Below are 57,671 nucleotides of genomic sequence, written 5' to 3'. Positions count from 1 at the left end.
CGTGCTGCCGAAGACCCTGCACGTGGACGAGCCGACGACGCACGTCGCGTGGGACGCCGGCGCCGTCAGGCTGCTCACCGAGGCCACCCCGTGGCCGGAGACCGGCAGGCCGCGCCGCGCGGGCGTCTCGTCCTTCGGCATCAGCGGCACCAACGCGCACGTCATCGTGGAGCAGGTCCAGGAGGAGCCCGCCGCGCCGCCTGCGGAGACCGGGCGGCCGGTGATCCCCTGGGTGCTGTCGGCCAAGACGCAGGACGCGCTGAAGGCCCAGGCCCGCCGGCTGCGCGAGCACCTGGCGGCCCGGCCCGCCCGCCCGGCGGCGGACCTGGCCTGGTCGCTCGCCACCACGCGGTCCTCGTTCAAGCGGCGGCTGGTCGTCCTGGGCGCCACCCGTGACGAGCTCGCCGCCGGGCTGGAGGCGGCGATCGAAGGGACCGCGGCGGACAACGTGATCACCGGATCGGCGGCCCGCGGCAGGACGGCGTACCTCTTCACCGGCCAGGGCAGCCAGCGCCCGGCCATGGGGGAGGAGCTGTACGCGGCCTACCCCGAGTACGCCGAGGCCTTCGACGCGGTCTGCGCCAGGTTCGACCGGCACCTCGACCGGCCGCTGCGCGAGGTCATCGCCGGCGACGCCGAGCTGCTCAAGCAGACGCGGTACACCCAGGCGGCGCTGTTCGCCGTCGAGGTCGCCCTGTTCCGGGTCCTGGAGGCGTGGGGCGTGCGGCCCGACTACCTGGCCGGCCACTCCATCGGCGAGATCGCCGCCGCGCACGTCGCCGACGTGCTGTCGCTGGATGACGCGGTGACGCTCGTCGCCGCCAGGGGCAGGCTCATGCAGGCGCTGCCGCCCGGCGGCGCGATGGTCTCGGTGCGCGGCGCCACCGAGGAGGAGGTCCTGCCGCTGCTCGCCGGGTACGAGGAGCGCGTCGGCATCGCCTCGCTCAACGGACCGGCGTCACTGGTCCTGTCCGGCGACGAGACGAGCGTGCTGGAGCTGGCCGAACGGCTGGCCCGGCGCGGCTGCAAGACGAAGCGGCTGACCGTCAGCCACGCGTTCCACTCGCCGCTGATGGAGCCCGCGCTGGAGGAGTTCGTGAGCGTGGCGCGGGGGCTGGCCTTCCGGCCGCCGGCCATCCCCATCGTCTCCAACGTCACCGGCGAGCTCGCCACCGCCGACGAGCTGACCTCGCCCGAGTACTGGGCCCGCCACCTGCGGCAGGCCGTGCGCTTCTGCGACGGCGTGCGGACCCTGCGGGACCAGGGCGTGTCCACGTTCCTGGAGCTCGGTCCGGACGCCGTGCTGTCGGCCATGGTCGAGGACTGCCTGGACGGCTGGAGCGGCGTCGCCGCGCCGGTGCTGCGCCGCGACCGGGCCGAGGCCACCACGCTGGTCGAGGCCCTGGCCCGGGGGCACGCGAACGGCGTCGGCGTCGACTGGGGCGCGGTGATCGGCACGGGCACGCCCGTACCACTGCCGACCTATCCCTTCCAGCGGCAGCGCTACTGGCCGGACGCGCCCCGGCACGAGGATGCCGCGGGGCCCGACCGGGAGTTGTGGGACGCCGTCGCCCGGGGCGACCGCGACGGCCTGCTCGCGGTGCTCGGCCTGCGGGGCGGGGCGACGCTCGACGAGCTGCTGCCCGCGCTGGCCAGATTGCGCGGCCAGGACGGCGCCGACCACGCGGACGTGCGCTACCAGCTCGGCTGGCAGCCCCTGACGGATCTGCCCGCACCCGCGCTCCGCGGCACCTGGCTGGTGGTCGCGCCCGACGGCGCCGGCCCGGACGGGACGCCGGTCGGCACCGCATCGGGCCAGGCGCTGGTGGCCGGGCTCGCGGCGCACGGCGCGGACACCGTACGGCTGTCCGCGATGCCGGACTCCGACGGCGGCGTGGCGGGCGTCGTGTGCCTGCTGCCGGAAGGCGCGACCGCTCCGGACCTTCCGGCGGGATCGGCGCCGGTCTGGTTCCTCACGCGGGGAGCGATCCAGGTGGCGCCGTCCGACCCGCTGGCCGGGCCGCAGGCCGCCCGCGACTGGGGCGACCTGCGGGCCACGGCCGGTCAGGGGCGCGGCGGGCTGATCGACCTTCCGGACCGGTTGGACGAGCAGGTCATGCGCCGGCTGTGCGGGGTGATGTCCGGGCGGACCGGCGAGAACGAGGTGGCGGTGCGCTCCGGCGGGGCCTTCGCCCGCAGGCTGCGCCCGGCACCGCCGCGCGGCGCCCCGGCCGGCCGCGAATGGCGTCCCGGCGGCACGGTCCTGGTGGCGGGTCCGCTCGACGAGACCGCCGCCGAGCTGGCCAGATGGGCCGCGCGCAACGGCGCGGACGAGGTCGTCCTGACCCAGCCGCACGCCGAGCTCGAAAGCGAGCCGGGCGTGGTGGTCCGGGCCGTCGGCGGGCGGCTGCCCGCGGGCCGGGTGACCGCCGTCGTCTGCACGACCGCCGAGGCGGCGTACGCGCTCGACAAGCCCGCCCGCGCCGCGGACGTGCCCGTCTTCCTCATGCTGGCCCCGGCGCACGCGGCCTGGGGCGGGGACGGCGCCGGCACGTACGAGTACTTCACCGCGCTCGCCGACGAGCGGCTCGCGTCCGGGCAGCCCGCGCTGGCCGTCGCGGCGGGCCTCAAGGAGCCCGCGGACGCGGTCTCCGCCGTCCGCCAGGCCCTGCGCCAGGGGGACAGGGCGCTCGTCGTCGCCGACCCGGACTGGGCCGCGCTCGCCGCGGCCGGGCCCGCCCGGCTGCTGGGGGAGATCCCGCAGGCGGCGGCCCGGCAGGACGGTCCGGACGACGTGGTGGACGGCATCGCCGCCTTCCGCCGCCTGCTGTCCGACAGCCCGGCCGACGAGCACCACGGCATCGTGCTCGACGTGGTACGCGGCCAGGCCGCCGCGATCCTGCAGCTGCCGCTGCCCGACGCGGTGGAGCGGGACGCGGAGTTCTTCGAGCTGGGCTTCTCCTCGATGGCCGCGGTGGAGCTGCGCAACAGGCTCGTCGAGCTGACCGGCATCGAGGTGGCGGCCGACGCGATCTACGACTACCCGACCCCCGCCGAGCTGGCCGAGCACCTGCTCGCGGAGGCCGTGAGCTGAGCTCGCGTACCCACCCTCGCGGCCCCACCCCTCGCGGACCCCACCTGAGAAAGGACGCACCCATGCTGGATGGCTGCACGCCCTGGCCGGAGGAGTTCGCCGAGCGCTACCGCTCGGCCGGTCACTGGCGCGACGAGACGTTGGGCGAGATCCTCGGCGCGCGGGCGCGCTCCCACCCGGACAAGCTCGCACTCGTGGCAGGCGACCACCGGTGGAGCTACGCCGAGCTGGACAGCCGGGCCGACCGCATGGCGGCGCGGCTGCGCGAGATCGGCATCGGCCCGGGGGACCGGGTCGTCGTGCAGCTCCCCAACGTCCCGGAGCTCGTCGCGCTGCTGTTCGCCCTGTTCAGGATCGGCGCTCTGCCGGTCATGGCGCTGCCGGCCCACCGCGGCAGCGAGATCACGTACTTCTGCGAGTTCACGGAGGCGGCCGCGTACGTCATCCCGGACGTGCACGCCGGGTTCGACTACCGGGACCTGGCCGCCGACGTGGCCGCGCGGGTGCCCACGCTCAAGCACGTGCTCGTCGCGGGCGACCCGGGCGGCTTCACCCGGCTGGACTACGCGGACGCCGGGGCGACCGGCCTGCCCCGGCCCGACCCCGCCGGCGTGGCGCTCTTCCTGCTGTCGGGCGGTACGACCGGCGTGCCCAAGCTCGTGCCCCGCGCGCACCAGGAGTGGGCCTACAGCGGGCGCGCGGTCGCCGAGGCGTGCGACTACGGCGAGGAGACCGTCCACCTGGTGAGCCTGCCGCTGTGCCACAACTGGCCGCTGACCCACGGGCTGCTGGCCACCTTCCACGCCGCCGGCACGCTCGTGCTGGCGCCCGTCCCCAGCCCGGACGAGACCTTCCCGCTCATCGAGCGGGAAGGGGTGACCGAGACCGGCCTGATCCCCGGCGCGGCCCTGCTGTGGATGGAGGCCGCCGAGTGGGACGAGTACGACCTGTCCAGCCTGCGCCGCGTCACGATCGGCGGGTCGAAGCTCCAGAACGAGCTGGCCCGCCGGGTCCAGCCCGCGCTCGGCTGCCGGCTCCAGCAGGCCTTCGGCATGGCCGAGGGATTGTGCGGGTTCCACCGGTGGGACGACCCGGAGGACGTGGTCCTGGTCAGCCAGGGGCTCCCCGTCTCCCCGGATGACGAGGTGCGGGTCGTCGACGAGGACGACCGCGACGTCGCGCCGGGCGAGGTGGGGCAGCTCCTGGCGCGCGGCCCGTACACGGTACGCGGCTACTACCGGGCGCCCGAGCACAACGCCAGGACGTTCACCGCCGACGGCTACTACCGGACCGGCGACCTCGTACGGCTGCTGCCGGCCGGGCACGTCGTCTTCGAGGGCAGGGTCAAGGACCAGATCAACCGGGGCGCCGAGAAGATCGCGGCCGAGGAGGTGGAGAACCACCTGCTCGCGCACCCGGGCGTCAGGGAGGTCGCCCTGGTGGGCCTGCCCGACGAGGTGCTCGGCGAGCGGGCGTGCGCGTGCGTCGTGCCCCGCGGCACGCCGCCGGCGCTCGGCGACCTGACCGCGTTCCTGCGAGAGCGCGGGGTGGCGGCCTTCAAGTTCCCCGACCGCCTGGAGATCGTCCAGGAGCTCCCGGTCACCCCGCTCGGCAAGGTCAGCAAGAAGGCGCTCGCCGGGATGTTCAGCTAACCCACGCTCGCAGAGGATGTACCCGATGCACGTCGCAGACATCGACTTGCCCGGCTTCCTGGAAGTGCACGCCAAGGCCACCATCGAGGCGCGCAACAACGCCTGCCCGGCGCTGGCGACCTGGCGCCAGGAGATCCCGCCCGTGGACCCGGTCGGGCTGCTGAGACCGCTGTTCGAGCGGTCCACGCGGACCTTCGTCTGGATGTCGCCGCACGCCAGCGTCATAGCGATGGGCAGCGCGACGGACTTCACGCACACCGGTCACGACAGGTTCGCCGGCATCCGGCGAGGCTGGGAACGGGCGGCCGGGACCGCGGTCTCCGGCGGGCCGGGGCCGCGCGCCATGCCGTCGCTGGTCGGCGGGTTCGCCTTCGCGCCGCGCCCCGGGCCGCTGCCCGAGGCGCTGATGTGGGTGCCCAGGGTGCTGATCTCGCGGGACCCCGACGGCACGACCTCGCTCGCGCTCAGCGTCAGCGTCGACCCCCGGCCCACCACGACGGACGGGCCCGCGCGCACGGTCGCGGACGCCTTCGCCCTGATCTCGTCCGGCGGGATCCGTCCCTGCCCCAGCCCGCTGCTCCCGGGCACGACCATGATCGAGGTCCCCTCCGCGTCGGAGTGGAAGGCGCTGGTCGCGCACACCACCGAGCAGATCGCCCGCGGCAGGTTCGACAAGGCCGTGCTGGCCCGCCAGCTGCGGATCACCTCCCCGTGGGGGTACGACCTGGCCTCCGTGCTGGGCTCCCTGCGCGACACGCAACCGGGGAGCACCGTCTTCGCCGTGGCCGCGTACGGGCACGCCTTCGTGGGCGCCACCCCGGAGCGGCTGGTCGGCCTGCGCGGTGGGCGGGCCGAGTCGATGAGCCTGGCGGCGTCCATGCCGCGCGGCGCGACGCCCGCCGAGGACGCGTGCCTGCGCGCCGCCCTGCTGCAGGACGACAAGAGCCGGCGCGAGCAGCGGATCGTCACCGCGACGCTGCGCCACGCGTTCGACCAGGTGTGCCGGACGGTCACGGTGCCGGACGAGCCGCACGTGCTCGACCTGCCGAACCTGCGGCACCTGCACACCCGCATCGTCGGCGAGATCGCCGACCCGGAGACCGCCAGCGTCCTCGACCTGGTGGAGCGGCTGCACCCGTCACCCGCCGTCGGCGGCCATCCGCGCCAGGCCGCGCTCGAGTGGGTGCGCGACGCCGAGCCCTTCGACCGCGGCTGGTACGCGGGCCCCGTCGGGTGGATGAACGACGAGCAGGAGGGCGAGTTCGCGGTGGCGATCCGCTCGGCGCACGTGCAGGACGAGACCGCGACCCTGTACGCCGGATGCGGCATCGTGGCGGGCTCCGACCCGGAGGCCGAGCTGGAGGAGACCCGGCTCAAGTTCCGGCCCATGCTAAATGCGCTGGCGATTCCGTTGTCGGAAAGGGCACCATATAGACAGTCCCGATGAGAAGATCTTGGAAACGACCGGTCTCTGGAGGGGCTGGAAATGATTGAAATAACCGGCTTGACGAAACGCTACGGCAATAAAACCGCGGTCGACGGATTGACGTTCGGCGTCCACCCCGGGCGGGTCACCGGATTTCTCGGCCCCAACGGCGCGGGCAAATCCACCACGATGAGGGCCATTCTCGGCCTCGACCGCCTCGACGGGGGAAGCGTGACGGTCAACGGGCGCGCCTACGCGGGCCTGCCCCGGCCGATGCGCGAGGTGGGCGCCCTGCTGGACGCCCGCGCCGTGCACCCCAGGCGCACGGCCCGCAACCACCTGCTCTGCATCGCCCAGACCAACGCCATCCCCGCCCGTCGGGTGGACGAGGTCCTGCGCCTGGTCGGGCTGGAGTCGGTGGCGGGCAAGCGCGCCGGCGGCTTCTCGCTGGGCATGGGGCAGCGGCTCGGCATCGCGGTGGCGCTGCTGGGCGACCCGAAGGTGCTGTTATTCGACGAGCCCGTCAACGGCCTCGACCCCGAGGGCATCAAGTGGATCCGCGAGCTGATGCGGGGGCTGGCCGCGGAAGGCCGTACCGTGCTGGTCTCCAGCCACCTGATGAGCGAGATGGCGCAGACCGCCGACCATCTCATCGTGATCGGCAGGGGAAAGCTGATCGCGGACATCGGCATCAGCGAGTTCGTCCGGCAGGGCTCCAACGTGCTGGTGCGGGCCGAGGAGCACGAGCTGCTCGTCCCGCTCCTGACCGAGGCCGGCGCCACCGTCCACCCGGGCGCCGACGGCGCCCTCATCGTCACCGGGCTGGAGCCCAGGGAGATCGGCAAGGCGGCGCTGGCCGCCGGGGTGGTGCTGACGGAGCTGACGCCGCAGCGCTCCCTGGAGCAGGCCTACATGGATCTGACCCGTGACAGCATCGAGTTCCAGGCGAGTGTGGCATGAGCGTGGCCATCGCGGACACGATCCGCTCCGAGTGGACCAAGTTCCGCACGATACCGTCCAACATCCCCACGATCCTCACCGCCGTGGCGCTCATGGTCGGCCTGGGCGCGGCCACCGCCAACGGCGCGGCCGAGGGCTACCTGGCGGCCTCCGCGACCGGCCGGGCGATGTTCGACCCCACCTACATCAGCATGTACGGCGGGTTCCTGTTCGCCCAGATCACCGTGGGCGCGCTGGGCGTGCTCGTGGTCACCCACGAGTACGCCACCGGCCTGATCCGCACCAGCGTGACCGTGGTCCCGCGGCGCGGCCGGCTGCTGGCCGCCAAGGTGGCCACGTTCGGGCTGATCGCCCTGCTGATGGGCCTGGTGGCGGGCTTCGGCGCGTACTTCCTCGGGCAGCGGGTGATCGGGGCGGCCGGCGCGCCCACCGCCTCGCTCGGCCAGCCGGGCGTGCTGCGCGCCATCGTCGGCATGGGCCTGATCTGGGCGCTGGTCGGCCTGGTCGGCGTGGCGGTCGGCGGCCTGCTGCGGGCCACGATGAGCGCCACGACCGTGGTGGTGGCGATCAACTTCATCATCCCCGTCATCACGCCCAGGCTGCTGCCCGACGCGGTCGGTGACTGGGTGACGACGTACTGGCCGATCTCGGCGGGCCTCCAGATCACCACCACTGTGCAGCTGCCGGATCGGATGCTCCCGTGGTCCGGGCTCGGCGTGATGGCCGCGTTCACCGCGGTCCTGCTGTTCGTGGCGTTCGCGCTGTTCCGCTCGCGCGACACCTGAGATGTTCCCCCGCTCCCGGCGCGCGTCACGCGCGCCGGGAATTCGGCGTGCCGTCCGGCCCCGAAGTGGGGCTTGAGCGGCCTCTTTAATGGGCGCTAGGGGTTACCCGCCTTATCCCGACTCGCGAATACTGATGACGCTTGACCGGGAAATTCTGGCGGGGAGGGGCGTTCAACAATGGCGTCGAGTTTCGCGAACGGCCAGTGCCGTTCCTTCCGCGGCGACGGGCGGCCGGACCTGTTGGTGCGCAACACGGAAACCGGCGAATTGTTCGTCCATCCGCACAGCGGCGAGTTCAACGGGACCGAAACCTACGGCGATCCCGTGAAGATCGGTGACGGCTTCGGCTGGTGGCGGTTCTTCTTCGTCCGCGCCGTCGACGCGACCGGCGATGGGCACGCCGACATCTGCGCGTTCAGCGCCAGCGAGTACGGCATCAACCCCGGCGAGAACGGCGAGCACGGCTTCTTCCTGCTGCGCAACCTGGGCGGCCCCGGCGAGATCGGCCCGTTCGCCGAGCCGATCCGCGTGTCCGGCAAGCGCGACGACGGCCGGGAATGGGAGACGATCGGGTTCGCCGACGTGACCGGCACCGGCCCCGACGACACGTTCGGCAAGGGCAAGGATGCCGGCAACGTGGACGTCTTCCCCCACCGCGACCTGGGGGTCGTGCGGAACGACACCTACGACAAGGATCCGGTGCGGCTCACCGAGGTCGGCGTCGACGACCTTCCCGTCGCCATGGCCGACTTCACCGGCAACGGCAACCTGGACCTGCTGGTCCGCCGCGCGAACGGCGACCTCGACCTGTACGAGTTCGCGGCCCCGCCCGGCACCCCGGCCGCCGCGACCACCGAGGGCACCTGGTACACCGTCGCCCACGGCTGGCAGGACATGCGCCTCGTGACGCTCACCGACATCGACCTGGACGGCCGGCCCGACCTGCTGGGCCTGCGCCCCGACGGAACGCTCGAGGCGTATGTGCACTCCGGGAAGTTCAGGCCCGAGGACCCGCTCGACCTCTTCCGTGAGCCGGTCACCGTCGGCACCGGATTCGGCAAGTACGACGTCATCAGCTGATGGCCCAAGAGCGTTTCCCTGCCCTCTGCTCGCTCCGTCGGAAACTGGATTGGTTCAATGTCCTACGAACGCTCCTCTCGTAGTTTTTCCGACGACGCGGTGGCGATCGTCGGCATTTCCTGCCGCCTTCCTCAGGCCCCGGACCCGGACTCCTTCTGGCGGCTGCTGCGCGACGGGGGCGACGCCGTCACCGACGTTCCCAGCGGCCGGTGGAACTCCCCGGAGACCGAATCGCTCCGCGGCGGCTTCCTCACCGGCATAGCCGAGTTCGACGCCGAGTTCTTCGGGATCTCGCCGAACGAGGCCGCGATGATGGACCCCCAGCAGCGGCTGCTCATGGAGCTGAGCTGGGAGGCGCTCGAAGACGCCGGCATCGTCCCGGACAGCCTGCGGGGCACCGGCACCAGCGTCTTCATCGGCGCCATGGCCGGCGACTACGCCCAGTTGCTGCAGGGCACCGGCCGCGCGGCGCTGACCCGGCACAGCCTCACGGGCATCAGCCGGGCGCTGCTCGCCAACCGGATCTCGTACACGCTCGGGCTGAACGGCCCCAGCATGACCGTGGACTCCGCCCAGTCGGCCTCGCTCACCGCCGTGCACCTGGCCTGCGAGAGCCTGCGCAGCGGCGAGTCGGGCCTGGCCATCGTCGGCGGCGTGAACCTCAACCTGACCCCCGACAGCACGCTCGCCGCGCTCCGGTTCGGCGCCCTGTCGCCCGACGGCAGGTGCTTCACCTTCGACGCCCGCGCCAACGGCTACGTCCGCGGCGAGGGCGGCGGCATCGTCGTGCTCAAGCCGCTGGCCCGCGCGCTCGCCGACGGCGACCACGTCCACTGCGTGATCGCCGGCAGCGCCGTGAACAACGACGGCGGCGGCGACGGGCTCACCGTCCCCGACCAGGACGCCCAGGAAGAGGTCATCCGGCTGGCCTGCGAGCGGGCCGGCGTGCCGGCGGCCGACGTCCAGTACGTCGAGCTGCACGGCACCGGAACCCGGGTCGGCGACCCCATCGAGGCACGTGCTCTCGGCGCCGCCATCGGCACCACCAAGGACGCGGGCACGCCGCTGCTCGTCGGCTCGGCCAAGACCAACATCGGCCACCTGGAAGGTGCCGCCGGAATCGTCGGCCTGCTCAAGACCGTGCTGGCCATCCGGCACCGCGAGCTGCCGGCATCACTCAACTTCGAGACGCCCAGCCCGCTGATCCCCTTCGACGAGCTGAACCTGCGCGTCAACACCGCGCTGTCCGCCTGGCCGCGCGCCGGCGAACCGCTGGTCGCCGGCGTCAGCTCGTTCGGCATGGGGGGCGCCAACTGCCACGTGGTGCTCGCCGAGCACCCTCAGGAGACGCCGCGACCGGCGCCCGGTCCCGCCGGGCCGGTGATCCTGCCGCTGGCCGGGCAGAGCGAGGCCGCGCTCCGCGCCCAGGCGGGCCGGCTGCGCGACCACCTGCTCGCCGAGCCCGCCGACGCCGTGTCCGCCGCCGCCGGCCACGCCGAAGCCGAAGCCGTGTCCGACGCCGTGTCCGACGCCGTGGACATGGCCTACTCGCTGGCCACGACGCGTACGGCCTTCGACCGCCGCGCCGCGATCGTCGTCGACGAGCCGTCCGGACTGGCCGCCGCGCTCGACCGGCTCGCCAGGGGAGAGGCCGCCGCCGAGATCGTGACCGGTCGGCCGAGCGACGGAGACGTCGCCTTCCTCTACTCGGGCCAGGGCAGCCAGCGCCCGGGCATGGGCCGCGAGCTCTACGCCGCGTACCCCGCCTTCACGCGGGCCCTCGACGAGATCGCCGCCTGCTTCGACGGCGAGCTCGCCAGGCCGCTGCTCGAGGTGATGTTCGACGATCCCGACGGGGTGTTGGACGAGACCGGGATGACCCAGCCCGCGCTCTTCGCCTTCGAGGTCGCGCTCACCCGCCTGTACGAGCACTGGGGCATCCGCCCCGACCGGCTGATCGGCCACTCCATCGGCGAGATCTCGGCCGCGCACATCGCCGGTGTGCTGTCCCTGGCCGATGCCTGCACCCTGGTCGCGGCGCGCGGCAGGCTGATGCAGGCCCTGCCCGCCGGCGGCGCGATGATCGCCGTCCAGGCCACCGAGGCGGAGCTCCGCCCCCATCTCGACGACTCGGTCAGCATCGCCGCGATCAACGGCCCCGACTCCGTCGTCGTCTCCGGCGCGGAGGAGCGCGTCACGGAGATCGCCGAGGCGTTCCGCGCCCGCGGCCGCAAGACCCGCCGGCTGCGCGTGAGCCACGCCTTCCACTCGCCGCTGATGGACCCGATGCTCGCGGAGTTCCGGCAGGTGGCCGAGTCGCTCACCTACCGCGAGCCGGCCATCCCGATCGTCTCCAACCTCACCGGGGCCGTCGCGTCCGGCGAGGACCTGTGCTCGCCCGGCCACTGGGTGTGGCACGTCCGCGAGGCCGTGCGCTTCAGCGACGGCATCCGCGCGCTGGCCGACACGGGCGTGACCACGTTCGTCGAGGTCGGCCCCGGCTCGGTGCTGGCCGCCATGGGCCAGCACTGCCTGCCCGCCGACCCCGGCACCCGGTTCGTCGCCACGCTGCGGGACAACCGGGGCGAATGCCACAGCGCCGCCCTTGCCCTGGCCGAGCTGCAGGTACGCGGCACGGCGCCCGCCTGGGACGCCCTCTACCCAGGCGCGCGGCGCGTCCCGCTGCCCACCTACGCCTTCCAGCGCACGTACCACTGGCTTCCCGAGCCGGACGGCGCGGCGCCGCCCCCACCCGCGCCCCCGGAGCCGGCGGCCACCGGCGACGGGACGCAGCCGCTCGCCGACCGGCTGCACGGCCTGCCGGGGCCGGAGCAGGAGCAACTGCTCCTGGAGCTCGTACGGACCTGCATCGCGCTCGTCCTCGGCCATGCCAACGCCGCGACCGTGGACACCGCCACCGCCTTCAAGGCGCTCGGCTTCGACTCCTTCAGCGCCGTCGAGCTCAGGAACCGGCTCAACGCCGCCACCGGGCTCCAACTGCCCAGCTCGCTGCTGTTCGACTACCCCTCGCCGCAGGCGCTGGCCGCGTTCCTGCGCGCGGAGCTGACGGGCGGGCAGGCCGCCCAGGCCGTGGTGACCGCCGCCTCGGTGGCGGACGAGCCGATCGCGATCGTGGGCATGGCCTGCCGCTTCCCCGGCGGGGTGCGCTCCCCGGACGACCTGTGGAACCTGGTGATCTCCGGTACGGACGCCATCGGGGAGTTCCCCGTCGATCGCGGCTGGGATCTGGCGGCCTTGTACGACCCGGATCCGGACAGCCGTGGGACGTCGTATGCGCGGCACGGCGGCTTCCTGTATGACGCGGGGGAGTTCGATCCCGGATTTTTCGGGATTTCGCCGCGTGAGGCGTTGGCGATGGATCCGCAGCAGCGGTTGCTGCTGGAGGCGTCGTGGGAGGCGATCGAGCGGGCCGGTGTGGATCCGGCCGGGCTGCGCGGCAGCCGTACCGGCGTGTTCGCGGGCGCGATGGCCCAGGACTACGGCCCGCGCCTGCACGAGGCTACCGGCGCTGCGGAGGGCTACGTGCTGACCGGCACCTCCGCCAGCGTGATCTCCGGCCGGGTCGCGTTCTCGTTCGGGTTCGAGGGCCCGGCGGTGACGGTGGACACGGCCTGTTCGTCGTCGCTGGTGGCCCTGCACCTGGCCGCGCAGTCGCTGCGGTCGGGGGAGTGCGACCTGGCGCTGGCCGGTGGCGCGACCGTGATGGCGTCCCCCGGCATGTTCGTGGAGTTCTCGCGGCAGCGCGGGCTGTCGCCGGACGGGCGCTGCAAGGCGTTCTCGGCCTCGGCCGACGGCACCGGCTGGGCCGAGGGTGTCGGCATGCTGCTGGTGGAGCGCCTGTCGGACGCCCGGCGCAACGGGCACAAGGTGCTGGCCGTCATCAAGGGCTCGGCGATCAACCAGGACGGCGCCAGCAACGGCCTGACCGCCCCGAACGGCCCCTCGCAGCAGCGGGTGATCCGCCAGGCCCTGGCCAACGCCGGACTGTCGGCCGGGGACGTGGACGCGGTCGAGGCGCACGGCACCGGCACCGTGCTCGGCGACCCGATCGAGGCCCAGGCGCTTCTCGCGACCTACGGCCAGGAGCGGGACCAGCCGCTGTGGCTGGGCTCGCTGAAGTCGAACATCGGCCACTCCCAGGCCGCCGCCGGTGTGGGTGGCGTGATCAAGATGGTCATGGCCATGCGCCACGAGGTGCTGCCTCAGACCCTGCACGCGGACGAGCCGTCCCCGCACGTGGACTGGTCCGCGGGTGCCGTCGAACTACTCACCGAGGCCCGGCCGTGGGAGCTCCGGGACCGCCCGCGCCGCGCCGCCGTCTCCTCCTTCGGCATCAGCGGCACCAACGCCCACGTCATCATCGAGCAGGGCGACCCGGCCGTCCCGGCCCCCCGCGACGACGCGAACCTCCCCGCCGTCCCCTGGCTCATCTCGGCGAGGACGCCCGAGGCGCTGGCCGGGCAGGCCGAGCGGCTCGCGTCCTGGGCTTCCGAGGCGACGCCCGAGATCCCCGTCGCCGCCGCCGGCGCCGCGCTGGCCGCCGAGCGGTCCGTGCTCGAACACCGCGCGGTGATCGTCGGCCGCGAGCGTGACGACCTGCTGGCCGGCCTGCGGGCACTGGCCGGCGGCCCCGCCGCGCCCGGCGTGCTGACCGGCAGCGGACCCGCGGGCCGGCTCGCCCTGCTGTTCACCGGGCAGGGCAGCCAGCGGCTCGGCATGGGCCGCGAGCTGGCCGCCGCCTTCCCCGTCTTCGACGAGGCGCTGGAGGAGATCTGCGCGCTGCTGGACCCCCACCTGCCGCACCCGCTGCGCGAGGTGATGTTCAGCGACCCCGACGGGGTGCTCAACGAGACCGGGATGACCCAGCCGGCGCTGTTCGCCTTCGAGGTCGCCCTGTACCGGCTGCTCGAATCCCTCGGCGTACGGGCGGACGTGGTGGTCGGGCACTCCGTCGGCGAGATCGCCGCCGCCCACGTGGCCGGGGTGTTCTCCCTCGCCGACGCCTGCACCCTGATCGCCGTGCGGGCCCGGCTCATGCACATGCTGCCTCCGGGCGGCGCGATGCTCGCCATCGCCGCGTCCGAGGCCGACGTCCTGCCGCTGCTCGACGGGTACGAGGACCGGGTCGCCATCGCGGCCGTCAACACCCCGACCTCGGTGGTCATCTCCGGCGCGGAGGCCGCCATCGAGGAGATCGCGGGGAACGTCACGGCACGCAAGCGCCGGCTGCGGATCTCCCAGGCCGCGCACTCACCGCTGATGGAGCCGATGCTGACGCCCTTCGAGGAGGCCATCGCGGGGCTGACCTACCACGAGCCCACGATCCCGGTGATCTCCAACGTCACCGGCGGGCTCGCCGAGCCCGGCCTGCTCACCAGCCCTCGCTACTGGGTCGACCACGTACGGCGGCCCGTCCGTTTCGCGGACGGCATCGCCGCCGCGGACGCCGCGCTCTTCCTGGAGGTGGGGCCTGACGGCGTCCTCACCGGGCTGGCCCAGCAGATGCTCTCGGACGGCGTCTTCGTCCCCGCCGTACGCAAGGACCGCGACGAGATCGACACCTTCGTCCAGGCCCTCGGACAGCTCCACGCCTGCGGCGTCACCATCGACTGGAACGCCTACTTCGGGCCCGCCCCCGCGCTCCACGTCGACCTGCCCACCTACGCCTTCCAACGTCAGCGGTTCTGGCTGGAGGCACGCGGTCCCGTGGACCTGCCCACCGAGCACGTCGGGCTGTTCGAGGTGGACTGGATGCCCGTACCCGCCACGGGCGATGCCACCATCGCGCCCGGCGACGTGCTCCTGCCCTGGCACGAAGAGGACGAAGGGGACGGCCCGGGCCGGGCGCGCGCGGCCGTGCTCCGCGTGCTCTCCGCCGTCCAGGACTGGCTCGACGGCGAGCGGCCCGCGTCGGCCCGGCTGGTGATCGTCACCAGGGGAGCGACCGACGAGGTGCCCGACCTGGCCGGCGCAGCCGTGTGGGGCCTGGTCCGATCGGCGCAGACGGAGTACCCGGACCGGTTCGTGCTGCTCGACGACGACGGCAGCGCCGAGGACGCCGTCGCCGCCGCCCTCGCCTACGACGAACCCCAGCTGGCGATCAGGTCCGGCAAGATCTACGTCCCGAGGCTGGCGCGGCGCGGCCGGCCGGCGGCGGACCGGTCCTGGGATCCCGAGGGGACCGTGCTGGTCACCGGCGGCACCGGCGCGCTGGGACGCACGGTCACCCGGCACCTCGCCACCCGGCACGGCGTGCGGAACCTCGTCCTCGTCACCCGCGACCCGCACTCGGCCGGGGCCGTCGCGATCGCGGCCGAGCTGGCCGAGCTCGGCGCGCACGCCGAGCTGGTCGCCTGCGACGTCACCGACCGCGAAGCGCTGGCCGGGCTCATCGACTCCTGCCGCGACCTCACCGGCGTCGTGCACATCGCCGGCGTGCTCGACGACGGCGTCGTCCCGGCGCTGACCCCCGCGCGGCTCGACACCGTGTGGCGGACCAAGGCCGAGACCGCCTGGCTCCTGCACGAGCTGACCCGCGAGCGCGAACTGTCGGCGTTCGTGCTGTTCTCGTCGTGCGCGGCCACGCTCGGCAGCGCCGGCCAGGCCAACTACGCCGCCGCCAACGCCTTCCTCGACGCCCTCGCCCGCCACCGCCACTCGCTCGGCCTGCCCGCCACGGCCCTGGACTGGGGCCTGTGGGACAACTCCTCCGAATTCGGCGGCATGGCGGGCACGCTCGCCACGGCCGACCTGGCGCGCTGGGCCCGGCTCGGCGTCGCCCCGCTGCCGCGCGACGAGGCGCTGGAGCTCTTCGACTCCGCTCTCGCGGGTGGCGCCGTGACGACGCTGCCCGCCCGGCTGAGCCTGGCCAAGGTCGCGGACCCCGTACCGGCCATGCTGCGCGGGATGCTGCGCAAGCCCGTCGAGCGCCGCGCGGCCGGCGGCTCCGGCTCCGCTTCCGGCGAGGCATCGCTGGCGCAGTCCCTGCGCGGGCTGAGCCCGGACGAGCAGGAACGCACCCTGCTCGACCTGGTACGCGGCCAGGCCGCCCTCGTGCTCGGGCACGTGACGCCGAACGTCATCAGCGCCACCGGAGCGTTCAAGGACGCCGGGTTCGACTCGCTCACCGCGGTCGAGCTCAGGAACCGGCTCAACGCCGCCACCGGGCTGCAACTGCCCAGCTCGCTGCTGTTCGACTACCCGTCGCCCAAGGCGCTGACCGACCACCTGCGTACCGAACTGCTCGGCGGCTCCGCCACGCCCGCCACCGCGGTGCGGTCGGCCGGGCACGACGAGCCGATCGCGATCGTGGGCATGGCCTGCCGCTTCCCCGGCGGCGTGCTGTCGCCGGACGACCTGTGGGAGCTGGTCGCGCAGGGCCGGGACGCGGTGGGCGAGTTCCCCACCGACCGCGGCTGGGACCTGGACCGGCTGTTCGACCCCGACCCCGGCAATCGGGGCACCTCCTACACCCGGCAGGGCGGCTTCCTGTACGACGCCGCCGACTTCGACGCGGCCTTCTTCGGCATCTCGCCGCGCGAGGCCCTGGGCATGGACCCGCAGCAGCGGCTGCTCCTGGAGGCCTCGTGGGAGGTCTTCGAACACGCCAACATCGACCCGGCCACGCTGCACGGCAGCCAGACCGGGGTCTTCACCGGCATCGCGCCGATGGAGTACGGGCCACGGCGCTCCGAGGGCTCCGACGCGGTCGAGGGATACCTCCTCACCGGCCAGCTGGCCAGCGTGGCGTCCGGGCGGGTGTCGTACACGTTCGGGTTCGAGGGCCCGGCGGTGACCGTGGACACGGCGTGCTCGTCGTCGCTGGTGGCGCTGCACCTGGCCGCGCAGGCCCTCCGGACGGGCGAGTGCGACATGGCCCTGGCGGGCGGCGCGATGGTGATGGCGTCGCCCGGCACGTTCGTGGAGTTCTCCCGGCAGCGGGGCCTGTCGGCGGACGGGCGGTGCAAGGCGTTCTCGGCCTCGGCCGACGGCACGGGGTGGAGTGAGGGTGTCGGCGTGCTGCTGGTGGAGCGGCTGTCGGACGCCCGTCGCAACGGGCACCAGGTGCTGGGGGTCATCAAGGGCTCGGCGATCAACCAGGACGGGGCGAGCAACGGCCTCGCGGCGCCGAACGGGCCTTCCCAGCAGCGGGTGATCCGGCAGGCGCTGGCCAATGCCGGGGTGTCGGCCGCTGAGGTGGACGTGGTCGAGGCGCACGGGACCGGGACCAGCTTGGGTGACCCGATCGAGGCGCAGGCGTTGATCGCGACGTATGGCCAGGAGCGGGATCGGCCGTTGTGGCTGGGGTCGCTGAAGTCCAACATCGGTCACACGCAGGCCGCCGCCGGCGTGGCCGGGGTCATCAAGATGGTGATGGCCATGCGGCACGGGCTCATGCCCCGGACCTTGCATGTGGACGAGCCGTCGCCGCACGTGGACTGGTCTGCCGGTGCTGTTGAGCTGCTGACCGAGGCCCGGTCGTGGGACGTTCTGGATCATCCGCGCCGCGCCGCCGTCTCGTCGTTCGGGGTGAGCGGCACCAACGCCCACGTGATCCTTGAGCAGGGGGATCCGGTCGAACCGGCTTCTGACGAGGTCGTGGGCTCGCCGGTGGTGCCATGGGTGCTCTCGGCGAAGAGCCGCGAGGCGCTGGTGCAGCAGGCCGGGCGGTTGGCGTCGTGGGTGTCGGCGCGGCCGTCGCTCTCGGTGCCGGACGCCGCTTGGTCGTTGGCGACGGGGCGTTCTGCGCTGGAGCAGCGTGCGGTCGTGGTGGGTGCTGATCGTGACGAGCTGCTGGCTGGGTTGCGGGCGCTTGCTTCGGATGGGGTTTCCGGGAGCGGCTCGGGTGGCAGGCTGGCGCTGCTGTTCGCTGGTCAGGGCAGTCAGCGGGTCGGGATGGGCAAGCGGCTCGCTGAGGTGTTCCCGGTGTTCGCCGAGGAGTTGGAGGAGATCGACCAGTTCCTGCCGGTCCGTGAGGTGATGTTCGACGACCCGGATGGGGCGTTGAACGAGACGGGCATGACGCAGCCCGCGTTGTTCGCCTTCGAGGTGGCGCTGTATCGGCTGCTGGAGTCCTTCGGGGTCCGCGCGGATGTGCTGGTCGGGCATTCGATCGGGGAGATTGCCGCCGCTCACGTGGCCGGAGTCTTCTCGCTGGCCGATGCGTGTGCCTTGGTGGCGGCTCGGGCTCGGTTGATGCAGGCTCTCCCGACCGGCGGTGCGATGCTCGCGATTGCGGCACCCGAGGCGGAGGTTCTGCCGCTGCTGGAGGGCCAGGTGGGCATCGCGGCGGTCAACGGTCCGGCTGCGGTGGTGGTCTCCGGAGATGCCGAGGCGATCGCGGAGATCGAGGAGCGCGTGAGCGTTCGGACACGCAGGTTGCGGGTCTCGCACGCCTTCCACTCGCCGCTGATGGAGCCGATGCTGGCTTCCTTCGAGGAGGCCATCTCCGGGTTGACCTATCACGAGCCCACTCTTGCGATCGTTTCCAACCTCACGGGTCGGCTGGCCGAGCCGGGGCAGCTCACCCGCCCCGGTTACTGGGTGGAGCACGTGCGGCAGGCCGTGCGGTTCGCCGACGGGGTGACGGCTGCGGAGGCTGACTGCTTCCTGGAAGTAGGCCCGGATGGGGTGTTGACGGGGCTGGCTCAGCAGAGCATCGCCGATGGGGTGTTCGTTCCCGCGACTCGTAAGGACCGGGATGAAGTCCGTGCCTTGATGGAGGCGCTCGGCCGGCTGCACACCCAGGGGATCGCCGTGGACTGGACGGCGGTGCTGGCTCCGGGCAGGCATGTCGATCTGCCCACCTATGCCTTCCAGCACCAGCGGTACTGGCTGGAGTCGGGCAGAGCCGTCAGCGACGTGACCGCCGCCGGGCTGAGCGCCGTGGAGCACCCGATACTCAGCGCGGCCGTGCCCGCCCCCGACTCCGACACCCTCACGCTCACCGGGCGGCTGTCCCTGGCCACGCTGCCCTGGCTCGCCGACCACGCGGTCAACGGCACCGTGATCCTTCCCGGCACGGGCTTCCTCGAGATCGCGCTGCGGGCCGCGGCGGAGACCGAGGACTGCGAGGCGGTCTCCGAACTGGCCATCCAAGCTCCTCTCGTGATCACGCACGAGCACCCCGTACAGCTCCAGGTGGTCATCGACGGGCCGGACGACGGCGGCCGGCGTGGCATCGCCGTGTACTCCCGCCCCGAAGGCGGCGACTCCTGGCAGCGGCACGCCCAGGGCACGCTCGGCCCCGCCGCCGCCGGACCCGGCTTCGACCTCGCGCAATGGCCGCCGGCCGGGGCCCAGCCCATCGACATCGACCACCTGTACGACGACCTGGCCGTCTCGGGCCTGGAGTACGGCGAAGCCTTCCAGGGGCTGGTGAGCGCCTGGCAGCGCGACGGCGCGGTCTACGCCGAGATCGTGCTGCCCGACCAGGCGCTGACGGGCGCGGAGCGGTTCGGGTTCCACCCCGCCCTCCTGGACGCGGTGCTGCACTCCATCACGCTCGGCGACCTCCTGCCGCGTACCGAGCCGGGGCAGCCGTTCCTGCCCTTCGCCTGGTCCGGCATCTCGCCGCACGCGGTGGGCGGGACCATGGCGCGGGTCCGTACGACGGCGAAGGGCCAGGGTGAGCTGTCGCTGAGCGTCGCGGACGACACCGGCGCGCCGATCCTCACCGTGGACTCACTGGTGGTCAGGCCCGTGACGGCCGAGCTGTCGCCCGGGAGCACGCCGTACGCGCTGGACTGGGTGACCGCGCCCGCCACCGCCGGGCCGGAGCCCGAGCGCGTGGTGGAGCTCGACGGCCTGGCCTCGCTGGGTGACGTGGAGGCGGTCCCGGACCTGGTGCTTGCCCGGGTCCCGGCCGGTGAGGGACGTACCAGGACGTACGAGGTGCTGGCGCTCGTCCAGCAGTGGCTCGCGGACGAGCGGTTCGCGCAGGCCAGGCTGGCGCTGGTGACCGGTGGGGCGGTCAGCGCGGTCGAGGGCGAGGTGCCGGATCTGTCCACCGCGCCCGTCTGGGGCCTGATGCGGTCCGTCCAGTCCGAGCACGCCGGGCGGTTCGTCATCGTCGACACCGACGACCATCCCGACTCCGCGGCCGCGCTGCTGCGCGCCTGCGCGTCCGGCGAGCCGCAGGTCGCCCTGCGTCAGGGCGAGCTCCGCGTGCCGCGCATCGTTCCCGTGACCCAGACCGCGACCGCGTCGATGACGGTGGACGGGACCGTGCTGCTGACCGGTGGCACGGGCGAGTTGGGGGCCCTGGCCGCGCGGCGGCTCGTCACCGGGCACGGCGTCCGGCACCTGCTGCTGGCCGGCCGCCGCGGTGCCGCGGCGCCCGGCGCGCAGGCGCTGCTGGACGAGCTGACCTCGCTGGGCGCGCAGGTCACCGTGGCGGCCTGTGACGTCGCCGACCGCGCCGAACTGGCCGCCCTGCTGGCCGGCATCCCCGCGGACCGGCCGCTGCAGGGTGTCGTGCACCTGGCCGGGGTCGTGGACGACGGCGCCGTGACCTCGCTGACCCCCGAGCGGATCGACCGCGTCTTCGGCCCGAAGGCGGACGCCGCCTGGCATCTGCACGAGCTCACCGAGGACCTGTCGTTCTTCGTGATGTACTCGTCCGTCGCGGCCACGGTCGGCAGCGCCGGCCAGGCGAACTACGCCGCCGCGAACACGTACCTGGACGCCCTGGCCCTGCACCGGCGGGCGCAGGGCCTGCCCGCCGCCTCCTTCCAGTGGGGGCTGTGGGAGTCGGACAGCGGCATGGCCGGCGCGCTGAGCCAGGTCGACGTCGCCCGGCTCAACAGGGTCGGGCTCGCGCCGCTGCCCGTGGCCGAGGGCATGGCCCTGTTCGACGCGGGGCTCGCGCTCGACAGGGGAGTGCAGCTACTCGCCCGCCTCGACACAACCGCCCTGCGCCGCCAGGACGAGATCCCCGCCGTCTTCCGTTCCCTGGTCAAGGCCCCGGCGCGCAAGCCTGCGGCCCCCAGGCAGGCGAGGGCGCGGGCCGACAAGGGCGCGCTGCTGTCGCTCATCCGTACGAGCGTCGCGCAGGTGCTCGGCCACGCCGACGCCGACGCCGTGGACATCGGGACAGCGTTCAAGGACCTCGGGTTCGACTCGCTGAGCTCCATCGAGCTGCGTAACCGGCTCAACGCCGCCACCGGCCTGCGGCTGCCCGCCACGCTCCTGTTCAACTTCCCCACTCCCGACGAACTCGCCGAGCACCTGCGCGCCGAGCTCACCGGATCCTCGCGGGCCGACCAGGTGGCCGCCCAGACCGGGACCGCCGACGAGCCCATCGCGATCGTCGGCATGGCCTGCCGCTACCCCGGCGACGTGGTCTCGCCCGAGGACCTCTGGCGGCTCCTCACCCAGGGCGCCGACGCGATCACCACCTTCCCCGGCAACCGGGGCTGGGACCTGGAACGGCTGTACGACCCCGACCCCGCCCACGCGGGCACCAGCTACGCCCGAGAGGGCGGGTTCCTGCACGACGCCGACCTCTTCGACCCCGCGCTCTTCGGGATCTCGCCGCGCGAGGCCACCGCGATGGACCCGCAGCAGCGGCTGCTCCTCGAAACCTCGTGGGAGGCGATCGAGCGGGCCGGGATCAGCCCCAAGGCGATGCGCGGGAGCCGTACCGGCGTGTTCGCGGGCGTGATGTACCACGACTACGGCACGCGCCTGCCGCAGGCGCCCGAGGGGTTCGAGGGGTTCGTGCTCAACGGCAGCGCGGGCAGCATCGCCTCGGGCCGGGTCGCCTACACGTTCGGGCTGGAAGGCCCGGCCGTGACGGTGGACACGGCGTGCTCGTCGTCGCTGGTGGCGCTGCACCTGGCGGCCCAGTCCCTGCGGTCCGGCGAGTGCGATCTCGCCCTGGCCGGCGGGGTGACGGTGATGGCCACGCCCAACGTCTTCATCGAGTTCTCCCGGCAGCGCGGGCTCGCCGCGGACGGCCGGTGCAAGGCGTTCTCCGCCTCCGCCGACGGCACCGGCTGGGCCGAGGGCGCGGGCATGCTGCTGGTGGAGCGGCTGTCGGACGCCCAGCGCAACGGCCACCAGATCCTCGCCCTCGTCCGGGGCACCGCGATCAACCAGGACGGCGCCAGCAACGGCCTGACCGCCCCGAACGGCCCCTCCCAGGAGCGCGTGATCCGCCAGGCGCTGGCCAACGCCGGTCTGACGACCTCGGACGTGGACGTGGTCGAGGCCCACGGCACCGGTACGACGCTGGGCGACCCGATCGAGGCGCAGGCCATCATCGCGACCTATGGGCAGGAGCGGGACCGGCCGTTGTGGCTGGGGTCGCTGAAGTCGAACATCGGTCACACGCAGGCCGCCGCCGGGGTGGGTGGCGTGATCAAGATGGTCATGGCGATGCGGCATGGCCTCATGCCCCGGACCCTGCACGTGGACGAGCCGTCGCCGCACGTGGACTGGTCTGCGGGGGCGGTCGAACTGCTGACCTCGGACCGCCCGTGGGACCTCCAGGACCGCCCGCGCCGGGCCGGAGTCTCGTCCTTTGGCGTCAGCGGCACCAACGCCCACGTGATCGTCGAGCAGGGCCCGGCCGCCGTCGAGCCCGTCGGCGAGGACGACCCGTCGATGCCCGCCGTGCCGTGGCTCATCTCGGCCAACGACACCGCAGCGCTACGGGAGCAGGCGGGCAGGCTCGCGGACTGGGCATCGAGGGATGACGTATCGCTTGCCGGGGTCGGTAAGGCGCTTGTCTCCACGAGAGCGGTGCTGGAGCGGCGTGCGGTCGTGGTTGGCGCTGATCGTGACGAGCTGCTGGCTGGGTTGCGGGCGCTGGCCGAGGGTTCCTCGGAGGTGGTGGCTGGGGGCAGGCTGGCTTTGTTGTTCGCCGGCCAGGGCAGTCAGCGGGTCGGGATGGGCCGTGAGCTCGCTGAGGCGTTCCCGGTGTTCGCCGAGGCGCTGGAGGAGATCAACCAGTTCCTGCCGATCCGTGAGGTGATGTTCGACGACCCGGATGGGGTGTTGAACGAGACGGGGATGACTCAGCCGGCGTTGTTCGCCTTCGAGGTGGCGTTGTATCGGCTGTTGGAGTCCTTCGGGGTGCGCGCTGATGTGCTGGTCGGGCATTCGATCGGGGAGATCGCCGCCGCGCATGTGGCCGGAGTGTTCTCGTTGGCGGATGCGTGTGCGCTGGTGGCGGCTCGGGCTCGGTTGATGCAGGCCTTGCCGACTGGCGGTGCGATGCTCGCGATCGCGGCACCCGAGGCGGAGGTTCTGCCCCTGCTGGACGGTCGGGTGGGGATCGCGGCGGTCAACGGTCCGGCAGCGGTGGTGGTCTCCGGCGACGCCCAAGCAATCGCTGAGATCGAGGAGCGGGTCAGCGTTCGGACACGCAGGCTGCGGGTCTCGCATGCTTTCCATTCGCCGTTGATGGAGCCGATGCTGGATTCCTTTGAGGAGGCCATCTCCGGTCTGACTTTCCACGAGCCCACATTGGCGATCGTTTCCAACCTCACGGGCCGGCTGGCCGAGCCGGGCCAGCTGACCAGCCCGAGCTATTGGGTGGAGCACGTGCGGCAGGCGGTGCGGTTCGCCGATGGGGTTGCGGCTGCGGAGGCTGACTGCTTCCTGGAGGTCGGCCCGGATGGAGTGCTGACGGGACTGGCTCAGCAGAGCATCGCCGATGGGGTGTTCATCCCCGCCACGCGCAAGGACCGGGACGAGGTTCGCGCGCTGGTCGAGGCGCTCGGCCAGCTGCACACCCACGGCATCATCGTGGACTGGGACGCGTACTTCGCCTCCGTTCCCGCCCGGCACGTCGATCTGCCCACCTACGCCTTCCAGCGCCGGCGGTACTGGCTCGACGCCGGATACGCCACCGGTGACGTCGCCTCGGGCGGCGGGCTGGCGGCCGTGGAGCACCCGCTCCTGACCGCGACCGTCCCCTCTCCGGGGACGGACACCCTCACCCTCATCGGCCGCCTGTCGCCGGCCACGCAGCCATGGCTGGCCGACCACATGGTCGGCGGCCGGGTGGTCGTGCCAGGCTCGGCACAGGTGGAGCTGGCGGTACGGGCCGGGGACGAGGCCAGTTGCCCGGTGCTCGACGAGCTCACCCACCAGACCCCGATGGTCCTGCCCGAGCGGGGCACCCTCCATCTCCAGGTGGTGGTCGGAGCCGCCGACGAGTCGGGACGCCGGCCGGTGACGATCTACTCGAGGGCCGAGGACGCCACGGACTGGAGCCAGAACGCCCAGGGAACGCTGGCCCCGGCCGCCGCCATACCCGGCTTCGATCTCACGCAGTGGCCGCCGCCCGGCGCGCAGTCCCTCGACGTGGGCAGCGTCTATGAAGACCTCGCCGCGACCGGCATGGAGTACGGCGGCGCCTTCCAATGCCTCAGGGCCGTCTGGAAGAGCGACGACGCCGTCTACGCCGAGATCGCGCTGCCGGAGCACACCGAGACCCGGCGGTTCGGCCTGCACCCGGCGCTGCTCGACGCCTCCCTGCACGCCATCCCCATGTCCGGGCTGCTGCCGCAGGCCGAACCGGGACGGCCGTACATCCCCTTCGCCTGGAGCCAGGTGGCGCTGCACGCCGACGGCGCGACGGTGCTACGGGTCAGGATCGCGCCCACGGCCGGCCCCGGTGTGGTCGCCCTGACCATGGCGGACGCCGCCGGCGTGCCCGTCATGGAGGTCGGCTCGCTCACGCTGCGCCCGAGCTCCGCCGACCAGCGGACGACCGGTTCCAACAGCCTGTTCCAGATCGACTGGGTGCCGGCTGGTGGCCGTACCTCGCAGAACGACCTCCAGTACGAGATCTTCGACGTACCCGTGACCGAGGCGGGAACCCCGGAGGCGATCAGGCACGCCACCCATGCCGCGCTGGCGGCGGTGCAGGAGACGCCCGCGCGCCTGGTGGTCGTCACGCACGGCGCGGTCGCGGCGACCCCGGACGACGTGCCGGACCCGGCGCAGGCGGCGGTATGGGGTCTGGTACGCGCCGCGCAGGCCGAGCAGCCGGACCGGTTCCTGCTCCTGGACGTGGACGACGACTCGACGGAGCCGGTCTCCCAGGCGCTGGCCACCGGTGAGCCCCAGGTGGCGGTACGGGCCGGCCGGCTGCTGGCCCCGCGCCTCAAGCGGGCAGCAGGCCCGGCTTCGGGGCCGGAGCAGCTCAGCGGGCCGCTGTTCGGGGCCGAGGGGACCGTGCTGGTCACCGGTGGCACCGGCGGGTTGGGCGCGTTGGTGGCTCGGCATCTGGTGGTGGCGCACGGGGTCAGGCACCTGCTGCTGGTCAGCCGTCGCGGTCCGGAGGCGCCGGGCGCGGCCGAGCTGGTGGCCGAGCTCTCCGACCTGGGCGCCGAGGTGGACGTGGCCGCCTGCGACGTGGCGGACCGCGGGGCCCTCGCCCGCCTGATCGCCTCGATCCCCGCCGAGCACCCGCTGACGGGTGTCGTCCACACGGCAGGTGTTCTGGATGACGGTGTCATCGCCTCCCTCACGCCGGAGCGCATCGACGCCGTCCTGCGGCCGAAGGCTGACGCGGCGTGGCACCTGCACGAGCTCACGCAGGATCTCGATCTGACCGCGTTCGTGCTGTTCTCCTCCCTGTCCGGGGTGCTGGGCAGCGCGGGCCAGGGCAACTACGCCGCCGCGAACACATACCTGGACGCCCTGGCCCAGCGGCGCAGAGCGCAGGGCCTTCCGGCGACCTCGCTGGCCTGGGGCCTGTGGGCCACCGGCGGCATGGCGGGCGAGCTGGACGAGTCCGACCTGCGCCGCCTCGAACGCGGCGGCATCACACCCCTGCCCATCGCCGACGGGCTGGCTCTGTTCGACGCTGCGGTCAACGGCGACCGCGCCGACCTGGTCCCGGCTGCGCTGAGCATGCCGGCGCTGCAGGCCCAGGCGCAGGCGGGCACGCTGCCCGCGCTCCTTCACGGGCTGGTCCGCGTGCCTGCCCGCCGTACCAGCACGACCACCACCAGCGAGAACCCGGCCGATCTCCTGCAGCTGGTCCGAAGCCAGGTGGCCACGGCGCTCGGGTTCCAGAGCGGCGACGCGGTGGAGCCGACCAAACGGTTCCAGGAGCTGGGCTTCGACTCGCTGACCGCCGTGGAGTTCCGCAACCAGCTCAACGCCGCGACCGGGCTGCGGTTGCCGGCGACGTTGGTGTTCGACTTCCCGACGGCTGAGGCGGTGGCGGAGTTCCTGGCGAGTGAGTTGGGCGGTGGGCAGACCTCGCAGGCCGTGGTGACCGCCGCCTCGGTGGTGGATGAGCCGATCGCGATTGTGGGGATGGCGTGCCGGTATCCGGGGGGTGCGGTCTCGCCGGAGGGTTTGTGGGAGTTGGTGTTCTCGGGTCGGGATGCGGTTGGGGAGTTCCCGGTTGATCGGGGTTGGGATCTGGAGAGGTTGTATGACCCGGATCCGGACAGCCGTGGGACGTCGTATGCGCGGCATGGCGGGTTCTTGTATGACGCGGCGGAGTTCGATTCGGGATTTTTCGGGATTTCGCCGCGTGAGGCGTTGGCGATGGATCCGCAGCAGCGGTTGCTGCTCGAAACGTCGTGGGAGGCGGTTGAGCGGGCGGGGATCGATCCTCACGGGTTGCGGGGGAGTCGGACGGGTGTGTTCGCCGGGGTCATGTACCACGACTACGCGCCCCAGCTCTCGGCCGTGCCCGGCGAGCTGGAAGGGCTCATCGGCACCGGCAGCTCCGGCAGCATCGCCTCCGGCCGGGTGAGCTACACCCTGGGCCTGGAAGGTCCGGCCGTGACCGTGGACACCGCATGCTCCTCCTCCCTGGTGGCGCTGCACCTGGCGGTACAGGCCCTGCGATCGGGTGAATGCGACCTGGCGCTGGCCGGCGGCGTCACCGTGATGGCCACACCGAGCACCTTCATCGAGTTCTCCCGGCAACGGGGCCTGTCCCCGGACGGGCGCTGCAAGGCGTTCTCGGCCGCCGCTGATGGCACCGGCTGGGGTGAGGGTGTCGGCATGCTGCTGGTGGAGCGGCTGTCGGATGCCCAGCGCAACGGTCACCGGGTGCTGGCGATGGTTCGGGGCTCGGCGGTCAACCAGGACGGCGCCAGCAACGGTCTGACCGCACCGAACGGCCCTTCCCAGCAGCGGGTGATCCGCCAGGCGCTGGCGAACGCCGGTCTGTCGGCCGGGGACGTGGACGTGGTCGAAGCACATGGCACCGGGACCGCTCTGGGTGACCCGATCGAGGCCCAGGCGCTCCTCGCGATGTACGGCCAGGACCGGGACCAGCCTCTCTGGCTGGGGTCGATCAAGTCGAACATCGGCCACGCGCAGGCCGCGGCGGGCGTCGCGGGCGTGATCAAGATGGTCATGGCCATGCGGAACGGGGTGCTGCCGCAGACGTTGCACGTGGACGAGCCGTCGCCGCATGTGGACTGGTCGGCCGGTGCCGTTGAGCTGCTGACCGAGGCGCGGCCGTGGCAGGAGAACGGGCATGCGCGTCGTGCGGCGATCTCTTCGTTCGGGATCAGCGGTACGAACGCCCATGTCGTGCTGGAGGAGCCTCCCGCTTCGACAACCGAGACCGGTGGCGCGGAGTTGCCGGTGGTGCCGTGGCTGGTGTCGGCCAAGGACCCGCAGGCGCTTCAGGCTCAGGCGGCTCAACTGGAGTCGTGGCTGTCGGCGCGGCCGTCGCTCTCGGTGTCGGACGCTGCTTGGTCGTTGGCGACGGGGCGGGCTGTGTTGGAGCAGCGTGCGGTCGTGGTGGGTGCGGATCGTGACGAGTTGTTGGCCGGGTTGCGGGCGCTGGCCGAGGGTTCCCCGGAGGTGGTGGCTGGGGGCAGGCTGGCGTTGCTGTTCGCAGGTCAGGGCAGTCAGCGAGTCGGGATGGGCCGTGAGCTCGCTGAGGCGTTCCCGGTGTTCGCCGAGGCGCTGGAGGAGATCAACCAGTTCCTGCCGGTCCGTGAGGTGATGTTCGACGACCCGGATGGGGTGTTGAACGAGACCGGGATGACTCAGCCGGCGTTGTTCGCCTTCGAGGTGGCGCTGTATCGGCTGCTGGAGTCCTTCGGGGTCCGCGCTGATGTGCTGGTCGGGCATTCGATCGGGGAGATTGCCGCCGCTCACGTGGCCGGAGTCTTCTCGCTGGCCGATGCGTGTGCGCTGGTGGCGGCTCGGGCTCGGTTGATGCAGGCCCTGCCGACGGGCGGTGCGATGCTCGCGATCGCCGCACCCGAGGCGGAGGTTCTGCCGCTGCTGGAGGGCCAGGTCGGGATCGCGGCGGTCAACGGCCCCGCAGCCGTGGTGATCTCCGGAGACGCCGAGGCGATCACGCAGATCGAGGGGCGAGTCAGCGCTCGGACACGCAGGCTGCGCGTCTCCCACGCCTTCCACTCCCCGCTGATGGAGCCGATGCTCGCCGACTTCGAGCAGGCCATCACCGGTCTGACCTACCACGAACCCACTCTCGCGATCGTCTCCAACCTCACCGGCCGCCTGGCCGAGCCGGGCCAGCTGACCACCCCGACCTATTGGGTGGAGCACGTGCGCCAGGCCGTGCGGTTCGCCGACGGAGTGACGGCTTCAGGGGCGAGCCACTTCCTGGAGGTCGGCCCGGACGGGGTGCTGACGGGACTGGCTCAGCAGAGCATCTCCGACGGCGTGTTCGTTCCCGCCACGCGCAAGGACCGCGACGAGGTCCGCGCGCTGGTCGAGGCGCTCGGCCGATTGCACACCCACGGCATCGCCGTGGACTGGACGGCGGTGCTGACCCCGGCCAGGCACGTCGATCTGCCCACCTACGCCTTCCAGCGGGAGCGGTACTGGGTGCCCGCCGCACAGGACACCGGCGATGTGGACGCCGCCGGGCTGGGTGCCATCGATCACCCCGTACTCCGTGCCGCCATCTCGGCGCCGGACTCCGACACTCACACCTTCACGGGTCGGTTGTCGCTGACAACGCAGCCCTGGCTGGCCGATCACCAGGTCAACGGCCGGGTGGTGGTGCCGGGTGCGGCGCTGGTGGAGCTGGCGGTGCGGGCCGGGCATGAGCTGGACTGCCCGCAGTTGCGGGAGCTGACCATCCAGGCGCCGTTGCTGGTGCCGGCCGAGGGAGGCGTGCACATCCAACTGGTCGCCGGACCATCCGATGAGACAGGCGCTCGTCCGGTGAGTATCCATTCCCGCAGCAACCAGGCGGGGGAGTGGGTGCAGCACGCGCAAGGCCTGCTCGCCGACCAGGCCGAGGAGCCGGTGTTCGACCTCGCTCAATGGCCCCCGGCCGGAGCAACTGCGATTGACGTCGAGCAGCTGTACGACGACCTGACCGCGAGCGGACTGGAGTACGGGCCGCTCTTCCAGGGCTTGACCGCCGCCTGGCAGCAGGGAAGCTCGGTGTTCGCCGAGATCACGCTGCCGGACCAGGCGCACGCCGAGGCGGGCCGGTTCGGTTTGCACCCGGCCTTGCTGGACGCGTCCCTGCACGCTGCCGCGTTGGGTGACGTGGTGCCGAGAGCGGAAGCCGGGCGGCCGTATCTGCCGTTCGCTTGGAGCGGGGTGTCGCTACATGCGGCCGGTGCGAGCGGCCTTCGCGTCAAGGTGAGCGCGACTGGCGAGGCGAGCATCACGTTGAGCATCGCCGACGACACCGGCGCGCCGGTGGCCGAGGTCAATGCGCTCACCCTGCGAGCTCTGTCCGCCACCGAACTCAGCGCGTCCGAGACCCAGGGCTTGCTGCACCAGCTCGACTGGGAGGTGGTCCCGACAGCTCCGGCGCAAGAGGCGCACCGGTGGGTAGTGCTGGGGTCCGATGACCTGGGCACGGGGACCGAGACCCGGTCGGATCTGGCCTCCGTTCAGCCGCCCGAGGCGGTTCTGGTCGCGTGCCCGGCCGCCGGCCAGGATGTGCACGCCACGACCCACGCGACGCTGGAGCTGGTCCAGGAGTGGCTCGCCGACGACCGCTTGACCTCGTCCCGGCTGGTCGTCGTCACACGTGACGCGGTGGCGGCCGGTCCGGAGGATGTGCCGGATCCGGCCCAGGCGGCGGTGTGGGGCCTGGTACGGGCCGCGCAGGCCGAGCAACCCGGCCGGTTCACGCTCCTGGACCTGGACGCGGAGCCGCTGCGCGCAGAGACGATCGATCAGGTCCTGGCCACGGGCGAGGCCCAACTGGCCGTCCGAGCCGGTCAACTGCTGGCCCCGCGCCTCAAGCGGGCAGTAGGCCCGGCTTCGGGGCCGGAGCAGCTCAGCGGGCCGCTGTTCGGGGCCGAGGGGACTGTGCTGGTCACCGGTGGCACCGGCGGGTTGGGCGCGTTGGTGGCCCGGCATCTGGTGGTCGCGCACGAGGTCAGGCACCTGCTGCTGGTCAGCCGCCGGGGCCTGGAGGCGCCCGGTGCCGCCGCACTCGTGGTCGAGCTGGCCGAGCACGGCGCGAACGTGTCGGTGGCCGCCTGCGACGTCGCCGACCGAGACGCCCTCGCCCGCCTGATCGCCTCGATCCCCGCCGAGCACCCGCTGACGGGTGTCGTCCACACGGCAGGTGTTCTGGATGACGGTGTCATCGCCTCCCTCACACCGGAGCGCATCGACGCCGTCCTGCGGCCGAAGGCCGACGCGGCCTGGCACCTGCACGAGCTCACACGGGACCTCGATCTGACCGCGTTCGTGTTGTTCTCCTCGGTCGCCGGGGTGCTGGGCAGCGCGGGCCAGGGCAACTACGGCGCGGCCAACGCATATTTGGATGCGCTGGCGCACAACCGCAGAGCGCAGGGTCTCCCGGCCACCTCGCTGGCCTGGGGTGTCTGGGCCACCGACGGTATGGCCGGCGAGCTCAAGGAGTCCGACCTACGCCGCATGGAACGCGCAGGCGTGAAGCCGCTGTCCATCGACGACGGGCTCGCACTCTTCGACACCGCAGTGTCGTCCGGGCAGGCGCTGCTGATCCCCGCACGGTTCGTACAAACCCGGACCAACGGGCGCACCCCGGTGCGTCGTGCCGGCAGCGCCAACGGCCTCGCCCAGCGTCTGACCGCGCTGGACCCGGCCGAACGCCGAGCGATGCTGACAGACCTGGTCCGCGGCAGCGCGGCCACGGTACTCGGGTTCGCAGACGGGTCCGCCATCGACCGGCAACGCCAGTTCCAGGATCTCGGCTTCGACTCGCTGACCGCGGTCGAGTTCCGCAACCAACTCAACGCGGCCACCGGACTTCAGCTCCCGGCCACCCTCATCTTCGACTACCCGACCGCTGAGGCGGTGGCGGAGTTCCTGGCGGGTGAGCTGGTCGGCGGGCAGACCTCGCAGGCCGTGGCGGCCACCACGACGGCGACGGACGAGCCGATCGCGATCGTCGGCATGGCGTGCCGGTACCCAGGTGGCGTGACCTCGCCGGAGGGCCTCTGGGAGCTGGTGTCGCAGGCCCGGGACGCGATCGGAGACTTCCCGACCGACCGCGGCTGGGATGTGGAAGGGGTGTACGGGCCGGAGCCCGGCACGCCGGGCAAGACTTACACGCGCCTGGGCGGGTTCCTGTACGACGCCGCCGAGTTCGACCCTGTGTTCTTCGGGATTTCGCCGCGTGAGGCGTTGGCGATGGACCCGCAGCAGCGGCTGCTGCTCGAAACGTCGTGGGAGGCGGTTGAGCGGGCGGGGATCGATCCGACGGGGTTGCGTGGCAGTCGGACGGGTGTGTTCGCCGGGGTGATGTATCACGACTACGGGTTGGGGACTCCGGCGAACAGCAGCGGCGGGAGTTTGGTGTCGGGTCGGGTCTCTTACACGTTGGGGTTGGAGGGTCCGGCGGTGACCGTGGACACCGCTTGCTCGTCGTCGTTGGTGGCGTTGCATTGGGCTGCTCAGGCGTTGCGGTCGGGGGAGTGTGATCTGGCGCTGGCCGGTGGTGTGACGGTGATGTCGACGCCGGGGATGTTCATCGAGTTTTCGCGGCAGCGGGGGCTGGCGGCGGATGGGCGGTGCAAGGCGTTCTCGGCCTCGGCGGATGGTACGGGCTGGGGTGAGGGTGTCGGTGTGCTGCTGGTGGAGCGGCTGTCGGACGCTCAGCGCAACGGTCACCAGGTGCTGGCGGTCCTCAAGGGCTCGGCGATCAACCAGGACGGCGCGAGCAACGGGATCACAGCCCCGAACGGTCCTTCCCAGCAGCGGGTGATCCGCCAGGCGCTGGCGAACGCCGGTCTGTCGGCCGCCGATGTGGACGTGGTCGAAGCGCACGGCACGGGCACCAAGCTCGGCGACCCGATCGAGGCCCAGGCGCTCCTCGCGACCTACGGCCAGGAACGGGACCAGCCGCTGTGGCTCGGTTCGCTGAAGTCCAACATCGGTCACACGCAGGCTGCAGCCGGTGTGGGTGGCGTGATCAAGATGGTCATGGCCATGCGGAACGGGGTGCTGCCGCAAACCTTGCATGCGGACGAGCCTTCGCCGCACGTGGACTGGACGGCGGGCGCGGTGCGGCTGCTCACCGACGCGCAGCCGTGGGAGCAGAACGGGCACGCCCGTCGTGCGGCGGTCTCTTCGTTCGGGATCAGCGGTACGAACGCCCATGTCGTGCTGGAGGAGCCTCCCGCGCCGACAATCGAGACCGGTGGCGCGGAGCCACGGGTGGTGCCATGGCTGGTCTCCGCGAGAAGTCGCGAGGCCCTTCAGGCTCAGGCGTCTCGACTGGCGTCGTGGCTGGAGGAGCGGCCGGAGCTGAAGACGGCCGATGCCGCGTGGTCGTTGGCCACGGGGCGGGCCGTGTTGGATCAGCGTGCGGTCGTGGTGGGCGCTGACCGTGACGAGCTGCTGGCCGGGTTGCGGGCGCTGGCCGAGGGTTCCCCGGAGGTGGCAGTTGGTGGCCGGCTGGCGTTGTTGTTCGCCGGTCAAGGAAGCCAGCGGGTCGGCATGGGCCGACAGCTCGCCGAGGCGTTCCCGGTCTTCGCCGAGACCCTCGAAGAGATCAACCAGTTCCTGCCGGTCCGTGAGGTCATGTTCGACGACCCGGATGGGGTGTTGAACGAGACGGGCATGACGCAGCCGGCGTTGTTCGCCTTCGAGGTGGCTCTGTATCGGCTGCTGGAGTCCTTCGGCATCCGCGCGGATGTGCTGGTCGGGCATTCGATCGGGGAGATCGCCGCCGCGCACGTGGCCGGAGTGTTCTCGCTGGCCGATGCATGCGCGCTGGTGGCGGCCCGGGCCCGGTTGATGCAGGCCCTGCCGACCGGCGGTGCGATGCTCGCAATCGCGGCACCCGAGGCAGAGGTTCTGCCCCTGTTGGAGGGCCAGGTCGGGATCGCAGCGGTCAACGGCCCCGCAGCCGTGGTGATCTCCGGCGACGCCGAGGCAATCGCTGAGATCGAGGAGCGGGTCAGCGTTCGGACACGCAGGCTGCGGGTCTCCCATGCCTTCCACTCCCCGCTGATGGAGCCGATGCTCGCCGACTTCGAGCAGGCCATCTCCGGTCTGACCTACCACGAGCCCACATTGGCGATCGTTTCCAACCTCACCGGCCAACTGGCCGAGCCGGGGCAGCTGACCAGCCCGAGCTACTGGGTGGAGCACGTGCGGCAGGCCGTGCGGTTCGCCGACGGGGCGACGGCTGCGGAGGCCGGTTGCTTCCTGGAAGTAGGCCCGGATGGGGTGCTGACGGGGCTGGCTCAGCAGAGCATCGCCGATGGTGTGTTCGTTCCCGCCACCCGCAAGGACCGCGACGAGGTCCGCGCGCTGATGGAGGCGCTTGGTCGGTTGCACACCCACGGCATCGCCGTGGACTGGACGGCGGTGCTGACCCCGGCCAGGCACGTAGACCTGCCCACCTATGCCTTCCAGCACCAGCGGTACTGGGTACCGGCCAGTCTGGAGTCCGGTGATGTGGACGCCGCCGGGCTGGGAGCCATCGAGCATCCGATGTGGAGTGCGATGACCGAGGTGGCCGGTGGCGCGTCGGTCATCTTCACCGGCCGCCTGTCCCTCACCTCCCAGCCCTGGCTGGCCGATCACCAGGTCAACGGCCGGGTGGTGGTGCCGGGTGCGGCGCTGGTGGAGCTGGCGGTGCGGGCCGGGCATGAGCTGGACTGCCCGCAACTGCGGGAGCTGACCATCCAGGCGCCGTTGCTGGTGCCGGCCGAGGGAGGCGTGCACATCCAGCTGGTCGCCGGACCATGCGACGAGTCAGGCGCCCGCCCCGTAAGCATCCATTCCCGCAGCAGCCAGGCCGCGGAGTGGATGCAGCACGCCCAAGGCCTGCTCGCCGACCAGGCCGAGGAGCCGATGTTCGACCTCGCTCAATGGCCCCCGGCCGGGGCGGCTCCGGTTGACGTCGAGCAGCTGTATGACGACCTGGCCGCGGATGGGTTGGAGTACGGGCCGCTGTTCCAGGGACTGACTGCGGCCTGGCGGCAAGGAAGCACGGTGTTCGCCGAGATCACGCTGCCGGAGCAGGCGCATGCCGAGGCGGGCCGGTTCGGTTTGCACCCGGCCTTGCTGGACGCGTCCCTGCACGCGGCCGCGCTGGGCGACGTGGTGCCACGGCCGGAGGCAGGACGCCCGTATCTCCCGTTCGCCTGGAGCGGGGTGTCGCTGCACGCGGCCGGTACGAGCGGCCTGCGCGTCAAGGTGAGCAAGGCCGGCGAGGCGAGCATCACGTTGAGCATCGCCGACGAGAGCGGCGCACCGGTGGCCGAGATCGGCACCCTGGCCCTGCGTGCCCTGTCCACCACCGAGAACCGAAGCTCGCTGCACCAGCTCGACTGGATCGCGATCCCGCCCGCGGCCGGCTCGCAAGCACCTCGGTGGGCTGTGCTGGGTCCCGACGACTTCGGAACCGGCGCGCAGACGTATCCCGACCTGGCCTCGATTCAGCCGGTGGAGGCGGTCCTGGTCGCGTGCCCGGCCGCCGGCCAGAACGTGCACGCCACGACCCACGCGACGCTGGAGCTGGTCCAGGAGTGGCTCGCCGACGACCGCCTGGCCTCGTCCCGGCTGGTCGTCGTCACCCACGGCGCGGTGGCCGCGACCGCGGACGACGTACCGGATGCGGTGCAGGCGGCGGTCTGGGGTCTGGTACGGGCCGCGCAGGCCGAGCAGCCGGGCCGGTTCGTGCTGCTGGACTTGGACGGCGACACACCTGAAGACGTGATCGGCCGGGCGCTGGCGTCGGGCGAGTCGCAGCTCGCGGTGCGGGCGGGCGAGCTATGGGTGCCACGCCTGGGCAGCGCCACGGATCTGGAAGATCAGGACCCGGTGTTCGGGCCGGAGGGCACGGTGCTGGTCACCGGTGGCACGGGCGGGCTGGGTGCGCTGGTGGCCCGGCACCTCGTCACCGAACACGAGGTCAGACGCCTGCTGCTGGTGAGCCGTCGCGGCCCGGAGGCGCCGGGCGCGGCCGAGCTGGTCGCCGAGCTCTCGGAACTCGGTGCGGAGGTGGAGGTGGCGGCCTGCGACGTGGCCGACCGCGAGGCGCTGTTCGGGGTGGTGGCCTCGGTGGCGGACTCGCTGACCGGGGTGGTGCACACGGCCGGTGTCCTGGACGACGGCGTGATCACCTCCCTGTCGGGCGAGCGGCTGGACGCGGTGCTGCGGCCCAAGGCCGACGCCGCCTGGCACCTGCACGAGCTCACGCGAGGGCTCGACCTGACCGCGTTCGTGCTGTTCTCCTCGCTGGCCGGCGTGCTGGGCAGCGCGGGCCAGGGCAACTACGCCGCCGCCAACGCGTACCTGGACGCCCTGGCGCACCACCGCAGAGCCCAGGGTCTCCCGGCGACCTCCCTCGCCTGGGGCCTCTGGACGACCAGCGGAATGGCGGGCGAGCTGACGGAGACCGACCTGCGCCGCATGGAACGCGCGGGCGTGCAGCCCCTGACCACTGAGGAGGGATTGGAACTCTTCGACGTCGGCGTCCGCTCCGGCCGCGCCGCGCTGGTCCCCGCGAAGTTCACGAAGGCCGGGACCCGTACCCGGCCACGCCGTGTCCGCCCGGCCCAGGGACTGGCGGAACGGCTGGCCACGATGGAGCCGGACCAGCTGCAGGACACCCTGGCGGAACTCGTCAGAGGCCAGGTCGCGGCGGTGCTCGGGTTCGCCGACGGGTCGGCGATCGAGCCGGGGCGCCAGTTCCAGGATCTCGGCTTCGACTCCCTGACCGCGGTCGAACTCCGCAACCAGCTCAACGCGGCCACCGGACTTCAGCTCCCGGCCACGCTCATCTTCGACTACCCGACTCCCCACGACCTGACGCGATTCGTACTGGAGCAGCTCTTCCCGGCCGCCGCGGCCAGGACGGCCGGGCCCGCCGCGGTCCGGAGCGACGCCGAGGTGCGGCAGCTCCTGACGACCATCCCGATCTCACGGCTACGTGAGGCCGGGCTGCTGGACAGCCTGTTCCGCCTAGCCGGCCCGGAGGAGGACGGAGAGCCGAACGGCAGGACCGAGGAGATCGACAGCATGGACGCCGACCTCCTGATTCAGCTCGCCCTTGAAGGCGGGAGTTCCTAGGCAGAACTCCGATCAAAGGAATGATCATGACCCTGGTAACCACTTGGACGACGCTCAAAGCATCCAACTCGGCGGACCTCGTCCTCTGCGTCGACTTCACGGAGACCGGCCGCGCGGAGGCGGGCTTCCCCGAGCTGGTGGCGAACATTGACTATGACGCGACCTTCTGGCACGTGCGCCCGCCCGCCGTGGCGCCCGGTTGCGGGATCGACGGTGCCGCCTATGTCCGTTCCTGGGTGGAGCCCATCAAGGAGAGCGGCAGGAAGGTCCACGCGGTCATGGGCTACTGCGTGGGCGCCGTCTACGCGACCGAGCTCGTCGACCGGCTGGCCGAGCTGCAGGGCTCGACGCCCGAGCTGATCCTCTTCGACCCGGAGCCAACGAGCCTGGAGAACGTCTACTTCCAGTTCGGCAAGGTCTTCGGCATCCTCTCCTCGATCCTGAACGAGGAGGACGTCGCCCAGCTCCGGGAGACCATGGACACGACGCTCCAGGTCGAGGGGATCACGGTCGAGGGCTACGCCGCCCAGCTGTATGCCACCTTCCGCGAGGTCGGGCACCGCGCGTTCGAAAGGGCCGGGTTCGACCCGGAGTACTCCGAGGAGATGTGGGAGACGTTCAGCGCCTTCCTGGCTTTCCTCACCTACGCCGACCACCTGGACCCCTGGGAGGGGTGGCTGCGCGCCATTGCGGTGAGCTCGTCCAACCCGCGGAACGGCCTGAACCGGCTGCGTGACTCCGGTCGCACCGTCGTGGCCGAGGAGCTCAGGTTCGAGGAGGGCCACGACGTGCTGCTCACCTCGGACGAGGTCGCCAGGGCCGTCACCAAGCTGCTGGAGAGATGATCATGGAGCAGATGCTGGGTCAGCGCGCCTCGCGCAAGGAGCAGGCGCTGTGGATGCTGGAAGAGCTGGTCCCCGGTACCGGGGTGAACAACCTGGGCGTGGCGTTCAGCGTGGCGAGACTGCCTAGCCGCACCCTCATGCTGGACGCGATCAACCACGTCCTGCGCCGGCACGAGATCCTGCGCACGGTCTTCGGGATCGAGGCCGAGGGCATGACGCGGGAGGTCCTGCCGCCCGAGTACGCCGAGCTGCGCTTCGAGGAGGGCGGCCGGGGAGCCACGCGCGAGTGGCTGACGGAGTTCGTGGCCCGGCCGTTCCGGCCGGACGGCGAGCTCCTGGTGCGCGCCGCCGTCCTGGAGGAGGAGGCGGGCGAGGTCTACTGCCTGGCGATCCATCACTCGATCTTCGACGGGCTGTCGTCCGCGCTGCTGATGAACGAGCTCGCCGCGACCTACAACGCCCTCGCGGCGGGCGAGTCGCCGCCGCGCGACACCGTGCCGGCCTGGGAGGAGCCGGCCTCCGACCCGCGCAGCCGGGAGTTCTGGCACGACAAGCTGGACGGGTTCCGCGCCGACGAGCTGGACCTGTGGTGCGAGCAGCCGGAAGCCTCGCAGGTCACCCTCCTGGGCGACGTGGTCAACTGGGAGCTGTCCCCCGCCGCTCGCGACGCGGCGCGGCGGATGCAGCGCGAGCTGCGGGCGCCGGAGTCGGTCGTCCTCATGGCCGCGTACGGCGTGCTGCTCGCCGCCCACGGCGCCGGCCCCGATCTCACCATCGGCTCGCCCATCAGCGTGCGGACGCCCGAGGCCGCCACCCGGCTCGGCTACCACATCAACGTGCTCACCCTGCGCACCCGCGTGCAATGGGCGAACAACTTCCGCACGTACACGCGGCTCACCCGCCGCACGTTCATGGAGGCCATGTCGCACGCCGACCACCCGGTGGACGACCTGCTGGAGATCGTTCCGCGCGACGGCTGGCGCAACAACCTCTTCCGGCACACCTTCAACTACGTGCCCGCCGACCTGTCCGCCGAGTTCATGCTGGGCGGGCTGCGGGCCGGGCAGGTGGTGATCGAGAACGGCTTCAGCAAGTTCGACCTGGAGTTCTTCGTCACCTCCACCCCCGAGGCGATCAGGATCAGGACCGCGTTCTGCGTGGACGTCCTGGACCGGGCCGACGTGGAGCTGCTGCTGGCCCGCTTCGACGAGCTGCTCGTCACGCTCGCGGAGCAGCCCGACACGCCGCTCGCGGACCTGCCCGTCTGGTGCTACCAGGACCGGGCGGCCATCGAGCTGGCCAACGCCACCGAGCGCGCCGTGACGCCGGCGACCGTACTGGACAAGATCGCCCGCCAGGTCTCCGCCGCGCCGCCGGAGGACACCGACGCGGTGCTCGACGGCGAGCGCCGCGTCGGGTTACGCCGCCTGTGGGCCGCAGCCGAGGCCACCCGCGACGAGCTGCGGGCCGCCGGCGTGGGCAGGGGCGACGTCGTCGCGCTGCTCGCGCGGCGCGGTCCCGAGCTGGCCGCGGCCGCCGTCGGCGTGTGGCTCGCCGGGGCGGCGTACCTGCCGCTCGAACCCGACCACCCGCAGCAGCGGCTCGACTACCAGCTCGACGACGCGGGCGCCGCCGTGGTCCTCGCGGGCGAGGGGATCGTCGTCTCCGGCGACCGTACGGTCCTGCCGCTCGTGCCCGTCGACTCGGTGACCCCGGTCTCCGGCACGGTGACGGCGTTCAGCAGCGTCAGGCCGGAGGACTGCGCGTACCTCATCTACACCAGCGGCTCCACCGGGCTCCCCAAGGGCACGCTGATCGACCACTACAGCCTCGCCAACCTGATCGCGCACTTCGCGCACCAGCTGGCCGTGAGCGCGGAGGACACCGTGCTCTGGCTGACCACGTTCAGCTTCGACATCTCCGCTCTGGAGCTGTTCCTGCCCCTGACGACGGGCGCGCGGCTGGCCGTCGCGCCGGACGACGCCCGCACCCAGGGCGAACCCCTCGCGGAGGCGCTGCGGCGCTACGAGGTCACCGTCGCCCAGGCCACGCCGACCACCTGGCGCCTGGTCATCGACCAGGTGGCCGGGCAGCTGGCCGGCCGCCGCGTGCTCTGCGGCGGCGAGCCGATGCCCGCCGTCCTGGCCAAACGGCTGTCCGCGACCGGGTGCGAGCTCTACAACGTGTACGGCCCCACGGAGACCACGATCTGGTCCACCTCCGGCCGCATCGACCCGGTCGCCGACCGCGTCGACGTGGGCGTGCCCATCGCGAACACCAAGGTGTACGTCTCCGCCCCCAACGGCCGCCCGCTGCCGATCGGGACCCGGGGCGAGCTCTGCATCGCCGGCGACGGGGTGGCCATCGGCTACCACAACCGCCCGGAGCTGACCGCCGAGCGGTTCGGCGAGCACCCCCAGTACGGCCGGTCCTACCGCACGGGCGACCTGGCCCAGTGGACGTCCGACGGCCGGCTGGAGATCCTCGGCAGGCTCGACCGCCAGATCAAACTGCGCGGCAACCGGATCGAGCTCGCCGAGGTCGAGGGCGTGCTGCTGACCCACCCGGACGTCAGGGCCGCCGCGGTCGTGGTCGTCGGCGACCCCAGCGCCGACGCCGTCCTGTGGGCCTTCGTGGTGGCGCCGGAGCGCCCCGAGGTCACCTCGGAGCTGTGGGAGCACGCCAGCGCCTCCCTTCCGTACGCCGCGACCCCCCAGGAGTACGTGACCGTGGACGCGTTCCCGATGACGGGCAACGACAAGGTCGACTACCCCGCCCTGCGCCGCCTGGCCACGGAGCTGCGCGACGCCGAGAACAGCGTGGAGGAGGAACTCCCGTCCGAGAGCGGGGACGAGCTGGTCGACTCCCTGGTGGCGCTCTGGAAGGTCATGCTCAACCGCACCGATCTCGGCCCCAACAGCCACTTCTTCGCGCTCGGCGGGCACTCGCTGCTGGCGGTCAAGCTGCTGCAGGAGATCAAGCGGGAGACCCAGATCCGGCTCAAGCTCAAGGACATCTTCGAGGAGCCGACGCCGGCCGGCCTCGCCCGGAGGCTGCAGGCGGCCAACGCGAACCTCTGACGAACCCGCGGCCGGGTCCGCACCCGGCCGCGGGCGTGATGCAGGCACTACTCGATAGGCGGGTTCTCTCGTGTCGGACAAAGCCGTCGTTCCCCATGCCCCTTCCACCTCTCCGCCGACCCTCGACTCGATGCGCGCGGACATCGCGGGCCAGCTCGACCTCGACCCCTCGGCGGTCACCGACCACGCCGACCTGATCAGCCTGGGGCTCGACTCGCTCCGCGCGATGCGGCTGGCCGGGCGTTGGCGGCGCGCCGGGGCCGGCATCGCGTTCAGCGAGCTGGCGACGGAGTTCACGCTCGCGGCCTGGTGGTCGCTGGTCAGCTCGCGACTGTCCCCGGCCGTGGAGGTCCCCGCGCCGGAGCCGGTCGTGGACGAGGCGGCGCCGTTCCCGCTCACCCCGGTCCAGCTGGCGTACTGGATCGGGCGTGGCGACGGGCAGGTCATCGGCGGTGTCGGCTGCCACGCGTACCTGGAGTTCGACGGTTCCGGCATCGACCCGGCGCGGCTGGAGCGGGCCGTACGCGCGCTGATCGACCGGCACGGCATGCTCCGCGCGATCTTCCACGACGACGGCACCCAGCAGATCACGGACATCAGCCCCTGGCCCGGCCTGACCGTGCACGACCTGACGGAGCTCGGGGAGGAGGCCGCCGAGGCCGTCAGGGAACGGCTGTCGCACCGCCGCTTCGACGCCTCCAGGGGCGAGGTCTTCGACGTGCGGCTGTCGCTGCTGCCGGGCGGCCGCTCCAGGGTGCACTTCGAGGTGGACTTCCTGGTCGCCGACGTGCTCGGGCTGCAGATCCTGCTGCGGGACCTGGCCATGCTCTACCTGGACCCGGACCGGCCGCTCCCTGAGTTGGCCTGCTCGTTCCCCCGATATCTCGCGGCCCGCGACGCCGAACGCGCGGCGCGGCGCGCACGGGACCAGGAGTACTGGCGCGGCCGCCTGGACGAGTTCCCCGGCGCGCCCCAGCTGCCCCTCGCCGTGGAGCCCGGCCGGATCGCCCGGCCCCGGTTCGTCCGGCGCGAGAGGTGGCTGTCCCTCGACTCGTGGCGGCGGATCCAGGAGCAGGCCCGCGCGTACGGGCTGACCCCCGCCATGGTGCTGGCCACCGCCTACGCCGAGGTGCTCGCCGCGTGGAGCGGCGAGAAGCGCTTCCTCCTCAACCTGCCGCTGTTCGACCGGGACGAGACCGTGCATCCGGACGTGGCCCACCTCGTCGCGGACTTCACCAACCTGATCCTGGTGGCCGCCGACCTGTCCGAGGCGCAGCCGTTCGCCGAGCGCGCCAGAACCCTGCAGGCCCGCTTCCGCGCCGACGCGCGGCACACCGGGTACTCCGGCGTCGAAGTGCTCCGCGACCTCGCCCGCGGCGGCGAGCACACCGGGGCTCCGGTGGTGTTCGCCTGCAACCTGGGCACCGAGCTGATCGTCCCGGAGGTACGCGAGGCCTTCGGCGCTCCCGGCTGGATGATCACGCAGACGCCGCAGGTGTGGCTCGATCACCAGATCAACGAGTACGACCATGGGCTGCATCTGGCGTGGGACGCGGTGGAGGAGTTGTTCGCGCCGGGTGTGTTGGATGTGATGTTCGCCGCCTACGGGGAGTTGCTGGCGTGGTTGGCGGAGGGGGATTGGTCGGTTGCTGCTCCGGTGGGGTTGCCTGTTGATCAGGCGGTGGTGCGGGAGCGGGTGAACGCTACTTCGGGGCCGTTGCCTGAGGGTGTTTTGCACGAGGGGTTCTTCGGGTGGGCTGCCCGTGAGCCTGATCGTGTGGCGTTGATCGGTGATGGCCGGGTGGTGTCGTATGGCGCGTTGGCGGATCAGGCGTTGCAGGTTGCGGGGCATCTACGGGCGGTTGGGGTCTCGACGGGCGATGCGGTGGGGGTTGTGCTGCCGAAGGGGCCCGATCAGATCGCGGCGGTGTTGGGTGTTCTTGCCGCTGGTGGGGTGTATGTGCCGGTGGGGGTGGATCAGCCGGTCGCGCGGCGGGAGCGGATCTTGTCGCGGGCGGGTGCGTGCCATGTCCTGACTGGTCTGCCTGGGGAGTCACAAGGGTTGGCCGAGCCGGTGATGGTCGCGCCGGATATGTCGGCGTATGTGATCTTCACGTCGGGTTCGACGGGGGAGCCGAAGGGGGTGGAGGTCTCTCATCGGGCGGCGCTCAACACGATCGAGGACATCAACCAGCGCTTTGGCGTGGGTCCGGACGATCGCGTCCTGGCGGTCTCGGCGTTGGATTTCGACCTGTCGGTGTATGACATCTTCGGCCTGCTGTCCGTGGGTGGCGCGCTGGTAATGCCCGAAGAGAGCGAACGGCGTGATGCCCAACGCTGGGCGGAGCTGTGCGCCGCGCACGGGGTGACGATCTGGAACACCGTCCCGACCTTGCTCGACATGCTCCTGCACACCACGGCTCCGAGTCTGCGCCTGGCGTTGGTGTCAGGTGACTGGGTGGGCCTTGACCTGCACGCGCGTCTGGCCGCCCAGAGCGAGTGCCGGCTGGTGGCGTTGGGCGGCGCGACGGAAGCGGCGATCTGGTCGAATGCGTGGGAGGTGGATCGGGTCCCGGCGCATTGGACGTCGATCCCATACGGATTGCCGCTGCGTAATCAGCGCTACCGAGTGGTGGACGGGCGCGGCCGGGACTGCCCGGACTGGGTGGCGGGGGAGTTGTGGATCGGTGGCGCCGGTGTCGCCATCGGTTATCGGGGTGATCCGGAGACGACGTCGGCCAAGTTCGTCGAGAGCGGTGGCGAGCGGTGGTATCGGACCGGGGATCTGGGTCGGTACTGGCCGGACGGGACGCTGGAGTTCCTGGGGCGGGCTGATCATCAGGTGAAGATCCGGGGGCATCGGATCGAGCTGGGGGAGATCGAGGCCGTCTTGGAGGCGTCTTCGCAGGTGGCCCGTGCGGTGGCGGTCGCGGTCGGGGATCGGCGGCAGCGCCGGTTGGCTGCTTTCGTCACCCCTGAGGACGTCGATCTCGACAAGCTGCGTTCGTTCCTGTCCGATCGGCTGCCCGGCTATGCCGTCCCGCCGACGATCGCCGCGCTGGACCGGCTACCACTGACCGCCAACGGCAAGATCGACAGAAGTGCACTCACCGCCCTGGTCATCGAGACAGCGGAGAGCACCGTCCAGGAGCCGCCCGTAGGACCGGCCGAGACCGTGCTCGCCAAGATCTGGTCCGACCTGCTCGAACTCCCGGCCGTACAGCGCACGGACAGCTTCTTCGCCCTCGGCGGCGACTCCCTGCTCGCCACCCGCATGATCGCGCGCCTGCGTGCGGAAGGCGTCGCCGACGCCAGGCTGAGCCTGCTGTTCGAGACGCCCGTGCTGGCGGACTTCGCGGCCACCTTCACCGTGGGGGAGGCGGTTGCGCCCGCTCCCGTGCTGGTCCCGGACGTCGAGCACCGGCACGACCCGTTCCCGCCCACCGAGGTGCAGCGGGCCTACTGGCTCGGCCGGGCCGAGCACTTCACGCTCGGCGGCGTCGGCTGCCACTTCTACACCGAGTTCGACGGCGACATCGACCTCGAACGGCTGGAAACGGCCTGGAACCTGCTGATCGAGCGGCACGAGATGCTGCGCGCGGTCTTCGACCAGGACGGGCTCCAGCGCATCCTGCCCGAGGTGCCGCGCTTCGCCATCGCCGCCGTCGACAGCGTCGAACAGCTGCGCGAGCAGATGTCGCACCAGGTGCTGGACGTGTCCAGCTGGCCGCTGTTCGACGCGCGGGCCGCCCGCCACGACGGCGGGGTACGGCTCGGCGTCAGCTTCGACAACATCATCGTCGACGCGCTCAGCATGATGGTCTTCTTCGCCGAACTCGACCAGCTCTACCACGACCCCGACACCGTCCTGCCGCCGATCGAGGTGTCGTTCCGCGACTACGTGCTCGCGCAGGAGCCCGATCCCGCGGTCTTCGAGACGGCCAAGGAATACTGGGCCGCCCGGCTGCCCGAACTGCCGCCCGCCCCGAGATTGCCACTGCGCGTGGACCCGGCGATGATCGACCGGCCCCGGTTCGCTCGCCGCGAGCTCCGGATACCGGCCGAGCGGTGGCGTACGATCACGGATCTGGCCAGGCGGCACGAGCTGACCCCCGCCACCGTGCTGGCCGCCGCCTTCGGCGAGGTCCTGGGCAGGTGGAGCGGTCAGGAGGCGCTGACGCTCAACCTCACGCTGTTCGACAGGCGGGAGGTCCACCCCGACATCCACCGCGTGCTCGGCGACTTCACCTCCCTCCTCCTCGCCGGCTACCGGTCGGGACCCGGCTGGTTGGACGGGGCACGCGGGCTGCAGGAAGAGGTGTGGCGCGGGCTCGAACATGGCGAGGTGTCGGCGGTCTGGGTGATGCGGGAGCTGGCCAGGCGGAGCGACTCGATCGAGATGACCATGCCGGTCGTGTTCACCAGCACGCTTGGCGTCGCCGGCGGCGGCGCGTTCGGCCCCTCCTTCGCCGAGCAGGTCTGGGGAGTGTCGCAGACCCCGCAGGTCTGGCTGGACAGCCAGGTGGGGGAGGTCGAGGGCGATCTGCTGGTCCGGTGGGACGCGGTGGAGGAACTGTTCGCGCCGGGTGCGCTGGATGCGATGTTCGCCGCCTACGGGGGGTTGTTGGAGTGGCTGGCTGAGGGGGATTGGTCGGTTGCCGCTCCGGTGGGGTTGCCTGCTGGTCAGGCCGTGGTGCGGGAGCGGGTGAACGCCACTTCGGGTCCGTTACGGGGAGGCGTTTTGCACGAGGGGTTCTTCGGGTGGGCCAGCCGTGAGCCGGATCGTGCGGCGTTGATCGCTGACGGTCAGGTGGTGTCGTATGGCGCGTTGGCGGATCAGGCGTTGCAGGTCGCGGGGTATCTGCGGGCGGCTGGGGTCTCGACGGGCGATGTGGTGGGGGTTGCGCTGCCCAAGGGACCGGATCAGATCGCCGCTGTCTTGGGTGTTCTTGCCGCTGGTGGGGTGTATGTCCCGGTGGGGGTGGATCAGCCGGTTGCCCGGCGGGAGCGCATCCTGTCGCGAGCGGGTGCGCGCCATGTCCTGACTGGTCTGCCTGGGGAGGCGGGGCGGTTGGCCGAGCCGGTGATGGTCGCGCCGGATATGTCGGCGTATGTGATCTTCACGTCGGGTTCGACGGGCGAGCCGAAGGGGGTGGAGGTCTCTCATCGGGCGGCGCTCAACACGATCGAGGACATCAACCAGCGCTTTGGCGTGGGTCCGGACGATCGGGTCCTGGCGGTCTCGGCGTTGGACTTCGACCTGTCCGTCTTCGACATCTTCGGCCTGCTGTCGGCGGGCGGTGCGCTCGTCCTGCCGCAGGAGGAGGAGCGGCGGGATGCGCAGGCTTGGGCCCGATTGTGCGCCGCGCACGGGGTGACGATCTGGAACACCGTCCCGACCTTGCTCGACATGCTCCTGCACACCACGGCTCCGAGTCTGCGGCTGGCGTTGGTGTCAGGTGACTGGGTGGGCCTCGACCTGCACGCGCGGCTGGCCGCCCAAAGTGAGTGCCGATTGGTGGCGTTGGGCGGCGCGACGGAAGCGGCGATCTGGTCGAACGCGTGGGAGGTGGATCGGGTCCCGGCGCATTGGACGTCGATCCCTTACGGGTTGCCGTTGCGTAATCAGCGGTACCGGGTGGTGGATGGGCGTGGCCGGGACTGCCCGGACTGGGTGGCGGGGGAGTTGTGGATCGGTGGCGCCGGTGTCGCCATCGGTTATCGGGGTGATCCGGAGACGACGTCGGCCAAGTTCGTCGAGAGCGGTGGCGAGCGGTGGTATCGGACCGGGGATCTGGGCCGGTACTGGCCGGACGGGACGCTGGAGTTCCTGGGGCGGGCTGATCATCAGGTGAAGATCCGGGGGCATCGGATCGAGCTGGGGGAGATCGAGGCCGCCTTGGAGGCGTCTTCGCAGGTGGCCCGTGCGGTGGCGGTCGCGGTCGGGGATCGGCGGCAGCGCCGGTTGGCTGCTTTCGTCACCCCTGAGGACGTCGATCTCGACAAGCTGCGTTCGTTCCTGTCCGATCGGCTGCCCGGGTATGCCGTCCCGCCGACGATCACCGTACTGGACCGGCTGCCGCTGACCGCCAACGGCAAGATCGACAGGGGAGCTCTGTCCACCCGGCTGGAACCTCTGCCGGATGACGACCCCCCACGCCCGGGCACGGAGGCGCTGCTCGCCGAGCTGTGGGCCGAGCTGCTGGAGATCCCGCCGCCGGGCCGGGGCCAGAGCTTCTTCGCCCTCGGTGGCGACTCCCTGCTCGCCACCCGTTTCGCCGAGATCGTACGGCGGCGGCTCGGCGTGGAGCTGTCCCTGCGCCGCTTCTTCGCCACTCCCACCATCGCCGACTGCGCCGAGGCGATCGGCCTGACGGCGGACGACACCCAAGAGACGGAAGAGGGCGTGCTGTGACCCAGGCACCGGCCGTACACGAACTCATCGCCGACATGGAGGCCGCCGGGATTCGGCTGTGGGAGGACGACGGCAGCCTCCGCTTCCGGGCGCCCAAGGGAGCGCTGACCGAGGATCGGCGCGCGGCGCTGATCGGCGCGAAGCCCGAGATCATCGCGCACCTGCGCCGCGAGTCCGAGGCCGAGACGGTCCGGCCCGAGCCCGAACGCCGCCTCGACCCCTTCCCGCTGACCGACGTGCAGCAGGCCTACCTGCTCGGCCGCAACGACGCGTTCGGCTACGGCGGAGTCGCCTGCCACGGCTATGTCGAGGTCTCCTTCCCCCGGCTCGACCCGGAACGGGTGCAGGCCGCGTGGCGCGCCCTGATCGCCCGTCACGACATGCTCCGCGCCGTGATCCACCCCGACGGCCACCAGCAGGTGCTCGCCGAGGTCCCCGGCTACGAGGTCCGCGTGACGGACCTGCGCGGCACCGACCCGGAGGAGCGGCTCGCCGCCGTCCGGGAGGAGATGGCGAACACGGTCTATCCGGCGGGCAGCTGGCCCCTGTTCGAGCTGCGGATCTCGCTCACGGATCGCGGAGCCCTCCTGCACGCCTCGATCGACCTGCTCATCGCCGACTACGTCAGCATCCAGCTGCTGCTCGGCGAGCTGCACCTGCTGCACGAGAACCCCGACGCCGACCTGCCCCCCGTCCCGGTCAGCTTCCGCGACTGCCTGCTGGCCCTGCGCGCGCAGCGCGAGAGCGCCCGTTACGACCGGGATCGCGCCTACTGGTGGCAACGCATGGACGACCTGCCGCCCGCGCCCGAACTGCCCGCGCTCGACCAGGCCGCCGTGGACGCCCGGTTCGGGCGGTGGGAGAGCAGGGTGGAGCCGGCGGAATGGGCGCGGTTACGCACCCGGGCCGCCGCGGCCGGCATCACGCCGTCGCAGGCCGTGCTGGCCGCCTACGCCGAGGTCATCGGGAGGTGGAGCCGGCGGCCCAGGTTCACGCTCAACCTGACGCTGCTCGACCGCCCGCCGCTGCACCCGGACATCGACCGGGTCGTCGGCGACTTCACCACGCTCAACCTGCTCGCCGTCGACACCACGCCCGGCCGGTCCTTCGCCGAGCGCGCCCACGCCATCGGCCGGCAGCTCTTCGCCGACATGGAGCACCGCCGCTGCGGCGGCATCGAGGTCATACGGGAGCTGGCCCGCCGGCGCGGCCGGGACGCCGCGCTGATGCCGGTGGTGTTCACCAGCGCCATCGGCCTCGGTCGTGACGACGCCGAGCACGGCACGCCGGAGTACGGAATCAGCCAGACGCCCCAGGTGTGGATCGACTGCCAGGTCAAGGAGCACCGCGACGCGCTGCTGGTCAACTGGGACGTGCGCGCGGGGGTGTTCCCCGAAGGGCTCGTGGACGACATGTTCGCCGCGTTCACCGCGCTCCTGGACGGCCTGTCCTCGGACGAGGCCTGGTCGTCGCAGGACCCCGTCGAACTGCCCGGAGCGCAGGCGCGCCGCCGGGCCCTGGCCAACGCCACTGCCGCGCCGCTCCCGGACGGGCTGCTTCACGAGGAGGTCGTGGCCCAGGCACGCCGCACGCCGGAACGAACCGCCGTCGTCACGGGCGCCGGTTCGATCACGTACGGCGAGCTGCTGGGCCGGGCCGCCGGGGTGGCGCGGGCGCTGCGCGAGGCGGGGCACCGGCCCGGTGAGATCGTCGCCGTGGTCATGGACAAGGGGGTCGAGCAGGTCGTGGCCGTGCTCGGCACGCTGCTGGCCGGCGGCGCCTACCTGCCGGTCGACACCGGGCAGCCGCCGGCGAGGCGCGACCGCATCCTCGCCGACGCCTCGGCCCGCCTGGTGCTCACGCAGTCCTGGCACGCCGAGCACGACTGGATCGCCGTCGACACCCTCCCGCCGACCCCCGCCGAGCACGACTGGATCGCCGGCCACGCCGAGGACGGCGCTCGGCGGCACCCTGACGATCTGGCCTACGTCATCTACACCTCGGGCTCGACGGGCGTGCCCAAGGGCGTGATGATCAGCCATCGGGCCGCCCGCAACACCATCGACGACATCAGCGCCCGCTTCGGCGTCGGCCCGGACGACCGCGTGCTCGGGCTGGCCGGCCTGGGGTTCGACCTGTCGGTCTACGACATCTTCGGACCGCTCGCCGTCGGGGCGGCCCTCGTGCTGCCGGACCCGTCACGCCGGGGCGACCCGCTCCATTGGGCCGAGCTCGCCGCCGGGCACGGGGTCACCGTGTGGAACTCGGTGCCCGCGCAGCTCCAGATGCTCCAGCACTACCTGGACGCGGAGCCCACGGTGGAGCTGCCCACGCTGAGGCTGGCGATGCTGTCGGGCGACTGGATCCCGGTGGCGCTGCCCGGCCAGATCCGCCGCCGCGTGCCGGGACTGGACGTGATCAGCCTGGGCGGGGCCACGGAGGCCGCGATCTGGTCCATCTACCACCCCGTCGGCGACCCGCTGCCCGGCTGGGTGAGCGTCCCGTACGGCAAGCCGCTGGCCAACCAGACCTTCCACGTGCTCGACGCCGCCATGCGGCCCTGCCCGGACTGGGTGCCGGGAGAGCTGTACATCGGCGGCGCCGGCGTGGCGATCGGTTACTTCGGCGATGAGGGCAGGACCGCCGAGCGCTTCGTGCGCCACCGTGGCGAGCGCCTTTACCGGACCGGCGACCTCGGCCGCTACCGGCCCGACGGCAACATCGAGTTCCTCGGCAGGGAGGACTCCCAGGTCAAGATCCGCGGCCATCGGATCGAGCTGGCCGAGGTGGAGACCGCGCTACAGGCACACCCCGCGGTCGCGGCCGGGACCGTGATCGTGGACGGCGACCGCGCGCTGGAACGCCGCCTGATCGCCTTCGCCCAGGCCGCCGCCCGCAAGGACGACGGCGCACCGGCCGCGGAGGCTGAGCGGGGCGACGCGCCGGACGCAGGGGCTGAGCGGGGAGGCGCGCCGGACGCAGGGGCTGGGCGGGATGGCGTTCCGGACGCGGGGGGAGGGCGGGATGGCGGGCTCGATGTCGCGGGTGCGGCCGAGGTCGCGGCGGTCGCGGCCCTGGAGGGCGTCGACCTGGCGCGCGTCGTGGCGGTGGCCGAGACGCTCGACGAGATCGCGCTCGCGTCGATGGCGGCGGCGCTCCGTACGGGCGGCCTGTTCACCACCGAGGACGGCCACGGCCTCGAGGAGATCCTGGCCGCCGCGCGGGTCGCGCCGGACCACCACCGGCTCGTCCGGCGCTGGCTCACGGCGCTGCACGAGCGCGGACGGCTCGACCGCGACCCCGATGGGCGGTACCGGAACCTGCGGGGGGACACCGGCGTGGAGCCGCTGTGGCGCCGGGTCGGGATCCTGGCCGAAGGGCTCGACTACGGGGCCGAGCTGATCAGGTTCCTGCGGGTCAGCACCACGCACCTGTCCGAGCTGATGCGCGGCGAGCTCGACGCCCGCGAGCTGCTGTTCCCCGAGGGCGACGTGGGGACGGCCGAGGGCGCGTACAAGGACAACGTGCTCAGCAGGTACGTCAACCGCATCGTGCGCGCGGTGGTCGGCCGCGTGGCCGAGCACCACACCGGCGGGCCGCTGCGCGTCCTGGAAGCGGGCGCGGGCGTGGGCGGCACCAGCGCCGAGCTGATCCCCGAGCTGGCCGGACACCAGGTCGAGTACGTCTTCACCGACCTGTCGCGGTTCTTCCTCACCCAGGCCGGCGAACGGTTCGCGGACCACCCGTGGGTGCGCTACGGCCTGTTCGACATCAATGCCGACTACCGCGCCCAGGGCTACGAGCCGAACTCCTTCGAGGTCATCCTCTGCGCCAACGTCCTGCACAACTCCCACGACGCCGCCGCCGTGCTGGCCAGGTTCCGCGAGTTGCTGGTGCCCGGCGGGTGGCTGGTGTTCATCGAGACCACCCGCGAGCACGTCCAGATCATGAGCTCGATGGAGTTCCTGATGAACCCGCACGACTACGCCGACGTGCGGCAGGGCCGCGACCGGACGTTCGTCACCCGCGACGAGTGGCTCGACCTGCTGCGCGGGGCGGGCGCCCGTACCCTCGCCTGCCTGCCCGGGCCGGGCGACCCGCTGGCGTCCCTCGGGCAGTGCGTCTTCGCGGCCCGCTTCCCCGACGACCGGGAGCGGATCGACCTGGCGGAGCTGCGGGCGTTCCTCGCCGAGCGGCTGCCCGACTACATGCTCCCGGCTCATGTCCAGGTGGTCGACGAGCTGCCGCTGACGGACAACGGCAAGATCGACCGGGCGCGGCTGCGTACCCTCCTGCCCAGCACGACAGGAGAGAGCGCGCCCGGCGGCGAGGAGCCGCGCGACGACCTCGAACGGCGGCTGGCCGCCCTCTGGGCCGAGCTGCTCGGGCTCCCGCGCGTCCACCGCGACCAGGACTTCTTCGCGCTGGGCGGCGACTCCCTGCTGGTCACCCGCCTGGCCGGGCGGGTGCGCGAGGAGCTGGAAGAGGCGAGCGGCTTCTACTGGGACAGCCTGGTCCGCCAGCTCGTCAACCAGCCGACCGTCGCCGCGCTGGCGGCCCACCTCCGCCAGGCCCGCGACGACCGTGAACAAGGGCTGCCGCGAACGCACGCCAGCCCGCTGGTTCGCCTGTCCGGGGACGGGACGAAGGGCGGTTCGGTGCGGGTGCTGCTGCACGACGGCACCGGCACCCTGACCCCGTACCGGGCGCTCGTCCCCGAGCTCTCCGGGACGCCGCTGCTCGGCCTCGTGATCAACGACGCGGAGCGCTACCTGGAGCTGGACCCCGCGCAAACGGTGGAATCGCTGGCCGGATCGTACGCGCGGCTCCTGATCGAGGAGGGCGCGGCCGGCTACCACATCGTGGGTTACTGCATGGGCGGCCTCATCGCCACCGAGGTCGCCCGCCGGCTCACCGAGAGCGGCGCGGTGGTCGACGGGCTCACCGTCATCAGCAGCTCCCGCTTCCCCTACCGGGTCAGCGACGAGCTCATGCTGGAGTACGGCTTCGCGCAGGCCTGCGGCCTGGACCCGGCGCGGCTCGGCCACCCCGGCGGAGACCTCGCCGGGGCCCTGCGGGTGGTGCTGGGGTCGTCGCCCGGACACGTGCCCGAGGGCAGCCTGGCCGCGCTCGCCGGTAGCGCGGATCCCGGCCTCGCGCAGATCGGCCGCCACTTCGCCGAACTGGCCGCCACCTCCCCCACTGACCGGCTGGCCGCCGTCGCCCGTGCCCTCGGCCATCCGCAGGAGCGGGTGGAGCTGGCCTACCGGGTCTTCCGGCAGAGCTTCACGGCCGTCACCCACTACGACCCGGAGCCGTACGCGGGCGACATCACGTTCCTCCGCCAGCGCGGCGTCACCAACCTCGTGCCGACGTTGCAGGACGACATGACGGACTTCTGGCAGAACCTCTGCCTGGGTCGGCTCACCGCTCTCGACATCGAGGGCGACCACTTCAGCTGCCTCGGCGGGCCGTACGCGGCCGACGTGGCGAAGCTGGTGACCGAGGTGACCGCGTGATCGGCGTGCTCGGCGGCTACGGCGCGGTCGGCGGCACCGCGGCCCGCCTGCTCGCCGATCACCCGGGGCTGCGCGTGGGCGGGCGGGACGGGGCGGCGGCCCGGCGGTTCGTCGACGCGGAGCTGGGCGGGCACGGCGAGGCGTGGCAGGTGGACGCGCTCGACGCGGCCGAGCTCGCCCGCTTCTGCGCGGGCTGCCAGGTCGTCGTGAACTGCGCGGGCCCCTCCTACCTCCTGCGGGACCGGGTGGCGCGGGCCGCGTTCGCCGCCGGGGCCGACTACGTGGACGCCGCCGGTGACGCCGCCGCCTTCGCCCAACTGGCTGGGACGGGCACGCGGGGACGTACGGCGGTGCTGTCGGCGGGAATGCTCCCCGGCCTCACTGGACTCGTGCCCCGCCACCTGGCCGCCCTCGCCTCCCCGAACGCCGGGCTCCGGCTGGACGTCTACACCGGAGGGCTGGACCGGCTCACCCCCGCCGCCGCCGGTGACTTCCTGCTGGCCGGGCAGGAGGAGCGGGGCGCCGCGCTGGCCGCGTGGCGTGACGGCGCCAGGGTCTCCCGCGCCCTGACCCCCGTCCACGACGTCCAGCTCCCCTACTTCCCAGGGCCGGTCACCGCCTACCCCTACCTGAGCGCCGAGGCGGAGCGGGTGGCCGGGGAGCTCGGGCTGGCGGAGGCCCGCTGGTACAACGTCATCACCGGCGACGGCGTCCTCGCCGCCGCGAGCGCCGCCGGCCAGGCCGCGGACCTGACACGCGCGGCCGAGCTCGAACTGGCCGGGCGCACCCCGTACTACGTCCTGCTCTTCCAGCTCAGTGGCCCGCACGGCACCCGCACCCTGGCACTGCGCACCCACGACTCCTACGCGCTCACTGCCGGGGTCGCCGCGCACGCGGCCATGGCGGTGCTCCGCGGCGAGGTCGCCGCAGGGCTCCACCAGGCCGACGCCGTGCTCGACCCGGCCCGGGTGCTGGCGGACCTGGAGCCCGTGGCGAAGATCGAGATCACCGAGGCGGTGGCGCCGATCGACCTGGTCGCGCCGGTGTTCGAGGAGGGCGCGCTGTGAAGCGGGTGGTGGTGTGCGGGACCAAGTTCGGCCAGATCTACCTCTCCGCGCTGCGAGATGGCCCCTTCGAGCTGACCGGCGTCCTCGCCCGCGGCAGCGCCCGATCCGCCGCGTACGCCGAGGAGTACGGGGTCCCGCTGCTCACGGACCCCGACCAGGTGCCCGAGCTCGCGGACCTGGCCTGCGTGGTCGTACGGTCGGGAGTCGTCGGGGGAGAGGGCAGCGAGCTGGCCGGCGCCCTGCTGGCCCGCGGCGTGCACGTGCTGCAGGAGCATCCGCTGCACGCCGACGAGCTGGCCCGCTGCCTGCGCACCGCCCGGACCGCCTCCGCCGTGCACCACGTGAACACCCTGTACGTCCACCTCGACCCGGTACGCCGGTTCATCGAGACCGCCCGCCGCCTGTTCGAGCTTCAGCGGCCCCTCTACGTGGACGCCGCCTGCAGCGTCCACGTCGCCTACGCCCTGTTCGACATCCTCGGCCGGGCTCTGGGCGCGTTACGCCCGTGGACGTTCACCGCCACGGCCCCCGGCACGCCCTTCACCTGCCTCACCGGAACGGTCGGCGGCGTGCCGCTGACCGTCCGGGTGCAGAACCAGATCGCCCCCAACGACCCCGACGCCCACCTGCACCTGCTCCACCGCGTCACCGTGGGGACGGAGGGCGGCAGCCTCACCCTCGTCAACACGCACGGCCCGCTCGTGTGGAGCCCCCGCATGTACGTCGGCCGCGACGCCGACGACCGCTTCGACACCGGCGCGGCCCACCTGCGCCTGCCCAGCGCCACCACCATCGGACCGGCGCACGCGCCTACCTTCCACGACATCGTCACGTCCGTGTGGCCCGACGGCGTCCGGCGGGCGCTGTCGGAGCTGCGCCAGGACGTCGAGGAAGGGCGGGATCCGCTGCGCCAGGGCCAGTACCACCTGACGCTCAGCCGCCTCTGGCTCGACGCCACCGCCGCGATCGGCCGGCCCGAACTGCTGGTCCAGACGGCACCACGACCCCTGTCCGCCGCGGAGCTCACTTGACCTCCTCCCCCTCGCGAACGAGGGGGACTCCAACCGTTGCCGGTTGGCCTTCTGCTTCACCGCCGGTCGCCCGCCCGAGAGGACTCTCGTTGAGGTCTTACACCAGCTCCACAGGCGTTTCAGCTCTCCGCCAGCCCGGCGGCGAGCACGTTGCGCGCGGCGTTGACGTCCCGGTCGTGGACCGCGCCGCAGCCGCAGGTCCATCCCCGGATGTTCAGCGGCAGCGCTTCTTGCAGGGTCCCGCAGGCCGAGCACAGCTTGGAGGAGGGGAACCAGCGGTCCACCGCCACCAGCGTGCGCCCGTACCAGGCGGCCTTGTACTCCAGCATCATCCGCAACTCGCGCCAGGCCGCATCCGAGATGGCGCGGGCCAGCGAGCGGTTCTTGACCAGGTTGCGGACCGTCAGGTCCTCCACGGCGATCACTTGGTTCTCGCGAACAAGCCGTGCGGTCACCTTGTGCAGATGGTCCCGGCGCCGGTCGGCGATCCGGGCGTACACCTTCGCCACGCGCAGCCGGGCCTTGGCCCGGTTGTTCGATCCCTTCTCCTTACGGGCAAGCGATCGCTGAGCACGGGCCAGCTTGCGCCGGTCGGCACGCTCGTGACGCGGGTTGACGATCTTCTCACCGGTCGAGAGCGTGGCCAGCGCCGTGATGCCCGCGTCCACCCCCACCGACGCCTCGACCGGCGGCAGCGGCGAGATCTTCTCCTCGACCAGGATGGACACGAACCACCGCCCGGCCGCGTCCCTCGACACCGTGACCGTGGACGGCTCGGCCCCCTCGGGCAGCGGACGCGACCACACGATGTCCAACGGCGCGTCCATCTTCGCCAGAAAGAGTCGGCCCTGGCGCCAGCGAAACGCCGAACGGGTGTACTCCGCACTCGCGCGCGCCTTCTTCTTGCTCTTGAACGTCGGGTACTTCGCCCGGCGCACGAAAAAGTTCGCGAACGCCGCCTGCAGGTGCCGCAGTGCCTGCTGCAACGGCACCGACGACACCTCACCCAGGAACGCCAGCTCGGGCGTCTTCTTCCACGCCGTCAACGCCGCGGAGGACTCCACATAGGAGACCCGCCTGCCTTCCAGGGTGTAGGCGCGGGTCCGCTCCTCCAGCGCCTTGTTGTAGACCAGGCGCACGCAACCGAACGTCCGGGCAAGCTCGCCGGCCTGCTCGGGGGTCGGGTAGAAGCGGTACTTGTAGGCCCGCTTCACCAGCTGCACCACGCCTCACATTCTACAAAGCGATCAGTTAATTACTGCCCGGTTGTCGTAGACGGCGGTCCGCTCGACGGCGAATCACCTGCTCCTGCCCTGCTCCGCAGGAGCCCCATTCCTTCCCCGCCTGAAAGCGGGGGTCTCCTTGGAAGTAACAGATGAACTGGTTCCACTGTTACCGGCCCAGGCCGTACGCCGGGCTGCGGCTGTTCTGCTTCCCGCACGCGGGCGGCTCCGCGAGCTTCTACCGGAGCTGGCACGGGGACGCGCCGCACTCCGTCGAGGTACGCGCCGTGCAGTACCCGGGACACGGCGATCACCGCGCCGCCCCGCTCGTGGACGACGCCGTCCACCTCGCCAAGCTGGTCACCGACGCCATGGCGCCGCTGCTCGACCGGCCGGTCGCGCTGTTCGGGCACAGCATGGGGGCGCTGATCGCATACGAGGTGGCCCGCGCGCTGGAGGCCAGGGGCAGGGGCGTGACGCACCTGTTCGCCTCCGGCCGGCACGCCCCTCACGAGCACCGCCCCGGCGACACGCACGCCCGCTCCGACGACGAGCTGGTGGACGAGCTGGTCCGGCTCGGCGGCGTGGACCGGGAGCTCATGGACGATCCGGACATCCGCGAGCTGACCCTGCCCGCCGTACGCAACGACTACCGGGTCGACGAGACCTACCGGCACCGGCCGGGCGGCGTGCTCGCCTGCCCCGTCACCGCGCTGCTCGGGAGCGACGACCCCGAGGTGACCGCCGGGCAGGCGGCGCGATGGGGCGAGCTCACCAGGGACCGATTCGCCGTCCGCGTGATGGAGGGCGACCACTTCTACCTCGTGCCGCGGCAGGGCGACGTGATCGCGGAGCTGTCCCGCGCCGTCGCCACCGCGTGGCCGTCCACACCCTGAGGAAGGATTCGATGGAGCAGGATCTGATGCGCATCCTCACCGGAGGATGGGTGGCGCAGGCGACCTTCGCCGCGGTGCGCCTGGGCGTCGCGGACGCGCTCGACGGGCGGCGCCTGGCCCCCGAGGAGATCGCCGAGGAGGTCGGCGCGCACCCGGACGCGCTGCACCGCCTGCTACGGCTGCTGGCCGGTGTGGGCCTGGCCGACGCCGACGCCGACAACAGGTACGGGCTGACCCCGATGGGGGCGCAGCTGCGCGGCGACGCGCTGGGCCCGCTGGCAACCCTCTACGGCGAGGACTATTTCGCCTCCGCCTGGGACGGCCTGGCACACGCGGTCCGCACCGGGGAGCCGGCGTTCGAGCACGTCCACGGCGAGCCCGTCTTCGCGCACCTGGCCGGTGACCCGGGCAAGGCGGCCGTCTTCAACCGGGGAATGGCGGCGGGCGCCTCGTTCTTCCGCGGCGTCCCCGACGCCTACGACTTCTCCGGCGCGCGCCGGGTGGTCGACCTGGCCGGCGGCACCGGCGCCCTGCTGGCCACGGTCCTGCGGAGCAGCCCCGCGGCGCGCGGCGTGCTGTTCGACGTGCCGGACGTGGTCGAGGCCGCGCCCGCGCACCTGGCGCGGATGGGCGTGCTGGACAGGTGCGAGCTGGTCGGCGGCGACCTGTTCGACGCCGTGCCGGAGGGCGGCGACGTCTACGTGCTCTCGCGCATCCTGCACGACTGGGACGACGAGCGCTGCGCCGTCCTGCTGGCCAACTGCGCCAAGGCGATGGAGCCGGGGGCCGAACTGCTCGTCGTCGAACGCGTCGTCGGCCAGGACTCGTACCTGCCGCTCGCGTACGACCTGCACATGATGGTGATGACCGGGGGACGGGAGCGCACCGAGGCGGAGTACCGCGCGCTCCTGGAGGAGGCCGACCTGACCCCCGGCAGGCTGCTCGACCTGCCGCTCGGGATGCGGCTGCTCACCGCCACCCGCTGAAACCGGGCCGAACACCACGAAGGCGCCGGGCTCCTGGGCCACTCCCCCATCCGCCGCACGTCGCCGGCCGAGCGCAGGTGCTCCGACAGCTCGCCGGCCAGCTCCAGCACCGCGGCGGTGACCGACGGCGGG

General features: G+C 72.2%; 15 protein-coding genes and 1 pseudogene (1 of these 16 running past the window's edge). 15 read left to right on the top strand and 1 reads right to left on the bottom strand.

Translation table 11 applies throughout. The annotated features are described in order from the left end of the window. The 13 genes from ACWEPL_RS20945 to ACWEPL_RS20885 form a co-directional block, all read left to right on the top strand. Positions 1 to 3,094, top strand: the 3' portion of a protein-coding gene (locus tag ACWEPL_RS20945; protein ID WP_452437174.1) for a type I polyketide synthase. The gene continues 6,317 nt to the left of window position 1, outside the view; only the last 3,094 of its 9,411 coding nucleotides appear in the window; the start codon falls outside the window, past its left edge; its stop codon occupies positions 3,092 to 3,094. Between the two features lie 62 nt (positions 3,095 to 3,156). Next, positions 3,157 to 4,746 (top strand): (2,3-dihydroxybenzoyl)adenylate synthase, encoded by a 1,590-nt coding sequence (locus ACWEPL_RS20940; protein ID WP_449910904.1) that lies wholly within the window; start codon positions 3,157 to 3,159, stop codon positions 4,744 to 4,746. A 25-nt stretch (positions 4,747 to 4,771) separates the two neighbouring features. Further along, on the top strand, positions 4,772 to 6,193 hold the full coding sequence (locus tag ACWEPL_RS20935; RefSeq protein ID WP_350742338.1) for an isochorismate synthase: 1,422 nt from the start codon (positions 4,772 to 4,774) through the stop codon (positions 6,191 to 6,193). A gap of 39 nt (positions 6,194 to 6,232) precedes the next feature. Beyond that, positions 6,233 to 7,132 (top strand): ABC transporter ATP-binding protein, encoded by a 900-nt coding sequence (locus ACWEPL_RS20930; RefSeq protein ID WP_363979381.1) that lies wholly within the window; start codon positions 6,233 to 6,235, stop codon positions 7,130 to 7,132. Continuing rightward, complete coding sequence (locus tag ACWEPL_RS20925) at positions 7,129 to 7,917, top strand: hypothetical protein (RefSeq protein WP_350742342.1); 789 nt, start codon at positions 7,129 to 7,131, stop codon at positions 7,915 to 7,917. The genes ACWEPL_RS20930 and ACWEPL_RS20925 overlap by 4 nt, the downstream gene beginning before the upstream one ends. A gap of 177 nt (positions 7,918 to 8,094) precedes the next feature. Beyond that, complete coding sequence (locus ACWEPL_RS20920) at positions 8,095 to 8,997, top strand: FG-GAP repeat domain-containing protein (protein ID WP_452437173.1); 903 nt, start codon at positions 8,095 to 8,097, stop codon at positions 8,995 to 8,997. 57 nt (positions 8,998 to 9,054) lie between these two features. After that, positions 9,055 to 36,477: an SDR family NAD(P)-dependent oxidoreductase gene (locus ACWEPL_RS20915; protein WP_452437172.1), complete on the top strand. Its 27,423-nt coding sequence runs from the start codon at positions 9,055 to 9,057 to the stop codon at positions 36,475 to 36,477. Between the two features lie 26 nt (positions 36,478 to 36,503). Next, positions 36,504 to 37,322 carry a hypothetical protein gene (locus ACWEPL_RS20910; RefSeq protein ID WP_350742348.1) on the top strand — a complete coding sequence of 273 codons (819 nt, stop codon included), beginning with the start codon at positions 36,504 to 36,506 and terminating at the stop codon, positions 37,320 to 37,322. A 2-nt stretch (positions 37,323 to 37,324) separates the two neighbouring features. Further along, the gene (locus tag ACWEPL_RS20905; protein ID WP_452437171.1) at positions 37,325 to 40,402 is read left to right on the top strand and encodes a non-ribosomal peptide synthetase; all 3,078 of its coding nucleotides are present in this window, start codon (positions 37,325 to 37,327) and stop codon (positions 40,400 to 40,402) included. A 130-nt stretch (positions 40,403 to 40,532) separates the two neighbouring features. Then, on the top strand, positions 40,533 to 46,817 hold the full coding sequence (locus tag ACWEPL_RS20900) for an amino acid adenylation domain-containing protein (RefSeq protein WP_452437170.1): 6,285 nt from the start codon (positions 40,533 to 40,535) through the stop codon (positions 46,815 to 46,817). Next, positions 46,814 to 52,336 carry an amino acid adenylation domain-containing protein gene (locus ACWEPL_RS20895; protein WP_452437169.1) on the top strand — a complete coding sequence of 1,841 codons (5,523 nt, stop codon included), beginning with the start codon at positions 46,814 to 46,816 and terminating at the stop codon, positions 52,334 to 52,336. Before ACWEPL_RS20900 ends, ACWEPL_RS20895 begins: the two co-directional genes overlap by 4 nt. Then, the gene (locus ACWEPL_RS20890) at positions 52,333 to 53,403 is read left to right on the top strand and encodes a saccharopine dehydrogenase NADP-binding domain-containing protein (RefSeq protein WP_452437168.1); all 1,071 of its coding nucleotides are present in this window, start codon (positions 52,333 to 52,335) and stop codon (positions 53,401 to 53,403) included. Before ACWEPL_RS20895 ends, ACWEPL_RS20890 begins: the two co-directional genes overlap by 4 nt. After that, entirely contained in the window at positions 53,400 to 54,434 is a 1,035-nt protein-coding gene (locus tag ACWEPL_RS20885; RefSeq protein WP_452437167.1) for a Gfo/Idh/MocA family oxidoreductase, read from the top strand. Before ACWEPL_RS20890 ends, ACWEPL_RS20885 begins: the two co-directional genes overlap by 4 nt. Positions 54,435 to 54,476: 42 nt before the next feature. On the opposite strand, the pseudogene ACWEPL_RS20880 reads toward ACWEPL_RS20885, so the two are convergent. Beyond that, a pseudogene (locus ACWEPL_RS20880) lies at positions 54,477 to 55,660 on the bottom strand (RNA-guided endonuclease InsQ/TnpB family protein); the annotation flags it as partial. 149 nt (positions 55,661 to 55,809) lie between these two features. Here ACWEPL_RS20880 and ACWEPL_RS20875 point away from each other — a divergent pair. Both ACWEPL_RS20875 and ACWEPL_RS20870 read left to right on the top strand, forming a co-directional pair. Next, positions 55,810 to 56,553: a thioesterase II family protein gene (locus ACWEPL_RS20875; protein ID WP_363979406.1), complete on the top strand. Its 744-nt coding sequence runs from the start codon at positions 55,810 to 55,812 to the stop codon at positions 56,551 to 56,553. Between the two features lie 11 nt (positions 56,554 to 56,564). Then, positions 56,565 to 57,539 (top strand): methyltransferase, encoded by a 975-nt coding sequence (locus ACWEPL_RS20870; RefSeq protein ID WP_363979409.1) that lies wholly within the window; start codon positions 56,565 to 56,567, stop codon positions 57,537 to 57,539. Positions 57,540 to 57,671 lie beyond the last annotated feature (132 nt).

This window comes from Nonomuraea sp. NPDC004186 (genome assembly GCF_053603495.1).
The sequence above is the reverse complement of the archived record's forward strand: the minus strand, read 5'-3'. Positions and strand labels throughout refer to the sequence as shown.

Coding starts and splice junctions, on each gene's coding strand:
- ACWEPL_RS20940 (WP_449910904.1), top strand. CDS start 3,157: ATGCTGGATGGCTGCACGCCCTGGCCGGAGGAGTTCGCCGAGCGCTAC.
- ACWEPL_RS20935 (WP_350742338.1), top strand. CDS start 4,772: ATGCACGTCGCAGACATCGACTTGCCCGGCTTCCTGGAAGTGCACGCC.
- ACWEPL_RS20930 (WP_363979381.1), top strand. CDS start 6,233: ATGATTGAAATAACCGGCTTGACGAAACGCTACGGCAATAAAACCGCG.
- ACWEPL_RS20925 (WP_350742342.1), top strand. CDS start 7,129: ATGAGCGTGGCCATCGCGGACACGATCCGCTCCGAGTGGACCAAGTTC.
- ACWEPL_RS20920 (WP_452437173.1), top strand. CDS start 8,095: ATGGCGTCGAGTTTCGCGAACGGCCAGTGCCGTTCCTTCCGCGGCGAC.
- ACWEPL_RS20915 (WP_452437172.1), top strand. CDS start 9,055: ATGTCCTACGAACGCTCCTCTCGTAGTTTTTCCGACGACGCGGTGGCG.
- ACWEPL_RS20910 (WP_350742348.1), top strand. CDS start 36,504: ATGACCCTGGTAACCACTTGGACGACGCTCAAAGCATCCAACTCGGCG.
- ACWEPL_RS20905 (WP_452437171.1), top strand. CDS start 37,325: ATGGAGCAGATGCTGGGTCAGCGCGCCTCGCGCAAGGAGCAGGCGCTG.
- ACWEPL_RS20900 (WP_452437170.1), top strand. CDS start 40,533: ATGCGCGCGGACATCGCGGGCCAGCTCGACCTCGACCCCTCGGCGGTC.
- ACWEPL_RS20875 (WP_363979406.1), top strand. CDS start 55,810: ATGAACTGGTTCCACTGTTACCGGCCCAGGCCGTACGCCGGGCTGCGG.
- ACWEPL_RS20870 (WP_363979409.1), top strand. CDS start 56,565: ATGGAGCAGGATCTGATGCGCATCCTCACCGGAGGATGGGTGGCGCAG.